This is a genomic window from Archangium violaceum Cb vi76 (genome assembly GCF_000733295.1).
Taxonomy (GTDB): domain Bacteria; phylum Myxococcota; class Myxococcia; order Myxococcales; family Myxococcaceae; genus Archangium; species Archangium violaceum.
The window spans coordinates 1-53,731 of sequence record NZ_JPMI01000076.1; the positions used below are offsets into that span (position 1 = coordinate 1).

Below are 53,731 nucleotides of genomic sequence, written 5' to 3' on the forward strand. Positions count from 1 at the left end.
GNGGTATCTGGCCCCGTGTTTCAACCCGTGTCCCCCCGTGTGGACAGGGGGTTCAACCTGGGATGCGTGGCACCCTCACCCCGTCCCTCTCCCGGAGGGCGAGGGGGGAAATGGCCGTGTTGTCAGCGCGGGCTTTCACGGGCGCTCCTTCACGGACATCCCTGAAGGGGCTTAGTGTGGAGGCGACCCGGCGCGTCCGGGCTCGGAGAGCACCGATGACGAGCAGCAAGAAGCGCGGGGCCCTGGCACGTGTGGCGCGGTGGACGGGACTGCTGGGCGGGGTCGCGCTCGCCGCCATCGCCGTCGACGCGTGGCCCGCGCTGGGGAAGAAGGCCCAGGGCGAGCGGCGCGCGAAGATGGAGCGCTCGGCGCAGTGGCAGGACGGCCACTTCGAGAACCCGCAGCCGCTTTACAACGACTGGTGGGGCTCGATGAAGGCCATGTTCGCCGCGAGCCCGTACGTGGGCCCCTCGGAGCCGCTGCCCACGGTGCCCGGAGATCGCCGCCGCTTCGAGACGCCTCCCGCAACGGGCCTGCGCGTCACGTGGCTCGGCCACTCCTCGGCGCTCATCGAGCTGGATGGCCACCGGATCCTCACCGACCCCGTCTGGAGCGAGCGCGCCTCTCCCTTGAGCTGGGTGGGCCCGAAGCGCTGGTACGAGCCGCCCATCGCGCTCGCGGAGCTGCCGCCCATTGATGCCGTGGTCATCTCCCATGACCACTACGATCACCTCGACTACCCGACCCTGGTGGCGATGAAGGACTGGAACACCACCTTCGTGGTGCCGCTCGGCGTGGGGGCGCACCTGGTGTCGTGGGGCGTGCCCGAGTCGCGCATCGTCGAGCTCGACTGGTGGGAGCGCACGCGGGTGCGCGAGCTGGAGGTGGTGGCCACGCCCGCGCGTCACGCGTCGGGGCGCACGGTGCTCGACAAGGACGCGACGCTGTGGGCGGGCTTCGCGCTGCTGGGCCCGAAGCACCGCGCGTACTACTCGGGTGACACGGGCCTGTTCCCCGCGATGAAGGACATTGGCGCGCGCCTGGGGCCCTTCGACGTGACGATGATCGAAGTGGGCCAGTACCACAGCGCCTGGCCGGACTGGCACATCGGCCCCGAGCAGGCGGTACTCGCGCACCGGATGGTCCAGGGCCGCGTCCTGCTGCCGGTGCACTGGGGCCTCTTCACGCTCGCGCTCCACGGCTGGACCGAGCCCATCGAGCGCGTGCTCACGGCCGCCGCGCAGGCGGGGGACGCCGTCGTGGTCCCCCGGCCCGGCCAGAGTATCGAGCCCGAGGTTCCGCCCACGCGCGAGCGCTGGTGGCCGGAGGTGCCCTGGGAGACGGCGGCGCAGCACCCCATCGTCTCCACCCGGGTGGACTGACGCCCTCGAGGAGGGCCTCAGCTCTCCATGACGGCGCGCCAGGCGTCGCCGTAATCCCCGTCGAGGTGGCTCTGCAGCTCCTCCTCGGTGAGCACGCCGGTCTCGAGGGCCGCGTCGATGGCCGCCTTGGCGCCCTCGTAGTCCATGTCGAGCCCGAAGTGGGCGATGGACTCGACGAAGATGTCCAGGGTGCCCTCCTCCTCCATGCGCTCGATGAACCGGCTGGTGTAGGCGGGGTCGTCCTTGTGGTCCTCGCACAGCCTTGCGTACGTGTTCCAGAGGTCCGAGCTGCCCGCGTTCAGCTCGTAGTCGCGGTCCGCCTGCAGGCGCGACTCCGCCTCCTCCCCGAAGACGTCCGGCGCGTTCTCCGTGGCGTGGGCGTAGGCGCTCGGGAAGTTGCCCTGCACGTAGGCGCGCCAGCCGTCCTCGGTGGACGTCGGGTTCGTGCCATCTCCCTGGAGGAGCGGCTTCACGCCCAGCAGGTCCCACGCGAAGTTGGGGTCGTCCTCGGCCAGCTTGTCGATGAACTCCACCGCGTCCTCGCCCTCCATGCCGCAGGCCTTGGCCGCGTCGATGACCGACCCGCCCAGGCCCGGGGCGTCGAACAACACGGGGTGGTTCTTCGCCAGCTCTTGAATCTGCTCCGGGGTCAGCCCCAGGTCGTCCGCCAGCTGCTGGGGCTGGTTGTCTCCGTGGGCGAGCGTCTTCGCCACGTCCGGGTCCATGCCCATCTCCAGGAGGATGGCCTCGGACTCGTTGTCGAGCCTCTCCTGCTCCTCCTTGCCGACGAGCAGCTCGCCGACGGCGGAGAGCACCAGGCCCACGCCCTCGACGATGTGGCCCACGCCGGGGAGCACGGTGCCCAGGCCCGCGCCCACCACGGCGACCGCGTCACCGAAGGCCCGGATGCCGCCGCCCACGGTCGGGTCATCCACGAAGTCCTTGAAGTGGTCCGCCAGGATGACCGCGTTGGCCACCACGCCGAACGCCGGCGCCAGCCGTCCGAGGAACGCCGCCGCCTTCTCGCCCGTCGCCGCGGCCACCCGGCCGGACTCGCCGAGCGTGCGCATGACGTAGGCCGCCAGCTGCGCGCCGCTCCGGCCCGCGCCGGCCAGGTCCTTGACGACGTCACCCCACTCGCCCCGTTGGGCGTCGGTCACCGCGCTCGCCAGTCCGAAGACGACGCCCGCGCCCGCCAGCGCGCCGCCAATCTTGCTGCTCTCCGCCAGCTGGCGCAGCGGCTCCGGATTGCCCGAGGCGATCGCGTTCTTGATGGTCTCGATGCCCGTCTTGATGGCCGCGCCGCCCTTGCCGAGCGGGACGAGCGGCTCGGTGAGCTCCGTCAGCGCCGCCAGCGCGGCCTGGACATCACCGTCATTCTCGGTGAGCAGCTGGCCGGCCACGGTGGAGATGGCCGTCGGGATGACGTCGTCGTTGATCTTCTCCTCGAGGCCCGCGAAGGCGGTGCCCGCCGGCCCGTTCGGATCCTGCGCCTGGGCGGCCCACTCGAGCGCGCCCTTGGCCTCGGGCGAGCCCGCCAGGTCCGTCGCGGCCTCGACGCACTCCTCGGCGATGTCCGGGTTGCCGCGGGCGGCCTCCATCAGCTTCGGGTCGTTGAGGGCGGTGTTCAGCTCGCGGGCGGCGGCGGCCTCGGCGGCGTACTCCTCGGGGTAGCGCTCGCGGAACTCCGCGACGTACTGCTGCTTCTGCTCCTCGGTGAGGCCCGGGCCGAGCTTGGCCAGCTCCGAGTTGAGCTGCGTGTTGAGCTCCTCGGTTCGAGTCTGGGCCTCGTCGTAGGCCTCCTGGGCGTTCACCAGGTTCTGGTGGGCCTCCTCGGGAGAGCTCGCGGCGCGGGTGGCGTCGGTCGCGGCGGTCTGCTGGGGACCGCCCGCGTCCTGCACGCCGAGCGGCTCGTGGGTGAGTCGGGCGAGGGGGGTGCTCCCGTCCAGCGGGCCGAAGGGCGATGCCTTGGTCTGGGTGTCAGCGGAATAGGTGTCCGCGATGCCCGTGGCCGTGTTGCGAGCGGGGCCGGCGAAGGGCAGCGGCCTGCCGGCGTCGCGAGCGGTGTCATTGGCGTGCTGGATGGCCTTCTGCGCGGCCTTGCCGAGCTCCCGGGCCTGCGTCTCGGCCAGGAGGACCTTCTGCTCCAGCTTCGAGCCCTGGACGTTGTTCTGCCCCGCCGGCTGCTTCGTCTGGGAGAAGGACTGGGCCTGGAGCTCCGAGCGGGCCTGCCGGGCCGCGGCCGCCGCCTCCCGGGCCGCGCGCAGGGCCTCCGCCGCCGCCTGCCGGGCCGCCTCCGCCGCTCGCTGCGCGGCCTGCTGCGCCGCGTCAGTCGTCGACGTGCTCGACGTGGAGGGGGTCTGGGGAGGGCTGCTGGTGGTGCGGATCGTCATGGGGGATCGTGCTCCGGAAGGGCGCGGCGGTGGGGACATTCTCGCCGCTCGGGAATTATCGGACGGACCGGAGGAAGGTTGCTATCCCCCCTGAGTTGCCTGGCGCGAGACCCCGAGGCGACGTGAGCGGGGTTGAACCCGCGTGGAGGGCGCATAGGCTGGCACCCCGTGTCCCCGACCCCTCCGTTGCTGGATGACATGCTCGTGTTCGCCGAGGTGGTGAGCGCGGGAGGCATCACCGCGGCGGCGGCGCGGCTGGGGCTGCGCAAGTCGACGGTGAGCCGCAGACTGGCGGCGCTGGAGGAGCGGCTGGGGACGCGGCTGCTCGAGCGCAACACGCGGCGGTTGCGGCTCACGGAACCCGGGCGCGAGTACCACGCCCACTGCGCGAGGCTCGTCGCGGAGGCGCGGGCGGTGAACCAGGCCGTCAGCGAGTCACGGGGCACGCCCCGGGGCACGCTGCGGGTGGCCACGTTCTCGCTGCTGGGCGAGCTGCTCACCCCGGTGCTCTCCGAGTTCCTCCTGCGCCACCCGCAGGTGCGCGTGCAGTTGTCGCTCGCCCAGGCACACGTGGACCTCATCGCCGAGGAGTACGACCTGGCGTTGCGCACGGGGCCGCTGATGGACTCGTCCATGGTGGCGAAGCAGCTCGGGCACGTGCGCACCGGGTATTACGCGAGCCCGGCCTACCTCGGCCGGCGTGGCACGCCCCAGTCGCCGGAGGCACTCGAGGGCCACGAGTGTGTGCTGATCGCCGAGCCGGGCACGGACGAGGTGTGGTTCTTCACGGGCTCTCGAGGCGCGCACACGGTGCCGGTGAGTGGGCGGTTGCAGGTGCCGAGCGTGCGCGCCGGACATGCGGCGGCGCGAGCGGGACTCGGACTGGTGCGCCTGCCCACGGTGCTCGTCGCGGACGACGTGCGCGCGGGCGTGCTCGTCCCGGTGCTGGAGGCGGTGACGCCGCCGGGCCAGCCCCTCTACGCCGTCTACCCGAGCAGCCGGCAGCTACCGCCCAAGGTGCGCGCCTTCCTGGACATGCTCTCCGAGCGCCGCGCCGCGCTTCCGTGGGAGGCGAGCGCCGCACCACCGAGCGCTTCGAGGTCGGCCTCCCGGGCGCGTTCTTCCTGAACTTGTCCGACAGTTGGACAAGTTGTGGAAGACCGGGCCCGGCGGGGCTCTTCGCGGAACGATCCATTGCGTGGTGGGCTCTCGTCGGCCCGGGCCGTCGCCGTTAAGTCTTTCCGTGAGCGGTGGGGCGAGGGCCATGGAGGCCAGGACGCACCCGCCCCGAGAGGGACACGCCATGACCACGGACATCATCGACCTGAGGGACCCGGACTTCCGCCGCGAGGTGTTGGAGGCGGAGGAGCCGGTGCTGGTGGACTTCACGGCGCAGTGGTGCGGACCGTGCCGCGCCATGAAGCCGGCGCTGGAGTCGCTCGCCTCCGAGTTCAAGGGCCGGGTGAAGGTGGCGCGGATCGACGTGGACGACAACCTGGTGACGGCGCAGGAGTATGGCATCCGCTCGATGCCCACCCTGCTCTTCTTCAAGAAGGGCAGGGTGGTGGGGCAGATCGTCGGCGCGGTGCCGCGGGGGAAGCTGGCGAGCGCGTTCCAACAGGTGCTCTGAGGCGAGGGGAGCGCGCGGCTACGCGTGCAGCCGGCACCAGTGGAGCAGGAGCTCATCGCCCAGCTCGAGTGAGTCGGAGTCCTCCAGTGGCGTCGTCTCGATGTGCGAGGAGCCGCGCCAGGTGCCATTGGTGCTGGCGGTGTCGATGGCCAGCAGGTGCGTGCCCACCTGGACGAGGAGCAGGTGCACGCGGGAGATCTGCCCGAGCTCCGCGAGCAGGATGCCGCAGCGCTCGTAGCGGCCCAGCAGCACGCCCTGCTCCAGACGCTCGAGGGAGACGCGGTGCCGCTCCTTCTTCTTCTCGCTCTCGAGCCGCAGCTCGCCCCAGGCGGCTCCGGGGCTCTCGTGTTCGCCGAGCAGCAGCCGCAGCGGGCCCAGGCGGACGATGTTCGTGTAGTCGCCCCGCTCCTCGGCCAGCTGGCTCCGGATGTGGCGGAGGCGGGGGGCTCCGGGGCTTCGCCGGTCGATGAACTGGCGCGGGGGGAGCGCATGCCAGGCCTGCTCGGCGCGCTCGGGCCAGGGCGGCTCGGAGGGGCCGAGGGTGGGGAGGAAGAGGAGCGCGTACTCGCCCACGGAGGCGTAGAGCAGCCCCTGGGCGCTCACGGCCACGTTGGGTTGACCGTCCTCGGTGAGGAAGGGCTGCTCGGTGTTGAGGTCCCACAGCCGGATGACGGGGGCGGTGCCGGGCTCGTCGGACTGCGCGTGCAACACGAGGTGGCGCAGGGACACGCCGCCGGACGTGAGCCGGAGCCCGCATCCGGTGTGCCGGCCGATGACGAGGGAGTGACCAGACTCGACGATGACGGCCTCGATGACGCGTGCGTGGCCATCCACGGCCACGGCGAGCACCGCCGGACGCCGGGCGATGTAGGCCAGTCCTCTCAGCCGGTCATGAGCGGAGATGAACGCGTCATGCGCATCGAGTGGAGACAGGCGCGGCATCAGCTCGCCGAGCGCGGCGACGCGTGTCCTCTCATTGGTGTCCGGCATTGATGAAGCCCCCCCAGCGGAGGAGGAGTCTACTTGGAGGGGGGAGTCGTCCCGGTGAGACAATGGGCGACTGACGGGAAACGTACGATTCCACTCCTACGGAGCGCTTTTGAGAAGTTGCATATCGCGAGGCCTGGTCCTCGTGGCGGGGCTTACCTCATCCACCTGGGTTCATGGCCTTACGTTGATCGTTGCTTCGCTTGTCTGCGGCGGGTGCGTGAACGCGACTCCGGCTCCGGCCGTGCGTCCAGCCGGGACACCGATGAAGACGAGCTGTCCCGCCTCCATCGAGCTGCCCTCGGTCGAGGAGTGCATCGAGGAGGCGGCGAGGATTGAAGACGAGCTCCTCATGAGCTGCATGATCCGGCAGTGCAGCACCCTGACGGTGACCTGTGGCGAGTGGAGCCGGCAGAAGTGTAGGGAGCAGAGTGCGCGAGTCGGCAATGCCGTGCTTGCGTTCACGTATGTCCCCAGGCCGGGAATGCTCAATCGGTTCTATCCGGTCAAGGAGACCCACTGGTGTGAGGACCCGGCATCGCGGGAGTGCATCACCCAGGTGGTCATCCACGAGCTGGCGCATTCATGTGGCTGGGACCATGGGCAAGGTCACAACGTTCCCGGCAACGACCCCGACAATGAGCCCATTCCCGAATGCGCGTGTGGCGACGAGAAAGGCACGAGGACGTCATGCGAATGAGCCTTCTTGGAATCGGGCTTGCTTCCCTGCTCCTGCTGGGGGCCTGTTCGGGGTTCCCCTTCTTTGGGACGCGAGCCTCTTCCTCGTCGAGCCGGGAAGCCGTCAGCGACGCTGGTACTCAGCTTCCTTCTCGCGTCATCATGGAAGTTCAAGACATCCAATACGATGGGTTCAAGATTTCGGCGCGAATCCTGGTGAGTCCCGAAGGGGGCTCCTTGCGCCTGGACAGACGGCTCATTCCGAGCGTCGATGTGAGCATTGGGCTCTTCGCGGATTGTGAGCGTGGGACTGTGCCGTCCATCCACACGGAGCGCTTCTTCCCTCCCCAGAATCGGGCGGAGAACCTCATGGTCCTCGAGCCTGGCTACTGGTACGGCACCACGGTGCACTTCATGCCATTCGATGACCACTTCACTGGAATCGGGCCGGAGTGCGTCGAGGCCACCCTCCGTCTCCACGCATTCGACGGCGGAGTCGTGGTCCGCGAGCGCATCCGGGCCGTGCGTCCTCCCTCGCCGGACGGGGGCGCGCGCAAGGACGGATGGCCGGAGATCGACTGGGACGCGCTGCTGGATGGTGGCACCCAGGAGGACGGTGGCACCCAGGACACCCCGGACGCGGGCTCCCTGGCAATCCCACCCGGCTCGCGGTAGCGAGCTGCCATGCGGATTCCGGATTTCAAGCTCGAGCGGTACTTCGCGAAGTGGGAGTTCAACGCGTCCTACCTGCTGTGCTCCTCGGACATCGAGGGCTGGCGGATGAGCGAGCTGCTCGCGCTGGCGGACGAGGACGGGCGCGAGCGCTGGGAGCGGTTGTCGCTGGGCTACACCGAGTCCACCGGCCTGCCGGCGCTGCGCGAGGAGCTTGCCCGCCTGTACCCCGGGCTGGAGCCGCGGCACGTGCTGACGTTCGGCGGGGCGCAGGAGGCCATCTTCGTCCTGACGAACGTGCTGCTGGGGCCGGGAGACCACGCGGTGGTGACGTGGCCGGGCTACCAGTCGCTGTACGAGGTGGCGCGAGCCACGGGCGCCGAGGTGTCGTTGCTGCGGCTGCGCGAGGAGGACGGCTGGACGCTGGACCTGGAGGCGCTGAAGCGCGAGCTGCGGCCCCACACGAAGCTGCTGGTGGTCAACTTCCCGCACAACCCGACCGGAGCCCTCCCCGGCGCGGCGGCGTGGAAGGGCCTCTTCGCCCTCGCCGAGGAGCGCGGCATCCACGTGCTGTCGGACGAGGTGTACCGGCTGCTGGAATACGACCCGAAGGACACCCTGCCCGCGGCGGCGGAGCTGTCCGCACGCGGCGTGAGCCTGGGCGTCATGTCCAAGGCCTTCGGGCTGGCGGGGCTGCGCGTGGGCTGGCTGGCGAGCCGGGACACCGCCCTGCTGGAGCGCTGCGCGGCCTACAAGGACTACACCACCCTCTGCAACGCCGCCCCGAGCGAGGTGCTCGCCCTCATCGCGCTCCGGGCGAGGGAGCGCGTGCTGGCCCGGAGCCGCGAGCTCCTCTCGCGCAACCTCGCGGTGCTGGATGACTTCTTCGCCCGGCGCGCGGACACCTTCCGCTGGGTGCGCCCGGCCTCGGGAAGCGTGGCGTTCCCGAAGTTGTTGAAGGACATGCCCGTGGTCGACTTCTGCCAGCGGCTGGTGGAGACCGAGGGCGTGCTGCTTCTACCCGGCGACGTGTACGACTTTCCGGGCAACCACTTCCGGCTCGGCCTGGGCCGGACGAACATGCCCGACGCGCTCGCGCGGCTGGAGCGATTCTGCGACGCGCTGGGGCGCTGAGCACCTCCTCTCCGCGCACTCTGTACGTCGCTCGACAGATGGACGCGGCCTCGTGGTACCTGGAGCCCTGGTGCGCGAAGCCGGGGTCCCGCGTCGGGATGCCCATGGTATGGACGGTAGCTGGCCTGGAAGGAGCAAGGGCGAGATGAGCGAGTCGAACACGGAGCGGCCTCAAGACCGGATTCCCACGGGGGTGCCCGGGCTGGACACCGTCCTGCACGGCGGTCTCCTGCGCCGGGGCGTGTACATGTTCCAGGGCCGCCCGGGCGCGGGGAAGACGATCCTCACCAACCAGATGTGCTTCCACCACGCCGCCCAGGGCGGCCGCGTCCTCTACGCCACGCTGCTGGCGGAGACCCACGAGCGCCTGCTCTTCAACCTCGAGCCGCTCACCTTCTTCGACACCTCCCGCATCCCCGAGCAGATTTCGTACCTGAGCGCCTTCGCCACGCTCGAGGAGGGCGGCCTCAAGGGCCTCATCGAGGTGCTCCGGCGCGAGGCCCGGGCGCGCCAGGCCACCCTGCTCGTGGTGGACGGCCTGGTGACGGTGGAGGAGAGCGCCCAGACGAAGCGGGACTTCAAGAAGTTCATCCACGAGCTTCAAATCCACGCCAACCTCGTTGGCTGCACCATCCTGGTGCTCACCAGCTCCAGCGAGGACTCGGTGGGGCCCGAGCACACCATGGTGGACGGCGTCATCGAGCTGTCGGACAACCGGTGGGGCCGGCGGGCGGAGCGCGAGCTGGAGGTGAAGAAGTTCCGGGGCAGCAGCTACCTGCGCGGCGGCCACGCCTTCCAAATCACCGACGACGGCATCGTCGTGTATCCGCGCATCGAGGCGCTCCTGGAGAACCCCTCTCGCAAGGACCCCTGCAAGGCGAACCGGGTCTCCACGGGCATTGCCCCGCTGAACACGATGCTCCACGGAGGCCTGCCGTGCGCCTCCACCAGCGTCCTCTTCGGCCCCACCGGCGCCGGCAAGACGACGTTCGGGCTGCACTTCCTCGACGAGTGCAGCCAGGAGGAGCCCGGCCTCCTCTTCGGCTTCTACGAGACGCCGCCGCGCCTGCTCCTCAAGGCCCGGGCGTTGGGGCTCGGCCTGGAGAAGAAGCAGAAGCAGGGCCTCTTCGACATGATGTGGCACCCGCCCACCGAGCGCATTCTCGACGCGCTCGGCAACAAGCTCCTCGAGACCGTCCGTGCGCGGGGGGTGAAGCGGCTCTTCGTCGACGGGGTGGATGGCTTCCAGCAGTCGGCGGCCCACCCCGAGCGCATCGGCCACTTCCTCGCCGCGTTGAACAACGAGCTGCGGGTGCTGGGCGTCACCACCCTCTACACCAGCGAGCTGCAGGAGATGTTCAGCCAGCAGGTGGTGCTGCCCATCAGCGGCATCTCCAGCCTCGTGGAGAACATCTTCTTCCTGCGCTTCGTGGAGCTGCACTCGAAGCTGCACCGGATGCTGTCCGTGGTGAAGATGCGCGACAGCGACTACGACTCCTCCCTCCAGGAGTACCGCATCACGCCCCGGGGCATCGAGCTGGCCGACACCTTCCAGGGCGCCCAGTCCGTCCTCTCGGGGGACGCGAAGCCGCTCACCCCGCCCAGACGCAAGAAGGCCCTACGCAAGAAGCGGAGCCGGTAGCCGTGAAGACGCTCCTCGTGGTGGACGATGAGGTCGGCATCACGGAAGCGCTCAACGACTTGTTGAGCGAGGAAGGCTTCCACGTGCTCGTCGCGCCCAACGGCAGGGTGGCCCTGGAGCGCGTGGCGGAGGAACGGCCGGACCTCCTCCTGCTCGACTACATGATGCCGGTGATGGATGGGCGCGAGGTGCTCCTGGCCCTTCAGCGCGACGAGGCGACCCGGGACATTCCCGTGCTCCTGATGAGTGCCGTGCCCCGCTCGAGCCTGCCCCCGGAGTGCAAGCCCACCGCCTTCCTGCGCAAGCCCTTCACCATCGACCGGCTGCTCACGGAAGTGGGCCGGTTGCTCGGGGGCCCGGCGAAGCCCTGAGCTCCCGCGGGGAACACGCGGGAGCTCATTGAGTGATGGACCCGGGAGCGCGGGTCATGGATGCTGGCGAGGCCGTCCCGGGTTGGGAGTAGAGGAGGATGGCACCCACCCGTGAGGGCTTCTTGGAAAACAACCAGCACCGCATCGCGCTGTTCCTCGACTTCGAGAACCTGGTGACGAACACCGGGTTCACCGCCGGCAACTTCGACCTGCAGCCGGCGATGGACCGGCTGCTGGAGCGGGGCAAGGTGGTGTTCCGCCGGGCCTACTGCGACTGGTCACGCTTCAAGGAGGCCAAGGGCAACCTGCACGAGTTCGGCGTCGAGCTCGTCGACGTGCCGCCCTCGACGCGCTCGGGGAAGAACGGGGCGGACATGCGCCTGGTCATCGACGCGCTGGAGCTGTGCTACGCGCGCGAGCACATCGACACGTTCGCCATCGCCTCGGGAGACAGCGACTTCTGCCCGCTGGCGTACAAGCTGCGCGAGAATGGCAAGCAGCTCATCGGGCTCGCGGTGAAGGAGGCGACGAGCCCCCTCTTCGTGAAGGCGTGTGACGAGTTCATCTACCTGCGGCCACGCACGCGCGCGGAGAAGGACAAGGAGAAGCGCGCCCAGGAGCAGGAGGAGGCCGGGAAGGGCCGCGGCGGCAAGCACGGCAAGGGGCACGGGGAGCGGCAGGGGAAGGAGCAGGCGCACGGGCCCAAGGGCAAGGCCGAGGGCTCGAAGGCCGAGGTGCCGGAGAGCGTGGTGGAGGTGGTGCAGCGGCTGCTGGCGAGGACGACGGGGACGCTCAATCCGTCCCTCATCAAGGAGGCGTTGGTGCGCAAGGAGCCGGACTTCGACGAGCGCGACCACGGCTTCTCCTCGTTCACCAAGCTGCTGTCGGCGCTGGAGCACGAGGGGGTGCTCAAGCGGGTGCAGCAGGGCCGGCAGTGGTACGTGGTGGCGCCGGACGCGGCGCCGCTGGAGCCCACGCCGGGCCGGGGCCGGTCCGCGCGTCCGTCCGTGGAGGAGGACGAGGAAGAGGTCTACCCGGATCCGGTGGACGACTTCTGAGTCACGCCTCCAGCACGTCCGAGAGGCTGTTGGCTCGCAGGGCCCGCTCGAACCAGCGGTTGAGCGTGGCCATGCTCCTGCATTTCAGGATGCGTTGGCGGGACTGCTTGTCCACGCGCAGGCCGCGAAGGGTGAGGAGCCGAAGCACCACCTCCGCCAGTTCTTCCCGCCGTCCCTCGGCCCGGAGCCGCTGACCCTCCGTCCACATCAGTTCCTCCACGCGCTGTTCCCGCATCAAGCAAGCTAACACCTGCCGGGTGACTTTTCCAGTCGCCCTCGTCCCGCGTTCCCGAAGGTAGTAAACGACTGCCTCCAGCTCCTGTTCTCCCGCTGGCGAAGCGTGGACTTCCCTGAACAGGTCTACCTGTTGCATCAGGCGCCTGTTCAACTCCCGGGTGCTCGCCAGACGCAGCAACACCAGTGCGAGTCTCACCAGGGGCGGGCAGGCGAGCGTCTTCAATTCCCGCTCGCTCCGGGTCATCAGGTCGTACAGCACGTACTCCAGGCGCAACAGGTGCTTCAGCCACCCCTCCCGTCGTGCCTCCTTCAGGGGAACCTTCAGCAACTCCTCCACGCGCAGCGGTGCCGTCCAGGGCCCTCGAGGCCCGTGGTAGAGCACCACCGGGACGATGAGTGGCGGGGCACTGCCGCGCCGGTGCTGCCGCTCCCACCAATCGAGCAGGCGTGACACGTACTGGCGCATGCGCACCGCCATGCGTCCCTCCACGCGGGATTGGTGCTCGAGGAGGATCAAGGCCCGCCGCGAGCCGCCGCGCAGCCGGACCGAGAAGAGCAGGTCGCTCCGGCTCTCCCGGATGGCGGTGTCCACGATGGTGGGCGACTGACTTCGCAGGGTGGACCAGTCCACCCGGGCGGCGAACCCCGGGGGCAGCAGCGTGTGCAGCAAGGCCGCCGCCCGCTCGGGGTGCTCCAGCACGTAGCGGATGAAGCGGTCGTGAGGTCCGGACATGGCCCACTGCTCGGAGCACGAGCCGGGCCAATGCCGCTGGAGAGGGAATCACGCTCCGGGCACCGTCCACGCGGGTGGAAACCGTCTCCGCGCGAATCGTCCGGACGAGTGCGCGGCTACTTGCCCTTCTTCCCGGTGCGCTTCTTCTCGTGGGCCTCGATGCGGTTCTTGAAGTCGTCCATCAGGTCGTTGGGGATGGGAATCGAGAGGTTGTACTGGGCGATCTTCCAGGTGTCTCCGTCCTTCACGAGCACGCCCGAGCCGCGCGCCGGGCCCATGTTGGGCGTGGAGAGCGCCTCGTCGAACCAGGCCACCGCGCCGTCCTTCGAGAAGCCCACGTGGCGGGACACCGAGGTGAAGCTCCAGGCCTTGCCCTTGGAGAAGTAGGGCTTCGCCCAGGCGCGGAACTCGTCACGCGTCCAGCGCTCGGTGGCGTCCGTGCCGAGGTAGACGGCGTCGGACGTGAAGTGGCCGAAGTAGCGGGCCTCGTCCGCCTGGGCGGCGGCCTTGTGCCAGTCATCGAGCACGGCGTTCACGGCGGCCGTGGGCGTGGCGGGAGTTCCCGTCGCGGGCGTGGCGGTCAGCAGGGCGAGACACAGCAGGGTCAGGGTGGGCATGTCGGGCTCGGAGTTGGACAGCGTGTGGTGTCGCCAGACTTGTCCAACAGTTGGACAAGTTCGTGAACAACGCGCCCGGGAGGCGGACGGCACCCGAGCGCGCGATGGACGCGGAGCGGGGCGGATACACCCACCCCTGAATTCGTTCACTGCTCGAGCGAGCGCGGCAGCGGTGGGGACGCCATGGAGGCCGTGAAGCATTTGCCCTGGTACTCGTAGAGGTCCTCCGGGCATGGGGCCTTCAGCTCGTGCGGCACCCAGCAGGCGCCGATGAGCTCCACCTCGATGCGGGGCTTGCAGGGCGGGCGCCGCTGCCCTTTGTAGGGCTTTTGCGGAAGAGGACGGGCGAGCACGCCCCCATCCTGATCGGTGTTCCAGATGGAACCACTCGTGGGGAACGGCTCGGTGTCCGTCGGTACCTCCTGTGGGATGGACGCGGACGGGGTGCTCGCCCAGGGCTCCGTGCTGACGGGCGGTGGGGACACGGAAGCCAGATGGAGCAGGGCGAAGGCCAGGGCGCCCACCGCGGCGGCTCCCGCGAATGCCAGTCCCCGGCGCCACCCGAGACGAGGCTCCTTGTCCTCGGGGAGGGCCCGGGACATGAGTCCCACTGCGTCGCGCACCTCCTCGAACAGGGACACCAGCGCCTCCGCGGAGTGCCTGTCGGGAGCGGCGGCCCAGCGAGAGTCCTCCACCTCCAGTGCCACGTAGCCCGGTGAGGCCGAGGAGGTGCACCGCACCCGCCAGTCCTTCAGCGGCGCTGTCCCGTGCCCGGTGGAGGGCACGAGCACCAGGGCCTTCGCCCCGCTCGCCTCGTGCGTAGCCCGGTAGAGCCCGCCCAGGCCGTGCGCGTCCTGATCCACCTGCTCGTGGAGCTGGTACGGCCCCATCTGCGCCAGCTCCTCCCCACTCGATTCGGACTTCTTCCCCTCGTCCACGTGTGCTCCTCGCTGGCCTCCGCACCCGCGCGAGGCCCGAGGTCCCTGTCTGCACCGGGCCGGGCCACCGCTCCAGGAGCTACACGGTGGCTCCTGCGAATCCTACTGAGCGGGTGATAGCCCCCGGCATACCTGGAGCGTCTTGCCCTTGGCCTTGTCGGGGAAGGTGTGTGGGTGCGTCCCTTGTCGTCGTGTGCCGGGTGGAGGATCGTGGAGACGCTGTCCAGGAAGGAGACCCTCCATGGCCCCGAATCTTTCGTCTCAGACGGCTGGGCGCGTCGCACCCGTGCCCCAGAAGCAGACCGCCCGGGATGTCATCAACATCGTGGTCATGGTGGGCGGCACCGTGGATCCGATCAACAGCGATCCCAAGGCCCGCTCCGCCAGCTACCGCAACCCCAAGGTTGCTCCGCCGCCGGATCCGAAGGTGAACAACGATTCGGACTGGTATTGGGGGAACAACAAGTTGCTCCGCGAGGAACTGGAGAAACTCCAGAAGAAGTACCGCAACCTGCACCTCTTCGTCGCCCATGGGTGGACCGGCGATAACTCGCCCACCAACCGGCGCATCGCCGGGGCCTACCTCGCGGACCGGTTGTGTGGAGCCAATGGAGAGAAGGCCTACTACCAGGGCTACCTCCACAGCGAGGTGTCCATCCACCTCATCGGCCACTCTCACGGCGGCAACGTCATCAACGAGTTCACCCACCGGGCGGCCACCTCCAAGCAGTGGCCCAAGAAGTGGAAGATCCGCAGCATCACCTATCTGTCCACGCCGTTCTTCAAGCGGCTGCACCCGGTGGACACCGGCGCCTTCCACAAGGACTGCCGCATTCTCAATGTCTACTGCAAGTACGACCTGACCCAGCGTGTCATCGCCGACTTCTCGCTCTTCCCTCTCAATGACGTGCTCAAGCAGGTCCGCGCCTCCGAACTCATGGAGCGCATCGCCGAGGTGAAGTTCGACACGGGGCTCCTCCAGAGCGCCATGCTGTCCGTGGATGTGCAGCTCACCGGGAAGAAGTGGTACGTGCCCGACCCCAAGCTGCTGATGGACGCGGAGGAGGGCAAGAAGCTCTACGACGGGGTGCTCGCCACCTTGAAGCAGATCCACGCCGTGTTCGACAAGGCGCGGGAGATCATCGACAGGTTCAACCAGGGCATCGACTACCCGGTTCCCAAGGAGCTGGACGCGAAGCTGACGAAGCATCGCCAGGTGATGAGCAACACGCTCGCCTCGAAGTTCCGCTTCCGGTTGGACCAGATCGAGCACGGGCTGGACAAGACGGAGAAGGCCTTCCAGGCCCGCCGCAAGAGCGGCAAGTTCCCGCATCAAGGTTTCTTCGAGGACCTGCACGTCACCGCCTTCCTCATGCCGCTGGTCCAGTTCCTCTCGGTGGATCGCTCCAGTCTGAGGGGGCCGCTGTGGGATCTCGTGTATGAGTTGCTCAAGGATCAGATCCACGAGTTCGACAACACGGAGACCACTCCCGCCGCCCAGCTCCGGGGGACGCCGTTCGCGGCTCGCATCGTGGACCTGCCCATCACGGAAAAGGACACGTTCTTCGGCCTGGGCAAGGATGCCGCGTTCAACAAGTTCATCTCGCGGCTGGAGGGCATCGAGGACCGCTTGACGGAGTCCCTCTCGCAACAGGCGGTGATGGATCTGCTCTTCACGCTCATCGCCCAGATGGAGCCGCTGAGGACCGCGGTGTCGAAATGGGCGACCGCGGTGGACTGGTACGAGGGGATGTTGCGCAGCCAGGCCTGGGTGAAGTCGAAGCTGGGAACCCAGACGGATCAGGACAAGCTGGTGCTGCGGTTCGTGCAGATGCTGGAGAGCTATGCGCTCATCTTCAAGGAGCGCGACTGCGGGCAGATGCAGGTGAATGACCCCCGGTTGAAGCAGGAGGAGGGCGAGCCTCTCGTGGGCAGCATTCCCTACTTCGCCATCAAGGCGCACTCCACCAGCCGAAAGGAGTTGTATCCGAAGGTGAAGGCGGCCCTGGAGGGCCAGTTCGATACCTTGCCGCGGGCGGGGCGCTGAGAGGCCGCGTGCCGCTCACCGGGGGCGGGTGGGAATGCACCGCCCCACGGAGCCCTTCGCGCACTTGCTGTAGTCAGTCCAGGTGGCGCCCGACAGCCGCGCCTCCGCGAGGTCCGCCCCTTCCAGGTTGGACAACTCCAGGTTGGCGTCGCGCAGATCGGCGCCTCGGAGGATGGCCCCCTCGAAGTTGCAATTCGCCAGCGTGGCGGCTCGCAGGTTGGCTCCCGAAAGGTCCGCGCGCATGAGAAGCGCGCCTCCGGCGGGGACGTCGTAGAGATACCTCTTCTCGGAGCGGCGGTAGGGCCCGTCCGGCCCGTGCAGGCCGCTCTCCTCCAGGTTGATGCCGCGCAGGTTGGCCCCCTCGAAGTTGGCGGACTCGCGGGTGACGGCGTTGCGCAGATCCACCCCTTCCAGGTTGGCTCCCTGGAACTGTGTGCTCCACAACCGGGTATCGTCGAGCCGAGCCCCTCGCAAGTCCGCTTGCCGCGCATCAGCCCCCTCCAGGCCGGCGGCTGTGAGGTCGGCATTGCGCAGGCGCGCGCGAGCCAGCTTCGCGCCCGACAGCTTCGCCCCCTTGAGGCGAGCGCCCTCGAGGTCCGCTCCCTCCAGCGAGGCGTCCGTGAGATCGCACCCCTCGCACTCGCGCGTTTCCAGCAGGCGCCGGACGGTCTTCTCGCGCTCGCTGAGGCACCCGGAGAGGGTGGGGCCCAGCAGGAGGACGAGCAGGAGGAGCCAGCCGGGGCGCATCGGGTGTCGCATGGCCCCGGAGTCTACCCCGAGGGCTCACTTCTCGCGCAGCAGCAGCAGCCCGCGCGAGGAGTCCACCACGTAGATGTAGCCATCGCCGGGGACGCGGATGCCCATGGCGCCATCGAAGTAGTCCCCCCGGCCCGGGTCGCTCTCGCGCCAGGTGTTGTAGTACGCCACCTGGGTGGGCTGCGTGGGGTTGGAGACGTCCAGCACGCGCACCCCTTCCTGGTACCAGGCGACGTAGAGCTTCCTGCCCACCAGCAGCATGTTGTGGATGGAGATGGGCGCGCGGAGCTGGAACGAGCCAATCTTCACGATGTTCGCCGGGTCCGTGACGTCGAGCACGCGCAGGTGCTCGCCGGGGCCCTCGCCACCCTCGAAGGCGAGGGTGCGGCCGGCGAAGGTGCCCACCGCGTTGTGGTGGCTGTACTGCATGGGGTACGTGAACGTGCCGAGCGTGCGCAGGTCATTCGGGTTGCTCGCGTCCACCACCATGTAGCCGCGGAAGGCGTAGTTGACGTAGAGCTGGTCCCCCACGGCGAACATGTCGTGCGGCTGCCCGGGGTAGGGCGCGTAGCGGTTGAGCGTCACGGGCTCCAGGGGCGTGGTGACATCGAAGAGCAGCACGCCCGAGTTCGACGCGGCGTAGAGCCGGTTGCCCTCGACGAAGACGGTGTGGACGTTGATGGCACTGCTTCCGCCAGGCAGGTTGCGGATGAGCTTCGGGTCCGCCGGGTCGCTGATGTCGAAGAGGAGCACGCCCTTGTTGGCACTGGCCACGTAGAGCGCGTCGCCCTTGGCCCACACTCCGTTCCAGTAGGAGTCGCCCGGTATCTGGACCGTCTTCACCTTCACGGGCGCGGCCTTGTTGCTCACGTCGAAGACGGTGAGGCCGCCGGGCTTCGAGGCCACCATGGTGACGGAGACGACATAGGCGTGGCCCTTGGTGACGTAGATGTCCACCGGGTAGCCGATGTCCACGCGGCTCTCGGAGACGAGCTCCAGGCCCGAGGCCTCGCTCTCCCCGGCGCGCCAGGTCAGCCGGTCGGACTTGACGGTGGACGTGGAGACGCGCTTGCCGTTGCGGCAGAAGGCGTAGCAGCCGGTGAGCTCGGGCGCCTGGGGCGACTCACAGGTGACGAGCGCCGTGCGGCGCGTGCCCCCATCCGCGAGGGAGACGTGGTTCGTGTACAGGCGGACGTTGCCCTCCCGCTCCTCGGTCATGGGCAGGCTGCCGAGAATCGGGGTTCCCCCATCGTTGGGGAGCTTGAACGGTATGGCGTTGATGAAAGGGGGGTCGCCGGCGGCCGGGCCCTCATCGCGGGTGGTCAGCAGGTAATGGCCCTCGGTGCCCGCGTTCACGAGCGAGTCCGTGTCGCACGCCGAGAGGTCGAACGTGCTCAGGTCACAGGCGCCATTGTCGGGAACGAAGGTGCAGGCCGAGAGGCGGCCCGGGCCGCTCCAGTTGCCCGTCTCCTCGAGCGGAACGTAGCTCCCATCCCACTCGTAGGGTGTGGAGGCGTCGGGCTCTCCGGTGGACGCGTCCGGAGGGTCCGTGGGGCCCGAGGGCGGTGGGCAGCCGAGGAAGGTGAGGGCACTGGCGAGCAGGATCATCCGGCGGGGGTGGGTCCAATTCATGGTGCGCGGCTCCGCATCGAGAAGAGACGCGCCATGCTCCCGGGAGGCATTCGCCCTGTGCAAACCCGGGCTTCATCCGGCAAGTGTCAAGCCTCCCCCCTCGTCTTCTGTTGGCTCACTTCTCGCGCAGGATGAGCAGTCCGCGCCAGGTGTCCACCAGGTAGATGAACCCATCACCGGGGATGCGGATGCCAATGGCTCCCCCGAAGTAGACGCCGGGATCCTCATCCAGCTCGCGCCAGGTGTTGTAGTGCGCCACCTGGGTGGGCCGCGTGGGATTGGAGACGTCCAGCACGCGCACCCCTTCCTGGTACCAAGCGACGTAGAGCTTCTTGCCCACCAGCAGCATGTTGTGGATGGAGAGCTCGGGGCGGAGCTGGAACGAGCCGATCTTCACGATGTTCGCGGGGTCGGTGATGTCGAGCACGCGCAGGTGCTCGCCGGGGCCCTCGCCGCCCTCGAAGGCGATGGTGCGGCCGGCGAAGGTGCCCACCGCGTTGTGGTGGCTGTACTGCCCGGGGTACGTGTAGTTGCCGAGCGTGCGCAGGTCATCCGGGTTGCTCGCGTCCACCACCATGTAGCCGCGGAAGCCGTAGTTGACGTAGAGCTGGTCCCTGTCGTGTGGCACCCCAGTTCATCGATGCGTGGCGCGCCTTCATCGACAAGCACCAGGGCGTGCGGACGCAACTGGCCCCGAATGCCCCTCCCCCGGAGGTGGCGCTGGCTCCCCTTTCGCGTGGGGCTCTCTTACCCCCCTCAGGACGACCGCCATCGAGCCGTGCTCGTGTAGTCGCTTGGTTGCGCTCGCTCCGGTTGTGCTCGTCCTGCGGTACCTGCGCAGAGGTAGGGACGGTTTCACCCGCTCCACTTCCGTCCCGCTCGACTCAAGATTTCTTCTCGTCGCCAGGAACTTGGGCAGAAGGTAGCGGGAGCGCATCCTCTGCCAGATCCTTCGTCTGCTCCGTAGGGGTGAGGATCGACAATGCCCCTTCGACGAGGATGCGCACCTGAAGGAAAAGTGCGGGCGGGCAATGGCCGTGGCGTACTCTGAGATGGTCCAGGCGAACGCTGCGCAGTTGAGTCGCGTAGAAGAACGTATCCTTGTCCAAGCCGAGTGCCTTCCCCGCAGCCGACTTGCCCGGCACCTCGATAACAGCGTACTCGGCGCGCTTGGTACCGGTGCCGCACAGGACGATGGCCCGCCCCTGGTCAGAGATGAGGCGGACCACGATGGCTGGGTGCGGCTTACCTCCGATGTCCACCCAAGCAACACCGCGCTCGCGCAATTGAGGCTTAGGAGGAGGCGGGGAATATCGGCTCACCCGATCGCTTCGCAGCTTCGTTGAACCGCACGTATGCTTCCTGCACGGCCTGCGCGCTTTTCAGAAGGCCGCGCAAGTCCAGCCGCTCCTCAGGCGGAAGAATACCTGCAGGAACCTCGGTGCCCGTCAGCGCCGTCATGAAAGCCAGGACACGTCGGCTCTCCCTTGCGAGCAATTCCGCGATAGCAAGCCCCAGCCACCGCTCTGCGGTGCGCTGCTGGAAGCGTAGGGCGCCTACGGCGAGGCTGAGGGGGTTGAGTCGGAGCCCTGCGAGCAGTGCCTCGGCAACGGGAGGGGGAACATCGGGCGCACTGACGAATGCGAGCGGATCATCGCTCACAATGCTGGGCACACTGAATGCCGGCATGGCAGTCGTACCAGCAAACATGCGGCTGATGCACCGGCTGGTTTCGAGTAGATGTCGATGGAGGTGGCGCAAGGAGGGCACTGCGGCAGGCCCGAGCGCTTGGGCAAAGCCCAGGTTGGCCACGTCCTCGTCTGTGATTTCTTCGAGTTCCGCTACGATAGTGGGGAAGTGCTCGACTGAATAGACTGCGAATGCGCCCTGATATGCCGTGTAAAACTGCGGGTCCTCAAGGACCGCGTCGACCCGGGCGACGAGGTCATCCCGGCTATCCGCCTCAAGGATGTAGGTGCCGAAGGTTCCGGTGAGTTCGCGAACGCGCTCAAGCAGCGCACGTTCCTCAGGGGTCAGTCTCTCCCGCGTCAGGAAGGAGAGAACGAACTCCACGAGTTCGAGCAGGCCTCCACCCGAAGGGAAGGGGAAGGTCGAAGGATGGCCCCAGAGATCGACATGGATATTGACAATATACAGCGGACGAGGACAGCAAGCACCTGCGTTATCGTCGAGTGTGTCTACCTGCCCTGGATGCCTACATGCATGGGGGCTTGCCCTCTTGAGAGGGCTGGCCGCAGGAGCCCGTGTTTGTTTGCCAGAGGGCATTAGAGGTCCCCATCTGGAGGTTTCTTGTGGGGCAACGGACGCGTCCTCATCGCAGCTGATGCGGACGTATTTCCCTACGTAAATCGCCTGGGACTCTCGATGCTTCGAAACTCGTCACTTCTAGCTGGTCGAACCACCGCCCGGGCATTCATCAAGGGCCAACAGCAAGGCTGATGGCCGGGTGGCCAAGCTGCAGCCCGGCTTCACCGCGAGGCGTCGGGACGGAAGCGCCGCTCGATGCGCGAGCGCAGCAGCTCGAGGACTTCCTTCTCGGAGGTGCCGGCCTCGGGCGCCAGCTTCAGGGTGATGGCGCCCCGGGTGACGAGCGCCTCGGGCTCGAGCGCCTTGCCGCGCTGCTCGAGCCGCAGGTGCGCGGGCGCCAGCTCCACGCCGTAGGGCTGGAGGTACAGGTCCACGAAGCGCTGGAGGAGCTGGGCGGTGGTGAGGGTGTCGCGCTCCTCGGGGAGGAGCTGGAAGCCGAGGGTGGTGCCTGCGAGCCGCACGCCCTGCTCGACGAGGGTGCCGAGCCGTAGCGCATGGGGCAGCAGCGCTTCCTGGCCCTCGGAGCGGCTGTAGAGCCAGTAGCTCTTCTGAACGTGGGCGCACAGCGGGCACAGCATGCCGTTGAGCTCGTCGAGCCCGCGGGTGCGCAAGAGGTGCTGGAGGAGCACCTCCTCGCCACAGCGCTTGCACTGCTCCTGGGGGCCGAGGACGGCGAGCACGGAGCGGCCGCGCTCGGCCACGTCCTCGCGCTGGAGGGCCAGGGGCACGGCGGCGAGCAGCTCGGCGTCGCGCAGTTGGAGGCCGAAGCGGACCTCCTTCTTCATCACGCGCATGCCGAGCTCCAGGTGGCGCGGCAGCCGCGTGAGGGCCTGGTCGTAGGTGGGCGCCTCGGGCATGTCCAGCTCGCGCAGCAGCTCGTAGCGCTCGGCCCAGGCCTCGGTGGTGTCGAGCCCCGGAGGTGGACGGCCGGCGGCCTCGGCGAAGAAGGCCATGAGGGTGAGGGCCACCTGCCAGGGCTCCTGGGAGACGGCGTCCTCGAGGCGGCGGGCGAGCTCGCGCGCGGCGGGGGTGGCACGCTGGCGCTCGAGGCGGAGCACGCCCTGGCGCACCAGGGGGCTCTCCTGGACGGGATCGAAGGCGCGGAGCTTCCGCCCCTTCACGTTCTCGGCGAGCGTGGACATGCGCTTGTTCCTCAAGGAAGTCAGTGTGCGCGCGGCGCGCTCGAGCTGGCGCATGCGGGCGCGGGCATCCTGGGCGAGCCCTTGCAGCTCCTCGTCCATCTCCGCGCGCGTCTCGGCGAGGTAGTCCCGGCCCTCGGCCTCGCGGCGCCTGGCTTCTTCATGGAGGCGGGCGGTGGCGGTGGAGCGGAGGCTCTCGCGCTGCTGGCGCAGGGAGTGGACGGCGGTGGAGAGGATGCGGATGCGGCGCTCGAGGTGGGCGAGGCGCTCGTCGTCGGTGAGGTGGCCGGGCGCGGTGTCACCGGCGCCCACCTTGGCGGCGATGAGCTCGAGGGTGGTGCGGTCACCGGCCTCGTAGGCCACGTTGACGCGGGCCATGAGGGCGTCGAGCCGCGTGCGCTCCTCGTCCGACTGGGCGAGGTCCGGGTGGAGCAGCCGGGCCAGACGGCGGTGGAGCCGCTTGAGGGCCACGGCCTCGTCCTCGCGCTCGGCCTGGAGCTCCTCCTCGGAGGGGGAGTCGTCCTCGGGGGGCTCCTCGTCGTCGAAGGTGTCCGCGTCCTCCTCGTCGTCGAAGGTGGCGCGCTTCGAGGGCTCCTCGGGGGACTGGCGCGCGGAGGTGCGGGGTGGAGCGGAGCGCTCGGAGGGCCTGCGGGGATCAGCGGAGGGGAGTGCGGGCTGCTCGAGGAGGCGGGTGAGGGCGGAGGCGGCGTCCTGGAGGTTGCGGAGCCGGCGCAGGAGACGCTCGGAGCGGCTGACCTCCTCGAAGGAGGCGGAGAGGGAGTCCTCGTAGGCGCGGGAGAAGCGCTCCAGCTCGAGGGCGAGGGAGTCGAGCTCGGTGTCGAGGGCGTCGATTTCCGCGAGGAGCTCCTGGAGACGGAGCTCTGCGCGGCGCAGGGGCGACTCCTCGGGGGGAGGCGCGACGCGGAGCAGGGCCGACTCGGGAGCGAGCGGTGCTGTCGACGAGGAGGACATGGCGCGGGGGGAACCAGGGTAGCGCGAGGGCGGGGTGATCGCCCGTAAATGTCCCGAGCGCAAGTAGACGCCTGCCCGCCCTGGGGGCGGGCGGCTACAGCTCGGGCCGGAGCGGTCCGAGTCCCATCGGATCCCAGGTGTACTTCTCGGTGGGGATGAGCTTCATGTTCGTGAACTGGTGCCGCTCCACGAAGCGGACGAAGCGCTCGGAGACGATGGGACTGCCGGGCATGCCGCGGGCGAAGAAGACATCTTCTCCGCGCCACTGCTCCAGGGTGAAGCCGTGAATGGCGGGCACGTTGGTCTCCCGGCACCAGTCGCAATCGATGGGCTTGTGGCGCCGGATGCGGCTCCTGGCCTCATCCACCGCCGCGCCGCCGAAGACGGGGACGGTGTGGAAGTAGGGAGGGGGGAGCTTGGACTGGGCGCTGCGCCGCCGGGTGCGCACGCGAACGATTTCCACGGGTTCGAAGTCGCTCAGCCCGGTCAGTCCCTCGGCGCGGAAGGCCTCCACGAAGCGGGCGGAGACAAGGTAGTCGTCGCCACCTGCATCCACGAAGTCTCCAAAACCCTCGCGATAGAGCATCAATGCGCCGCGACGTGGCGGCAACCAGACGCGCATGCCGATGAATGAGCCGCAGAGATGGCACCGCGGGGCTTCGCCGATGGGGCCTCCTGTCCTCTCGAAGTCCGTGTCGTGACTGGAGTCCATGGCCCTGTCGAGGACGAAGAAGCGGGGACGAGCGTCAGAAGCCAAGGGGGAACCTCTTGAGCATGTCGGGGCGGTTGTAGATGGAGCGCAGGTAGGCCTCGAACTCGCTGGCCGTCACGGACCTGTACTGCTTGAGCCATTTGACGACTTCTTTGTCTACCTTCCGGTGCCATTCCTGATAGCCGCAATGTGCCTTCTCGTCCACGGCCCGTGTGACGAAGCGGGGATCCCGTGGCTCGTAGACGCCCATGAGCGTGGGATGCTTATCGAGCTCCTTGAAGATGGGCTTGGAGATGATGTGGTGCAGTTGGCCCGTGCAGGCGGGTGGCTCGGGCGCCTCGGAAGCTGCCTCGGCGGAGGCCCCTGCTTCCTTGGCCACCTGTTCGTCTTCCGCAGCCTTCAACACCCGGAGCGCCTGGGCGATCTCGGCGGCCTTCTGGGTGTCCAGGGCCGCGCAGCCCGTGGGCCTACCCTGCTTGCAATCACAGATGGCGGTGGAGTCGACCGGTAGGCAGGGAAGCTGCGTCGCGACGATCAGCAGAAGGACTGAGAGCATGCACCCGAGGCTAGCAGCCTGCTCTCAGATGGACCCGACTCCATTCAGCCGCGCGGGCGCTGTGCCCCCTTCATCCCCGGCAGCCCGTGGAAGAAGGTGGTGATCAGCGTCGAGGCCAGGTACTCCAGCAACTGCTAATAGACGCCCGCCTGCCCTGGGGGCGGGCGGTCAAAGCTCGGGCCGAGTCGGTCCGAGTCCCATCGGATCCCAGGTGTACTCCTCGGTGGGGATGAGCTTCATGTTCGTGAACTGGTGCCGTTCCACGAAGCGGATGAAGCGCTCGGAGACGATGGGACTGCCGGGCATGCCGCGGGCGAAGAAGACATCTTCTCCACGCCACTGCTCCAGGGTGAAGCCGTGAATGGCGGGAACGTTGGTCTCCCGGCACCAGTCGCAATCGATGGGCTTGTGGCGCCGGATGCGGCTCCTGGCCTCCTCCACCGCTGCGCCGCCGAAGATGGGGACCGTGTGGAAGTAGGGAGGGGGGATCTTGGGGGCGCTGCGCCGCCGGGTGCGCACGCGAACGATTTCCACCGGGTCGAAGTCAGACAGCCCGGTCAGTCCCTCGGTGCGGAAGGACTCCACGAAGCGGGCGGAGAGGAGGTGGCCACTCCCGGGTCCCTTGATGTAGTCCCCGAACGCCGTGCCATACAGCGTCAGCTCGCCGCGCCGTGGTGGCAGCCACGCTCGCATCCCAATGAAGGAGCCGCAGAGATGGCACCGTGGGGCCTCGCCAGCCTCGCCAATGGTCCTTCCACTCCTCTCGAAGTCAGTGTCGTGACTGGAGTCCATGGCGTTCTTGAGCACGAAGAAGCGGGGAGGGGCGTCAGAAGCCAAGGGGGAACCTCTTGAGCATGTCGGGGCGGCTGTAGATGGAGCGCAGGTAGGCCTCGAACTGGCTGGCCGTCACGGACCTGTACTGATCGAGCCATTCGACGACTTCCGCGTCTACCTTCCGGTGCCATTCCTGATAGCCGCAATGCGCCTTCTCGTCCACGGCCCGGGTGACGAAGCGGGGATCCCGGGGCTCGTAGACGCCCATGAGCGTGGGATGGTCATCCAGCGCCTTGAAGATGGGCTTGGAGATGATGTGGTGCAGTTGGCCCGTGCAAGCGGCTGGCTCGGGCGCCTCGGAAGCTGCTTCTGCCGAGGCTCCGGCTGCCTTGGCCGCCTGTTCGTCTTCCGCGACCTTCAGTGCCCGAAGGGCCTGGGCGATCTCGGCGGCCTTCCGGGTGTCCAGGGCCGCGCAGCCCGTGGGCCTGCCCTGCTTGCAATCGCAGATGGCGGTGGAGTCAACCGGCAGGCAGGGTAACTGCGTCGCGACGATCAGCAGAAGAACCGAGAGCATGCGCCCGAGGCTACCAGCACGCTCTCAGTTGGAGCCGGGTCCGCTCAGCCGCTCGGGCGCTGTGCCTCCTTCATCCCCGGCAGTCCGTGGAAGAAGGTGGTGACCAGCGTCGAGGCGAGCACGTCCGCCTCTGTTCCCTGGAACCCCGGGCAGGTGAGCTTCAAGCTCACGATGCCGTGCACGCCCGCCCAGAACACCTCGGCGAGCTGTCGCGTGTCCGCGTCCGCCGCCAGCCGCCCCGCCGCCTTCAACTCCTCGAGCGGCTGCACCAGGAACGCGAAGGCCTTCGCTCCCGCGTCCTCCTTCCCCTCGCCGAACAGCGCCGTGGTGAGCTTCGGATCCTCCATGAAGATGAGCCGGTACGTCTCCGGCTGCTCCAGTCCGAAACGCACGTAGGCCCTCGCCGCCGCCGTCAGCCGCTCCATCGGCTCCTCCACTCGCGCCGCCGGTGCCAGGTACTCCAGCAACTGCTGGAAGCCGCGCACGCTCAGCTCCCGGGCTATCTCGTCCCGGTTCTCGAAGTGCAGGTACAGCGTCGCCGGCGCGTACTCGATGGCCTCGGCCAGCTTGCGCATGGACAGCGCCCCGAAGCCCTCGCGCACCACCATCTCCCGCGCCGCCTTCAATATCCGCTCGCGCAGCTCCGCCCGCTGCCGCTCCTTCCGCTCCGAAATCCCCATACCTCCACTGTAGGACTTGACTCCGTGAACGGCAATCACTACATGAACGGTGTTCAGTGAACGCTGTTCACAAAGTGTCCGGTGTTCCGGGCAAGGGGTAGGACATGAGCAAGCAGGGACAGGTGGCGTTGTTCGGTGCCTCGGGCTCCATCGGGCACAGCGTGGTGCAGGCGCTGCGGGCGCAGGGGCGTGGCTACCGGGTGGTGGGCCGCTCACGTTCGTCCCTGCAGCGGGAGTTCGGCGCGGATCCGCGGGCGGAGCTCGTCACCTGGAATCCGGACGACCCGGCCTCGGTGCGCGAGGCGGCGCGAGGCGTCTCCACGCTCATCTACATGGTGGGCGTGCCCTACACGGACTTCCACCTGCACCCGGTGCTGATGCGCCGTACGCTGGACGCGGCCATCGCCGAGGGCGTGGAGCGCCTGGTGATGATCAGCACGGTGTACCCGTTCGGACGCCCGCGCACCGAGCGCGTGGCGGAGGAGCATCCGCGCGAGCCCCACACCTTCAAGGGGCGGATGCGCAAGGAGCAGGAGGACCTGGTGCTCGAGGCGGGGGCCTCGGGCGCCATCCAGACGACGCTCCTCCGGCTGCCGGACTTCTACGGGCCGGGCGTGGAGCGCAGCTTCCTCTACCGGGCCTTCCGCGCCGCGCTCGACGGGAAGCGGGCGCAGCTCATCGGGCCCATCGACACCCCGCACGAGTTCGTCTTCGTGCCGGACGTGGGGCCGGTGGTGACGGCGCTCATGGACGAGCCTCGTGCCTACGGACGGGCGTGGAACCTCGCGGGGGCGGGCGTCACCTCGCAGCGGGAGCTCGTCGAGCGCATCTACGCCGAGGTGGGCCGCCGTCCGAAGGTGATGGCGCTCCACCGTCCCCTGATGCGCGTGCTGGGCCTGTTCGACCCCATGCTGCGCGAGTTGGTGGAGATGGACTACCTGCACACCACGCCCGTCATCATGGACGACTCGGCGCTGCGCGGGCTCATCGAGGTGCGCAAGACGCCCTACGCCGAGGGCATCCGCCAGACGCTGGAGGCGATGCGGGCGAGCGACGCGGCCTCGCACGTGCGTCCCGCCCTGGCTTCGTGAGGGGCGCCGCGTTTCGAGGTATGCTCGGGGCACCACCGTCCCCCCGGAGGAACGCCATGGCTGGCAGAGACCCCAATCGCCGCATCTACGGTACGCGGCCCCTGAGCCGCGTGGGTGGCGGCCAGGACCGCTTCGACAAGGAGGCGCTGGAGGGCGCTCCGGAGTCTCCCGTCTCCTCCGTGCGCGAGCAGCGTCAGATGAACGCGCCGCTCAACCCCGAGCGCAAGAGCTTCGCCGCGGCCCTCGAGCGGCTCGGCACTCCCGCCAAGAAGAAGTAGCCCGATGCTCGGCCTGCTCCTGCTCGTGCTCGCTGGACGCGCGGGGGCCGAGGCACCTCCGTCCGATTCCCCCCCGCGCGCGCTGGCGTGCCTGGCGAAGTGGTACCCGGTGGAGCCGGTGAAGGTGGACGGCGCGTGGCACGCCCGGCTGGCGGGGACCCCGCACCCGTGGGACGACGGGAAGACGAAGTCCTTCGAGGAGAAGCTCGAGTCCCCGGACCTGGAGGACATGTTCTCCATTCCATACACCCCTGGTCCCATCCAGCCCGTCACGCGAGAGAACGAGGACCCGGGGCGCATCCGCTTCGATGCGCTCTTCCACGCGGCCTACGGCGCCACCCAGGCCCGGGTGGACGTGGTGGACATCGACTTCCTTGGACAGACACTGAAGGTGAACCGCAAGGTGGCCCCGGCCTTCGAGCGTGTGGCGAAGCGGCTCGACGCCGAGGTGAAGAAGGCGCCGTCCCTGCGGCCGTACCTGAAGAACCTGGGCGGCACCTTCGCGTGGAGGAAGATCGCCAACACGCACCGTCAGAGTGCCCACTCGTACGGGGTGTCCATCGACGTGAACGTGAAGCGCTCGCACTACTGGGAGTGGGCGAAGCCGAAGGCGCCGGTGCGCTGGGCCAACCAGATTCCCCAGGCCCTCGTGGACGCCTTCGAGGCCGAGGGCTTCATCTGGGGCGGGCGTTGGTACCATTACGACACGATGCACTTCGAGTACCGGCCGGAGCTGTTGGATCCGTCATGCAGGTGACCAATCCATCGTCCGGCCGTCTGTTTTCGCTCCTTTGAATTCGTTTCTCCGGCTGGTGCTGGCCCGGCCGGAGTCTTATCCACTCGGCATGGCCATCCATGAGACATGGAGGGGAGGGGGTCCGGAGCTCGAGCGTCGCGTCCGGCAGTTGGAGGCGGAGCTCCGGCAGTCCCAGGAGCGGCTCGCGCGCCGGGAGCGGCAGGTGGAGCTGCTGACGCACGCGGCGAGGCACTTCAACTCGGGGCTCGAGGACCTGGACATCATCCGGAAGCTCGTCTGGACGGCCATGGAGCTGGTGGATGCCACCGAGGGCGTCTGGGGCCGGGTGGTGGATGGCCGCATGGTCATCATGGAGTCCCTGTGGCGGGATGGGCGGGACATCGAACCGCGCAACATCTCCTTCGAGCCGGGCGAGGGAGTGCCCGGCCACGTGCTGCTCACCGGCGAGCCCTACATCTCGAACGACGCGGCCCATGATGAGCACGTCCTGCAGTGGCTGCGCGAGCTCCGGGGCTTCCAGAACCTGATCGACCTGCCCCTCTTCGACCGCTCCGGGGTGATGGTGGGGTGCTTCGAGCTGCACGACAAGAAGGGCCTCCAGCCCTTCACCGAGGAGGACCAGCGGCTGCTGGAGTCGCTGCGGTCCCTGGCCGAGGTGGCGTTGGAGAACGCGCGCCTCCACGACAGGGTCCAGGCCGAGCGCCGGAGCCTCGCGGAGAGCGAGAACAAGTTCCGGCGGCTCTTCGAGTCCAACCTGATCGGCATCGTCTTCGGCGACATCCACGGCGGCCTCTACGACGTGAACGAGTACTACGCCCGGTTGCTCGGGGTGAGCCGGGAGGATGTCCTCGCGGGGAAGGTCCGCTGGGATGTCATCACGCCCCCGGAGGAGCTGGAGAAGGACCGGGCCGCGGCGAAGGAGATGCTCGAATCCCCCGAGGGCGTCTGCACTCCCTACGAGAAGCGCTACGTCCTCCCGGATGGCCGCGTCGTGTGGATCCTGCTGGGGTGTGCCTTCATCGACGAGGGCCGCTCCAGGAATGTCGCGTTCGTGCTCGACATCACCCAGGGCAAGGAGTCCGAGGAGCTGTTCGCGAGGTTCCTCAACAGCGAGCAGCTGGCCCGGGAAGACGCGGAGACCACCCTGGCGAAGCTGCGGCTCGAGCGGGAACTGCGCGATCAATTCGTCTCGGCCCTCAGTCATGATCTCCGCACGCCGCTGACGGCGGCGAAGATGAGCGCCCAGCTCATCCCCCGCCAGCCCAACGTGCCCGACAAGGTCTACTCGCTCGCGGCCCGGGTGCGGCAGAACATCGACCGCGCGGACCAGATGATCACCGACCTGCTGGACTCCAACCGCATCCGCGCGGGCCAGGGGCTGCCCATCGAGGTGCGCGCCTGCGAGCTGCGGCAGGTGGTGGCCGACGCGCTGGAGGAGCTCTCCAGCGTCCATGGGGAGCGCTTCCACCTCCGGGGCGAGAAGCGGATGGAGGGCCACTGGGATGCGCGGGCCCTGCGCAGGCTCGTCGAGAACCTCTGTAGCAATGCCATCAAGTACGGCGATGCGACGCGGCAGGTGACCGTGAGCCTGGAGCCGCGCGGCGACGAGGTGGATCTCGCCGTCCACAACTGGGGAAACCCCATCCCTCCCGAGGAGCAGCGGACGCTCTTCCAGTACCTCGCCCGCGCCAGGAGCGCGGAGGCCAGTGGAAAGAAGGGCTGGGGAATCGGGCTGACGCTGGTGAAGGGCGTCGCCGAGGCGCATGGGGGCAGCGTCCGTGTGGAGAGCACCCCGGAGAAGGGGACGACCTTCTTCGTGCGTCTGCCCAGGATGGCGAAGCCTCCCGCGTGAAGCGCCCGGGGAGCCCATTGTTCTCCTGGCGGAACACTGTGTCCGCCTGGCCAGCCTTGGGCCGCCCCCGTGCCGGTGGTTAGAGAAGCACGATGAGTTTTTCCACCGCGCCCCGGCGGCGCGCCCTGTTGCTGTTCGTGCTGGGCACCCTGACGGCCTTCGGTCCGCTGTCCATCGACATGTACCTGCCGAGCCTGCCCACCCTCCAGGCGGAGCTGGGGACGTCCGCCTCCCAGGTCCAGCTCACCCTGGCGGCGTTCATGGCGGGACTGGGCCTGGGCCAGTTCATGTATGGCCCCCTCTCGGACCGGTTCGGCCGCCGGAAGCCGCTGCTCGCGGGCATCGTGCTCTACATCCTCGCGTCCGCCGCCTGTGCCTTCGCGCCGAGCGTCGAGTGGCTCATCGCCCTGCGCTTCCTCCAGGCGGTGGGCGGCGCCGCCGGTGCCGTCATCGCGCGGGCCATCGTGCGAGACCTCTACAGCGGCCGGGAGATCGCCCGCGTGCTCTCCGTGCTCATGCTCATCATGGGCGCGGCCCCCATCCTCGCCCCGCTCCTGGGCGGCCAGGTGCTCAGCGTCGCCGGCTGGCGGGCCATCTTCGGGGTGCTCACGGTGCTCGGCACCCTGGCCCTGGTGCTCGCGCTGGTGGCCATTCCCGGCACCTCGTCTCCATCCCGGCGGCCCGGCGCCAGCAGCTCGCTCGCGGTGAACCTGCGCGTCCTCTTCACGGACCGGCGCTTCCTCACCGCCACGTTCGCCGGTGGCTTCGCGCAGTCCGGCATGTTCGCCTATATCTCCGGCGCGCCCTTCGTGTTCATGGAGGTGCTCCATGTCACGCCGGAGCGCTTCGCCTGGCTCTTCGCCGCGAATGCCCTGGGCTACATCTGCGTGGGCCAGCTCAACCGGCGGCTCCTGGTCCGCCGCTCGCCCGAGCGCATCGCCGTCTCGGCGACGCTCTTCATGGTCCTCATGGGCGCCGTCCTCCTGGTGCTGGCCGTGAGTGGGCTCGGACGCGTCCATACGCTCGCCCCCGCCTTGTTCCTGTTCATCGGCAGCCTCGGCTTCGTGATGCCCAACGCGGCCGCGCTGGCCATGGAGGAGCACGGCGCCCGGGCCGGAGTGGCCTCCGCCGTCCTCGGCTCGTTGCAGTTCGCCGTGTCCGCCGTGGCCTCGGCGGGCGTGGGGCTCCTCAACGACGGGAGCATGCTGCCCATGGCGGTTGTGATGGCCGTGTGCGCGAGCGCCTCCTGCCTGTCGGCCCTGGCCGTGCCCTCGAGGAAGCAGGACGAGGACCAGGAAGCCCCCGCCGCCTCCGCGGCCTGAGGGCACGTCACCCGCCGCGGAACACCTTGCGGAAGTGCTCGGTCATGAAGTCGACGAACACGCGCACCCGCTGGGGCAGGTGCTTGCGCTGCGGGTAGACGAGGGAGATGACGAGCGGCTCGGGTGCATACGTGTCGAGCACCGAGAGCAGCCGGCCCTCCCGCAGCTCCGCGTCCACGAGCGAGCGAGGCAGCCGCGCCAGCCCCAGGCCCTCGAGCGCCGCCTCGCGCAGCACGGCGATGTCATCCACCACGAGCGTGCCCGACACGGGGACGACGGTGGTGTGGCCCTCCAGCCGGAAGTCCCACTTGCTGTCCTTCAGGCGCAGGCAGTTGTGCGAGGCCAGGTCGTGCGGCGTCTGGGGGGGAGCGCGCCGGGCGAAGTAGGAGGGTGCCCCGCAGATGAGCCGCTTCTCCGTGCCGAGCCGGCGCTCGATGAGGGAGCGCTCGTGGGGGCGGGGGAAGAAACGCACCGCGACGTCGACGTTGTCGGTGAGCGGATCCACCCGCCGGTCCGACGCGGACAGCTCCACCTGGACGCGGGGGTAGCGCTCGGCGAACTTCTCCAACAGGGAGGGCAGCGGGTGCAGGGCGAGGCCCACCGGCGCCACGACGCGCACGGTGCCCTCGGGGACGGTGCCCACGTTGCCCAGCAGGTCCGAGGCCTCGTCCGCCACCGAGAGCAGCTGCGCGCAGCGCTCGTAGAGCTGGGCGCCCTCGGGGGTGACGGACAGGCTGCGCGTGGTGCGTTGCAGCAACCTCACCCCGAGCCGGCGCTCGAGCCCGGCCACGCGGGTGCTCACCGCCGACTTGGACAGGCCGAGCCGGGCCGCCGCCCCCGAGAAGGAGTGCGCCTCCACGACGCGGGCGAACACCGTCATGGCCACCAGGTCATCGAGCGAGGCGCCCACGATTGTTCTCCTGCCAGAACAGTGCGTGGGCGCCGTGCCGCCGCTCAGTACCCGTCTGGCTTCTCGCCAGGGTAGGCCGACCAGTAGCTGTCGGGAAGCGGATTGGTCCCCCGGTCACTGCGCACGCCGTCGCCATCCGGAATCTCGCCCACGCCTCCGCAGGCGGCTTCCTCCTCGGCCTCCTGCTCACAGCGCTTGTGGAAGTCGTCGGGGGGCTCGTGCCGGGGTATCTGGTGCGCGCCCTGTTGCTCGCGGGTGGGCTCCCGCTCTTCCTGTTCGTTCCGCACGTCCGTGGGGCGTCCGAACATGTCCTCGGCGGGCTGCGGGGGGGGCCGTCTGTCCTGGTTCGCCATGATGGAATACCTCCGAACCTAAACGGTCATGACGTGCCCGCCCGGCGGCAAGGAAGCGGCCGGGTCAGGCTGGAGGGCGGGCGGGCGGTGCGGCGGTCGTGCCCCCGCCGGCTCTCAGCGAGCCAGGGCGGGGGCGGCGGTTGACTCGGCGGGGGCGGGCTCCGGCTCCGCCACGGGGGCGGCGATGCCCTCGGGGAGGAACTTGAGGAGCACGAGCGCCGGCAGGGCGAGCACCACCGTGAGGCCGAAGAAGCCGGCCCAGCCCATGCCCTCGGCGAGGAAGCCGGAGGTGGCGGTGAGCATGCGGCCACCGAAGTTGGCCAGCGCGGACAGCAGCGCGAACTGGGTGGCGCTGAAGCGCTTGTTGCACAGCGACATGGTGAAGGCGCCGAAGGCCGTGGTGGCCATGCCGCCGCACACGTTGTCCGTGCAGATGGCCACCGCCAGCATGAGGTGGTTCTTGCCGATCAACGCGAGCGCCAGGAAGGTCAGGTTGGTGAGGGCCTGGAGCGCGCCGAAGATGAAGAGGCTGCGCCGCGTGCCCAGCTTCGCGAGCAACGCGCCGCCGAAGAGCGCGCCCACGATGGTGGCCGCCATGCCCACGCCCTTGCTGATGGTGCCGACCTCCAGGTTGGAGAAGCCCAGCTTGAGGAAGAAGGGCGTGGTCATGCCACCGGCCACGGCATCGCCCAGCTTGTAGAGGAGCAGGAAGAGCAGGGCGAGCAGGGCGCCATCGCGGCGGAAGTAGTCGACGAAGGGGACGACGGCGGCCTCGGTGAGGGTGCGCGGCGGGCGCTGTCCCTGGGGCTCGGCGGCGAGCACCGTGGCCACCACGCCCACCAGCATGAACGAGGCCATGATCCAATACGTCTGGGACCAGCCGATGAACTGCGAGAGGCTGAGGGCCAGGGCCCCGGAGGCGATCATCCCGAAGCGGTAGCCCATGACGAAGGTGGCGACGCCGAAGCCGCGCTCGGCCTCGGAGAGGGTGTCGGTGCGCCACGCGTCGGAGACGACGTCCTGGCTGGCGGAGAGGAAGGACACCAGCAGGGCGAGGCTCGCCATGGTGAAGGGCTCGTCCTTGGGATTGACGAAGCCCATGGCGGCGATGGCGCCCATGAGGCCCAGCTGCGTGAGCATCATCCACCCGCGGCGCCGGCCCAGGAAGGGCAGGGCGAAGCGGTCCATCAGCGGCGCCCAGATGAACTTGAAGGTGTAGGGCGAGGAGACGAGGGTGAAGATGCCAATCGTCTTGAGATTGACGCCCTCGTTGGTCATCCACGCGGAGAGGGTGCCACCCACGAGGAGCAGGGGCAGACCGGAGGCGAAGCCGAGCGCCACGAGGAGCCAGGCACGCGGGCTGCGGAGGACCTGGAAGATGGAGGGCTTGGACATGGGCAGGGGCACACAATACCGGTCCCCGAGCGGATTCCATCCTTTGTGTCGGGGCTCCAGCCGGGACAGTGTCCGCCCGGCTGCTGTCCGAGCCCACGGGTGTCATCCGCCGGGCGCTCGGGGCCCTCGCCCGCCCGGCCGCACGGGAGCCGGAGGCTGGAGGGCCCCGCTCATGGCTCGCGTCCGCCTGGGAGGTGGCGTATAGGGGCGCCTCCCTTCCCCAGGAGATACCCCATGAAGCTCTACGAGCACCCCTTCTCCAGTGCCGCTTTCAAGTGCCGCGCCGTCGTCCACGAGCTCGGCCTGCCCGTCACCCTCGTCACCGTGGACCTGATGAAGGGCGAGCACAAGTCGCCCGAGTTCCTCGCGAAGAACCCCAACGGCAAGGTGCCCACGCTCGTCGATGACGACGGCTTCTGTGTCTGGGAGTCCAACGCCATCCTCTGTTACCTGGCCGCGAAGAAGCCCGAGAGCGGGCTGCTGCCCACCGACGCGCGCGGCATGGCCCAGGTGCAGCAGTGGCTCCAGTGGCAGGCCACCACCTTCGCCCCTTCCACCGGAGAGGTGATGAGCGAGACCGTCTACGTGAAGCTCTTCAACCGCGCCAAGGACGAGGCGAAGTACGCCGCCGGCCTGGAGAAGGTCCGCCGCGACCTCGCCCTGCTGGAGAAGACGCTCACGGGCAGGGAGTTCCTCTGCGGCAAGCTGACGCTCGCGGACTTCTCCATCGTGTCCGGCTTGTTCCTGCGGACCCCCATGGGCGTGGACCTCGAGGCCTTCCCGAACGTGAAGGCCTGGGTCAATCGCATGGAGTCCCGCGAGAGCGTCCGCAAGTCCCTGCCCCCCCTGTAGGGCCCTCGTTACCAGCCCCGGCGCGAATCGCGGCGGTCGTCGCGACGGTCCTCGCGGCGCTCCCGGTGGTCCTCGCGCAGCTCCTGCTTCGTCTGCTGCACCTCCTGCCGGGCAATCTGGACGAGCTGCACGATGAGGTTGCGCTGGCGCTGCAGGTCCGAGTAGTTGCGGTTGCCCATCACCCAGTTCAACTCCCGGGCGATCGCCATCCGCGTCTGGAGCGTGGCCGCCTCGACGCGCGCGTCCCTCACGTCGTCCCGGCGGTCGCGCCGGTCATCCGCCCCGCCCCGGCCCCAGTTGCGGTCCCGGCGCACCTCGCGGTTGCTCCGGTGCATCTCGCGCTTGTCCTTCTCCAGCTCCATGCGGCTCTCGGCCAGCTCCTTGCGCAGCAGCTCGCGCAGCCGGCCTTCCACCGCCGTCATCTCGCGCTCGTCCTGCCGCGACCAGGCCTGGTCGAAGCGCGCCAGCACGTTCTCCAGCTCGGCCACGTCACGGCGGTCGTCCCGGAGCTCCCGTTTGTCCGTGCGGACCTCGTGGCGGTTCTGGGCACGTTCGCCCCGGTTGTTGCCCCACTGCTGGGCCTGTGCGCTGCCGGCGAGAAGGAGGGAGGCGAGAAGCGCGGAAGAGATACGGTTCATGGTGTTCATCCTTGGGTTTGTTGGGGTCGTTTTCGTCGACACCGCTTCAGACGGGGGCACGCGGGATTTATTCGAGCCGGATTGCCCTCGGATTCCAGGGACTCCGGGTGGATGTAGGATGAGGCCATGCGTTTCCTGTACGCCGTGATGCTGTTGTTCATCCTCGCCGCGACGGCGCTCGTGCTGGCGTTCGATGGGAAGATCCTCCACGGCATCGCGCGTCAGGGCCTCGCGGCGTTCCATCCGAGCGCTCCCGGCACCATCACGCGCAGTCGGGTGGTGGAACACCGGGACAGCGACGGTTCCACCTACGGCTTCGAGGTGCGCTACGCCTACGAGGCCGGGGGGCGGGCGTACGAGGGCTCCCAGTACCGCTACGGCGCGTGGCGTTCCTCGAACAAGCGCGTGGCGGAGGACCTGGCGCGGCGCTTTCCCGTGGGGGCCATCGTGCCGGTGTTCCACGACCCGGAGTCTCCGGGGGACGCGGTGCTCGTCACTGGCATACAGGGGGTGGATCTCTTCCTGCTGCTGTTCATGAACCCGTTCAACCTGGTGATGCTCGTGGGATTGCGGGGGGTGTTGGGCCTCCTGCTTGGCGGGGATGAGGAGCGGTTGGGGGTGTTCATGCGCGCTGGCCGCGTGCACGTGCGGTTGGAGGGAGTGAGCGCGCTGGCCGTGGGAGTCATGGCCCTGGGTGGTTCATCCTTCCTGTCGATCTTCGTGGTGGGGTTCGTGACGGGGTTCGAGCCGCCGCTGGCCGTCGCGGTGCTCACCTGGGGGGCGGTTCTCACCACGGGCGTGGTCTTCGCGAGGAGGCAACGCGCGAAGCTGGACTCGGGCGACTGCGACCTGATTCTCGATGAGACGAACCGGCGGCTCTCGTTGCCGGTGGGAGCCGGCCGGGAGGCGCGGCTCGACGTGCCGTGGAGCCAGGTGACGTCCGTCGTCCTCGAGGAGCGCACCGAGAAGGACAACGAGGGGGACCTGGTGACGCGCTGGTGCCCCACGCTCGTGCTCGCCGCTCCCCACGGGGGCAAGCGGAACGAGACCCTCGTGGAGTGGAGCGATGAGCACAAGGCCGCGGTCCTGGTGAAGTGGCTGAAGTCGCGGTTGCCTCACGCCCAGGGTGTCGAGAAGGGGCGGTTGTCCGTACCCGGTTGATGGTGCTCGCCTGACTGGGGGCTCCCTCAAGTCCCAGGACTGTCGTGGGGCACGGATGTCCAGAACAGGGACGACGGCCTTTGCTCATCAGGTGCACGGTGGTGGAATGCCGTGTAAGCAGAGAGAGGATGCCCCTGGGCTGCACCCGGAGCATGGAACGAGGGTGACGTATGTATATCCGGAAGATCATGCTGGAGAACATCCGCGGCTTCGGCGAGGGCGAGCGCCGCGTGGAGTTGGACCTGCGGAGACCGGATGGCAGCTACGCGGGGTGGACAGTGGTCGCCGGGCGCAATGGCTCGGGGAAGTCCACTTTGCTCAGGAGCATCGCCATGGCCGCCGCAGGGATGGATGCTCCCCTGATGTTCCAGCAGACTCCATCGAGTTGGATGAGACGGGGTTCCAGGAGTGCTCACGCCGCCGCGACCCTGGTCGTGGATGAGCAGGTGGACTCCTGGGACGCTCAAGAGTTGGGCGCTCCCCAGAAGGAGTTCGTCGCGGAACTCAAACTTCAGAGCAGGGAGTCCTCGATGGGCTCTTCCGTGGTCACGCAGACGACTTGGGACACGAGCAGGAAGACCAGGCCCAAGGACGCATGGGTCTGGCTGATGGGACGAGGCTGGTTCATGGCTGGTTACGGTGCCCACCGGCGACTGACACAACGCCTTGCTACGGCGCAGCAGGTCATCGGCTCACCCAGATTGACACGGATCGCGGGGCTCTTCCGGGGCGAACTCGACCTCGCGGAGAGCGTCGAGTGGCTCCAGGCTCTCCACTACCTGTCTCTCAACGGGAAACCTCAGGCCGGGCAACTGCTCGAGGAGGTCAAGAAGCTGCTCAATGAGGGGCTCCTCCCGGACTCGGTCGAGATTGTGGATGTGAATCCCGACGGGCTCTGGGTGAGGCAGAGGGGCATGGAACTGTCGTTGTGGGAGATGAGTGACGGTTATCGGACCGTGACTGCCCTGGTGACGGATCTGATCCGAGTGCTGTTCGAGGCCTATCCGGATTTCCGGTTGGAGCAGGACCGGGGGCTGTGGAGGGTTCCCTATCCAGGTGTCGTCCTCGTGGATGAGCTCGAGCAGCATCTCCATCCCTCCTGGCAGAAGGAGATCGGTTTCTGGCTCAAGGAGCACTTCCCCCGCATCCAGTTCATCGTCACCACGCATAGCCCGTTCGTCTGTCAGGCTGCGGACCCCAACGGGCTCATTCGCCTCCCAGGGGGAGAGGAGGCAGGTGGTGCCGCCCACGTCTCCGAACAGGTCTACCGCACTGTCGTGAATGGCACCGTGGACGAGGCCGTGCTCACCGAACTGTTCGGGCTGGAGCACGCCTATTCGAAGGAGTCGGAGCGGATCCGCGATCGGGTCGCGCGACTCGAGGCGCGGCTGCTACGAGACAGCCTCAGCCCACGGGAGCGGGAGGAGTTGGATGTCCTTGTGGCAAAGCTCCCGGACACGAACAGCGAGTTCGTGGAGCGGACCCTCCGCAAGTACGAGCATCACGAATGAGGAAGCTGGAGAGAACAGACCTCAGCCTGTACACCCTGGCACTGCTGGCGAAGCGGACGGAGGAAATTGCCGCCGCCGAGGAGCCAGGGGCCGAGGCACGGCGTCTCTGGGAGCGGAAGGACAAAGCCGCCTCCAAGGAGATTCGCGACACGCTCCGTGCCATGGCCTCGGGCCGGGAGCGCTGCATGTATTGCGAGGACAGCGCGGCCAAGGACATCGAGCACTTCTGGCCCAAGGCGCGTTATCCCCTACGCACCTTTGATTGGTTCAACTATCTGCTGGCATGTGGTGACTGTAACAGCAATCACAAGCGGACCCGGTTTCCGCTGGACGAGTCCGGGGCACCTTTGTTGATCGACCCCACCGTGGACGAGCCGACGGAGCACCTCGAATTGTCGCCCGTCACCGGGCGGCTCGCCGAGCTGACCCCCAAAGGGGCCGCGAGCATCGAGGTATTTGGGTTGAACAAGCGCGACTCCCTGGTTCGGGGGCGCCAAGCAGCATGGAGAGCCATCGGGCGGATGCTTCGGGACTACGATGAGTTCTGCACACAAGGTGACTGGAGGGGGGCACGTCAGGTCAAGGATGATGTGTGCCAGACCGGTTTCGCCAGTGTCTTCGTCTGGTTCATCCGGATCGCGACGGGACCCCATGCGGCACTCTACGTCCAGAGCGGATATCTGGACTCCCGGTGTCTGGCCATCTTGGAGAAGTACCCGGATATAAAAGGCTGGCTTTGAATCATGAGGGGGGCGGCAGTCATGGCGGAGTGTCTCCTCAACATCGATCTGGGTGAGCTGCCGGAAGAGGACGAGCGGCTCTACGCATCCGCGCAGGTGGCGAACATCGCCTGCGGCGGGCACGCGGGTGACGAGCGGTCCATGCGCCGGGCCCTGGAGGCCTGTGCCCGCCATGGGACCCGGGCCGGGGCGCACCCGTCCTTCGAGGACCGCGCGAACTTCGGCCGGCAGGAGCTCCAGGTGGCCCCGGAGGAGCTCCGCGCCCAGGTGGCCGCCCAGTGCGCCCGGTTGGTCGCCCTGGCCTCCGAGGTGGGCGTGCCCGTGCGCTATGCCAAACCCCACGGCGCCCTGTACCACGCCGCCAACCGCGACCCCGCGCTCGCCCGCGCCGTCGTGGAGGGCGTCGTCGAGGCGCTCGGCCCCGGCATCACCTTCCTCGGGCCTGGCTCCGGCGCGCTGCGCGAGGCCGCCCGGGCCGCGGGGCTATCCTATGCGCGCGAGGGCTTCGCGGACCGCGGTACCCGGCCCGATGGTTCCCTCATTCCGCGGGGGCAGCCGGGCGCGGTGCTGAGCGACCCCGTGGTGGCCCGGGAGAACGCGCTGCGGTTGGCGCTCGGTGGAACGGTGGACACACTGTGCGTGCACGGGGATTCGCCGGGCGCGGTGGACATGGCCCGCGAGGTGCGCGCGGTGCTGGAGGTGCTGGCCCTGCGCTCCGAGTCCCTCGGCGAGGGCGCGTTGCGGCTCGTCCTGCCCGCGCGGCTGGAGCGGCGCGCGGTGCTGGAGTCCTTGAAGGCCGAGCCCGGGGTGGTGGACGTCGTGGTGGGCGAGGAGCACGCGTGCGTGTACTTCGACCCGGTGGCGCCTCCCGAGGATCCCCGGCGGGTGCTGGGCCGGTTGGCGGTGGCGCCGGCGCTGAAGGAGGAGCCACCGCTCGTCACCGTGCGCGTGCGCTACGACGGGCCGGACCTGGAGGCGGTGGCCGAGCGCGTGGGCCTCTCGGTGGATGACGTGGCGCTGCTGCACGCCTCGCGCGAGTACACGGTGCGCAGCATGGGGTTCCTCCCCGGCTTCGCGTACCTGGGCGAGGTGGATGGGCGCATCGCCGTTCCCCGGCTGGCCACGCCGAGGCCCCGCGTGCCGGCCTTCTCGGTGGGGCTCGCCGGGCGCCGCACGGGCATCTACCCGTTCGCCTCGCCGGGCGGGTGGAACCTGATTGGCACCGCCGTGGACTTCACCGCCTTCCAGCCCGGCTCCGGTGCGCTGCTGCGCCTGGGGGACCGGCTCCTCTTCGAGCGGGTGGACTGAATGGACGCGTGGCTGGAGGTGCTCGGCGCCGGTGGGCTGGTGATGGTGCAGGACGCGGGCCGCATGGGCCTCATGCACCAGGGCGTGCCACCGGGAGGCGCGTTGGTGCCCGAGTGGCTGGCGGCGGCGAACCGCGCGGTGGGCAACGTGTGGAGCGCGGCGGCGCTGGAGTGTTACGGGCGCGTGGAGCTGCGGCTGCACGGGCGCGGCGCGTGGGTATCGGTGGGCGGCCAGGCCTTCCGGGTGGAGGCGGGGGGCCACTTCACCGTGCTGGCGCCCGAGGCGGGCGTGGTGCGTTACGCCGCGGTGGAGGGGGGGCTCGACGTGCCCGAGGTGCTCGGAGGCCGGGGCACGCTGCCGGTGGCCCGGTTGGGAGGACTCGAGGGCCGGGTGTTGAAGGGCGGGGATGTGCTGCCGCTCGGGGCGGGAGGTGGCGCGCGCGAGGCGCCGGGCCCGGAGCTGCCGCTGGAGTCCGAGGTACGTGTGGTGCTCGGGCCGGACCTGGGGCGCTTCGGCGCGGACGCGGTGGAGGTGTTGCTGGAGGGAGACTTCACCGTGTCTCCCACGAGCGACCGCGTGGGCATGCGGCTGCGAGGGCCGGCGCTGCCCCAGGCGGATGAGGGCTCGGGGCTCTCGGGGCCCATGGTGCGCGGTGCGCTCCAGGTGCCCGCCTCGGGCGAAATCATCGTGCTCGGGCCGGACCATCCCACCATGGGGGGCTACCCGGTGCTCGGCGTGGTCATTCGCGCGGACTGGGGCTGTCTGGCCGCTCGCCGGCCGGGCGCGCCCGTGCGGTTCCTCGCCGTGAGCGTGGAGGAGGCGCGTGAACTCTGGCGCCTGCATGCGCCGGTGTATGGTGCCGCGCCGGCTTCGTCCGGGTGAAAAGGGGAGTGAATGAAGCGCGTGTTGAAGCGTGTGGGGCTGGGGTTGGTGGGGCTCGTGGTGGTGTTGACGGTGGTGGGCCTGTTCCTGCCGAGGCAGTGGAAGGTGGAGCGTTCCATCGTCATCAACGCCTCGCCCGAGCACATCCACCCGCTCGTGAATGACCTCAAGGCCTGGCAGTCGTGGGCCGCGTGGACCAAGGACATGGACCCCGAGGTGAAGAACGAGTACGGCGGTCCCGCCTCGGGCGTGGGGGCGTGGTGGGCGTGGCAGGGCCCGAAGATGGGGCTCGGGAAGATGACCATCACGAAGAGCGACGTGGCCTCGGGCGTGTGGGTGGACGAGATGATCGAGACGCGCGAGGAGGTGAACGCGCATGGCTCGCTCACGTGGACGCAGGAGGGTGGGGGGACGAAGGTGACGTGGGTGGACAGCGGCACGCTGCCTCCCGTCATGGGCGGCTACTTCGTCGGGATGATCAACGACATGCTCGGCGGCAACTTCGAGCAGGGCCTGAAGCACCTGAAGACCGAGGCGGAGAAGCGCCGGGCCGTGGAGCAGGAGGCCACGCAGGCCGCGCCCGCGGTGCCGTGAGCGGCTACTCGCGTACGTAGCCGAGGCCGGTGCTGGTGACTTGCTTCGTCGGTGCCTACACTTCTGGTCAGGGCAGACGACCATGACCCGCCTCGACACCGACTTCCAGGATGAGAACGCCGTTCCCTATTTTCTCTGGGACGACCCGATGACCGTGCGCGAGCTGCGTGAGCGGCTGCGCACGGCATCCGAGCCGGAGCGCGTGCGCCTGGTTGGCATCATCCTCCGCGAGGCGCGGGACACGGACGTGTGGGCGTGGGTCTCTCTCGACGAGGTGCTCCGGCTCTGGCCCCAGCTCCAGCGTCACCTTGGCCGCCGGCGCGCCTTCTGGGAGTTCCTCCACTGAGGTCCTGAGCCCCTTCCAGCGGGAGCTGCTCGAAGCCTTCCCCCTGTTGCTTTGAATGAGCCCGAGCTGTCACTGCATGGGGTCGGTGGTGCGCTCGGTGTCGTTCATGTCTTCATTCGGCACGGGCTGATTGGCCGGCGCGCCCGGGCCGAGTGGCTCATCGCTCGTCTCTTCACCGAAGGGCTCGTTCGTGCGGTCCATGGGCTCCGGCTCGAGGCCCGTGCCACCCGTGCCGGGCTGGGCGGGGATGTCATCGTGCACGCCGGGCTCCATCTCGCGCGTGCCCTCCTGCGGAAGCGGATCCACCTCCTCGCGTTCACGGTCCATGGTGTCCGCGCCCGCGCCGCCCGTGCCGGCATCCGTCGACATGCTGGACGTGTCCGTGCCGGTATTCGTGTTGGCGGCGCCCTTGTCCGTCTTGCACCCGGTCCCGAACGCCACCGCACCCGCCACGAGTCCCGCCAGCAGAAGCTTCGTCTTCGTCATGATGTCTTCCCTCCCTTTGGGTGTTTCGTTTGCGGTCGGGAAGCTGAGGCGCGTTTCCGGTTCGTGCAGCGGGCGCTTGCTCGGCAGGCCGCTGGGCTCACGGGTCCCCATGAGAAAAAGAGAAGGCCTTTTCCCAAGGGGTTACGCGCATGGGCCAGGGTGGGGAGCACATGGACCACGGCTTCCTGGAGGGCAGGCGTTACAGTGGCGGGTCATGACGACTCCGGACCTGCGCCTGGTTCCCGCCCTGCCCGAGCACCTGGACTTCTGGATGGCCCTGCGGGACGAGCCCGTGTCACGCAAGCTCGTGCCGATGGAGCCCTCCACGCGCGAATCCCTGCTCGAGCGCATCCAGGAGGCGACCAGTGATTTGTCGGACCCGAAGGCCAAGAGCTTCCGGTGGATGGTGGAGCTCGACGGGCGCCTCGTCGGCACGGTGGCCGCGAAGGACCTGTCTCGATTCCATGGGCGCATCGAGATTGGCTACATGCTCTCCAGCGCGTACCACGGCCGGGGCATTGGCACGCGGGCGGTGGGGATGGTGCTGGAGCGGCTCTTCGAGTGGCCCTTCCTGCACCGGGTGTGGCTCACCACCGCGCCGGACAACCTCGCGTGCCAGGGACTGGCGAGGAAGCTCGGCTTCACGCTGGAGGGCGTGATGCGCGAGCACTTCTTCATCGATGGTCAGCGCAAGGACCAGCAGGTGTGGGGCCTGTTGCGCTCCACGTGGGAGGCGGCCCGCCGCTCCGTGCGACTGAGTCCTTGAGGGCCGGGCCATCCAAGGAAAGTCCGTACAGGGGTCTGTCCTCCGGGCACGGTCTCTCCAAAGTTGTCCAACAGTTGGACAAGTTCGTGATGAGTGTGCCCGGGAGGCCGGCAGAACCCGAGGGCGTGCCGGGCGTGGACGGTGCCATCAGATGTTGCGCAGCAGGCCGTCTCCCTTGCGCTCGGTCAGTGGGGAGCACACTCCAGGACACGGAGACGGGACGTTCAGCGCATCGGCGACGTCGTCGATGAGTGCTCGTGCGAAAGCCGCATGTGCTTCCCGTCGGAGAACCGCCGTCCAGTCGAGAACCTGGAGGGCATCGAGTCCTTCGTGCGTCTCGCGGTAGGCGCGCAGCTGTGTGCCTGTCGGATCGCAGAGGTAGCGGACGTAGTTCTTCGGGTGCCGGTGGCGAGGCTCTGCCTTCCAGGGCGCGGTGGAGGGCGCGGGGGCCAGATAGGCGGTGTCATCCACCTCGAAGTCCTCGAGATCCCGAGCCGTGTCGAAACGGTTGGGTGCGCGGTGGGCCTTGGCCCGCTGGAGCGCGTCGGCCTCTCCGAAGAAATAGGACTCGACCATCGGGGCGAGCAGATGGAACGAGCCGCGCTCGGCCAGCGCCTGGTACACCCGGTCGCGGGTGGTGGCGGTGGGAAACGTGCTGTCGACGTGAGCCCTCACCGCGTGGCGGAAGTACCCCAGGACGTGCCCGGGTTGGTCCGCGTTGACCAGTTCCAGGTCGTCCACCGCGATGACGTGGTCCGCCTGCAGGGTGCCGCCCCGGCCGGGATACACCGCGAGCACCAGCGCGCCCGCGAGCTTGGCGGCGAGGGATTTCGCGGCCAGCTCCGGGGGGAGCAGTGGCCCCACGCGGTTGGACGTGAAGTCCTGGGTTCTCTGTGGCACGAGGAACTCGACATCCGCTCCGGTCGAGGCGAAGAGCTTCCGGAGGGAGAGGTGCAGACCCAGGCGTTCGAGCTCTCCCGTGACGATGAGCTGAACCCGGACCGTCACTTGGGTGGCCGCCTCTGCGCGCCGAAGGTCTGGTCGCTGTAGAGGTCCCCAAGTGAGAAGTGGGCGAGCCACTCCGGATTGCTGTGCTCGCTCAGCGCGAGGGGGAGCACCTCATGGCCGGGCTCCATGATGTAGACGCGCTCCGGCTCGGTGTTGAAGGTGTTGAGCACCACGGGCGAGTGCGTCGCGAGGAGGATGGTCAGGTCCTTCGCCGAGGCACGGGCCCGCGCCAGGTCCAGCAACGTCCGGATGGCGTACGGGTGCAGGCCGTTCTCCGGCTCGTCGATGGCCACGGCGCCTCCATCGGGGGTGGATGCAATGGCACACAGGTGGAGGAGCGTGACGAGCAGGCCATGAGGCGCCGAGTAGGCATCGATGGGCTCTCGTAGCCCCTTGAGGAAGAACCGGACGGTGACGGTCAGGCCGGCCGAGAGGAACTCGATGTCCTCGAAGAGCTCTGGGAAGCACTCCTCCAGGCCATCGCGGACGAAGCCCCAGCGCTCTTCGTGCTCCTTGCGGCCAGCCTTCCAGTTGCGCAGCACCGAGAACGCATTGCGTCCGTCCGGCTGCAGGTGAAGGTCCGTGGTCGCGGGAGATCCCGTCGTACGCAGGCTCCAGACCTGGAGGTTCTGGTACAGCCGGAAGTTCGCCGCGAGCTCGTGGAGTCCTTTGAGTGCTTCCCGCTGCTCCGGAGCGAGCAGGGTCATGGCATGGGAGAAGATGGAGTCTCCCGAGACGGTCAGCTCGCGGTCCTGGACGACCGCCGAGCGTGGGTGGGGATCCTGTCTCGCGACGGCTGCGTTTCCAATCCGCACCCGCTCTCCGACTTCGAACGCGGGAGGCCGCGGCTCGACATGGATCACCCAGGAGTTCAGTCCCTGCTCCAGCATCAACCGGATGCCATCCTGAGGCGACGCAAGCTGGTTCTTGATGCTCGCGGCTCCCCCCGAGAACTCGATGGCGGCCTGGATGCCGCGTTCGAGGAAGTACCGGAGGAACTCGAGGGTGGACAGCAGGGTCGTCTTGCCCGCGCCGTTCGGTCCCGTGATGGCGCAGACTCCCGAGGGACTCCAGCGCACCTTCCGGAGCGCACGGTAGTTGTGGACATCCAACGTGAATCCCATGGCTCTCCTTCTGCTCGGGCCGGGCCCTCCCCGTCCACCTGTGCGCGCGGACCGGGGAAGACCCTCACCCCCACCCTCTCCCAGAGGGAGAGGGGGCGCTACACGGCGATTACTTCTTCGCCTGCTCCATCACCTCGCGGGCCACCTTCACCACGTTCTCCACGGTGAAGCCGAACTTCTGCTGCAGGGCCTTGAGCGGCGCCGACGCACCGAAGCTGCGCATGCCCACCACCGCTCCGCGCAGCCCCACCCACCGCTCCCAGCCGAACGTCGACGCCTTCTCCACCGCCACGCGCGCGTGCACCGACGAGGGCAGCACCTGCTCCCGGTACGCCTCGTCCTGCTGCTCGAACAGCTCCCACGAGGGCATGCTCACCACCCGCGCCTTCACCCCCTGGCCCTCCAGCTGCTCCTGCGCCTGCAGGCACAGCGACACCTCGCTGCCCGTTCCAATCAGGATGACGTCCGGCGTGCCCTTGCTGTCCGACAGCACGTAGGCCCCCTTGGCCACCCCCGAGGCCGGCGCGTACTTCGTCCGGTCCAGCGTGGGCACCGCCTGCCGCGTGAGCACCAGCACCACCGGCTGGTGCCGCAGCGGGGCAATCACCTTCCACGCCTCCGTCACCTCGTTGGCGTCCCCCGGGCGCAGCACGATGAGCCCCGGAATCGACCGCAGGCTCGGCAACTGCTCCACCGGCTGGTGCGTCGGGCCGTCCTCTCCCAGGCCAATCGAGTCATGCGTGAAGATGTGGATGGCCGGCAGCTCCATGATGGCCGACAGGCGGATGGGCGGCCGCTCGTACTCGCTGAAGATGAGGAAGGTGGCGCTGTACGGGCGCACCTTGCTCAGCGCCAGGCCGTTGATGATGGAGCCCATGGCATGCTCGCGCACGCCGAAGTGGATGTTGCGCCCCGACTGGTCCCCCGGCTTCATCGCGCCCGAGAACGACAGGAACGTCTTCGTGGACGGATTCAGGTCCGCCGAGCCGCCCACCAGCCACGGGTAGTTCTTCGCCAGCGCGTTGAGCACCTTGCCGCTCGACTCGCGCGTGGCCACGCCCTTGGCGTCCGCCGGGAACACCGGCAGCTCCTTGTCCCAGCCCTCGGGCAGCTCCCGCTTCTGCATCCGCGTGAGGTGCTCCGCCAGCTCCGGGTGCTTCTTCTGGTACTCGGCGAACCTCGCCTCCCACTCCGTGCGCAGCTCGCGGCCCCGCTTGCCCAGGCGCTCGGCGAAGCGCTCCCGCACGCCCTCGGGCACCAGGAACTGCGCGTCCTCGGGCCACCCGTACTTGCGCTTGGCGCCCTTGATTTCCTCCGCGCCCAGCGGCTCGCCGTGGGCCGAGGCACTGCCCTGCTTCTTGGGCGCGCCGTAGCCGATCTGCGTGGTGACGATGATGAGGGTGGGCAGGCCGCGGTCCTGCTTGAAGGTGCGGAAGGCCTGCGAGAGCGCGTCCAGGTCGTTGGCGTCGGCCACGTGGAGCACGCGCCAGCCATAGGCCTCGAAGCGCTTGCCCACGTCCTCGGTGAAGGCCAGGTCCGTGCTGCCGTCGATGCTGATGCGGTTGCTGTCGTACACCCAGCACAGGTTGGGCAGCTTCAGGTGTCCGGCGAGCGACGCGGCCTCGCTGGCCACGCCCTCCATCAGATCTCCATCACCGCAGATGGCCCACACGTCGTAGTCGAACAGCTCGAAGCCGGGGCGGTTGAAGTAGCCCGCGAGCCAGCGGCCGGCGATGGCCATGCCCACGGTGTTGGCCACGCCCTGGCCCAGCGGGCCGGTGGTGGTCTCCACGCCGCTCGTCCAGCGGTACTCGGGGTGGCCGGGGGTGGAGCTGTCCAGCTGGCGGAACTTCTGGATGTCCTCCAGGGCGATGGCCACCTGGTCCTCGACGGTGTACTCCGAGGTGACGCGGCGCGAGCCGGCCAGGTGGAGCAGCGCGTAGAGGAGCATGGAGGCGTGCCCGTTGGAGAGCACGAACCGGTCCCGGTTGGGCCAGATGGGCTGGGTGGGATCGTAGCGCAGCTCCTGTTGCCACAGCTGGTAGGCCACGGGGGCCAGCGCCATGGGCGCGCCCGGGTGGCCCGAGTGGGCCTGTTCCACCGCGTCCATGGCGAGGGTGCGGATGGTGTTGATGCAAAGCCAATCGGTCGGATCGTGGGTCATGTCTTGGGAGTCCTCGTGCCCTCGGACGGTGCACCATGCCCCAAGCGGGGCGGGAGTGCCGCAGCATTCGGCAGGGGATGCGCGGAGGTGGACGGGGAGGGGGTGGGACGTGGCCGGGTCGACAGTGAAGGGGTCCGAGGGACTGGCGGTAGGGGCTACTGAGTGGCATATGGTGCGCGCATGTCGATCGAAAAACCGTTGCGGGAGATGGTCCAGGCGGAATTGAGGGGGCGGCTGGCTCCCATGCACAAGGCCATCACGCGAATGGATGAGCGGCTGGCGGTGGTCGAGGACCTGGTGGGCATCCTCAAGCGCCTGGCACCGCTGACGAAGCGGATGCAGTCGCTGCAACTGGCGTTGCCGGGACTCTCGGCGCCGGGTGGGCCCAGGCCCCGGAGCGCGGTGGTGCCGGCGGCGCGGGGCGCTCAGGCGGCCGCGGTGGCGCCGGTGCGCCGGGGCCGTCCCCCGGCGGCGGAGGGGAAGCGGTGCGCGGTCATCGGGTGCAAGAGGCCGTCGCGCTCGAAGGGGTACTGCTCGGCGCACTACCAGAAGCTGCGTCTGCTGGTGAAGTCGAACCGGCGGCCGGACAAGTGGGTGGACGACGCGTCGCCGCAGTCGGTGCCGGACGTGGTGTTGCCGAGGGGCCGCGCGGCGTCGAAGGCGCTGGCGGAGGCGGCGCCGCAGAGGCCGGAGCCGACGGCCCCGCCGAAGCCGAAGGCCTGGGTGCGCAAGAAGGGCGGCAAGGAGCGCGTCGAGCTGCGCTGAGGGAAGGGGTAGGCCTCCTTCCGTCCCAGGAATTGAAGGGCCTCTCCGAGAGAGAAAAGGCCCTCGGAGAGAAGGAGGACCCAGGTTGCGCGGCGGCCGGTGAGGACGTGCTCCGCACGGGTGCGCCCGCACGGTAGGTGCTGGCCGCGCCGGGTGGGACATCCGCCAGGGTGAACCGGAGAGGTCACCCGCCCTGACACTACTGCCGCGCCAGCGCCCCTCCCTACATGAAGATCCCCGGGGCCGTCTCCAACGCCGCGCGCAGTTCCTCGACTGTCGTGTCCATCCCCTCGACGACGGTGGGTGCGTGCCACGTCGACGCGACTGAGCCCTCGGGCGACTCACATGCCACCTTGACGGTGACCCTCCCGAAGCGACCCGGCCAAGAATGCTGCTGCAGCTCAACCGCGTGCCTGACTGGGTCCACGAAGGTGAAGCACGGCCACCGTGGCAGGCGGATGGTGCTCATGTCACAGCCGTTGAACCCCACCCCATGGAGCTCGGCCTCGGAGAAGTCGCAGTCCTCGATCCCTCCCGGCTTGAACCGCGACGTGTCAACAAGGGCCTCGCGGAACCCGAACTCGTTGCCCCTGAAGCGGCCCTTGAATCGACACCCCTTGAACATCATCTGCGCCCACACCACGCCCTTCAACTGGCCCTTCGCCTGGATGGTGCAGTTGATGAACTGCCCCGCCATAGGCACCAGCGAGCGCCCAGCCGCACTGATGACGACAGTGGAGTCGCGCACCGTGAGGTCAGGGCCGAGCCAGTAGATCGGGCCCTTTTTCAGCTCCAGCCGCTCGCCGACGATCTCTCGCTTCTCGTAGTGGATGTTGGGAGTCACGCGGGCCTCAGAAGAAGATCATGCGGAAGAAGGTGCTCGCCATCCGCCGCCCGTGCAGCGCGAAGTTCGAGTCGGTGCCGGACAGGATTTCGTAATGGTAACTCTGTCCGCCCGGGCCCGTGATGTCGACACCGCGACTGTTCCACGACAGGCCCGGGAACCGCAGCCTCATCTGCGCCTCGACCCACCGCCCACGAGCCTGTCGCTCCAGGAGGTCCGCGCGATGCTGCAAGCCGCGCTCGAGCATCGACTCGATGGCTTTTCGCTCCTCGGTACTCAGCCTCGCCGGCGACCACCGCGCCGCAAACTCCTTCACGGCAGCTTGCAGCTCGTCGCCGAGACGGTCCGTGGTGGCCTCGTGCGCCGCGTGCGCCATGCTGGCCCACCCGTCCATGAGGCCCCACAGGGCATCCACGCCCAGCCAGGCGAGCAGCATGACGGACAGCCCGGCGGCCAGCAGCTTCGTCGTCGGCTCGGGTAGCAGCCAGAGCGCCAGGTACAGGCCCGCGGCCCACACCAGGGAAGAGAGCAGCGCCTGCGGGCTGAGCTCGCGCCCGAGTGCGGCTCGCGTCTCGTCGAGCACTCCTCCACCATGGCGCTGGCCTTTCCCCAGGAGAAACAGCCTTGCTTGAAGGATAGGAGGCGGATCAGACAACCCTGGGGGGAGTGCACCACGCAGGCCTGGAGTCCCAGCCGCACCTGCTGGTTGACCCTGGACGCGCAGCGCGCCTTGCTCCCGCTCAACCCGGGCACGCTGGCCAGCTTCGCCCCGGGGCAACTTCCACTGGAAGCGGCCCAGCATCTGGAGTTGCCCATGCCAGAGGGTACTGTCCCTGGAGACGCCCGGCTGCTGGGCAAATGGGTTGGCCGGAGCCTCCCTGCCCCGCGGAGTCGTTGACACGGTGGGGCGGGAGTGATTTCCGGCGGGGATGAGCGATCAGGGTTATCCGGTGACGGTGGCAGTGAGGCGCCCGGACGGGCGCGTGGAGCAGGTGCGGGTGGGGACGGCGTTCCGCAATGGGGACGGTTTCTCGCTGAAGCTGGGGGAGTTGAGCATTGGCGCGACGCCGGACGCGGCGGCGGCGCCGAGGCGCGCGTCCTCCTCGGGAGGCGGTGGTGGAGGCGGTGGCGGTGGCGGCGGCGAGGTGTTCCCCAACTACGGCCGCAGCAAGGGCGCGCCCATCCGGGGCGCGAGCATGGGGGACCTCGAGTTCTACGCGAATGGCGCGAGGCGCTCGCTGAACGATCCGAGCAAGTCCCGGTGGCATGACCGGGAGCGCCAGTTGCTGGCGGCCATCGAGGCGGAGATCGCCCGGCAGCGGGGCGGCGACGACGGCGGTGGGGGTGACGAGCCGCCTCCGCACGGCGATGACGACTACAGCGGCGGCGGGGACGACGAGGGCAACATCCCGTTCTGACGCGCGGGCTCAGGCGGCGGAGCGGGCGGCCTCGGCCAGGGGCAGGAGGACGATGAAGGTCGTCCCCTGGCCCGGGGTGGAGTGCACCTCCACGGAGCCGTGGTGGGCCTCGACGATGCGCCGCACGATGGCGAGCCCCAGGCCGGTGCCCGAGGCCTTGGTGGTGTAGAAGGGCTCGAAGAGACGGGCCATGACCTCGGGAGGGATGCCCGGGCCCGAGTCGGTGATGGAGACGTGGGCCCGGGGCACGCCGCCGCGAGCCGGCACCTGTCCGAGCCCGATGTGCAGGGTGCCGCCCTGGGGCATGGCCTGCAGGGCGTTGGTGAAGAGGTTGCTGAGCGCCAGGTGGAGCAGTTGCGCGTCCAGCGGGGCGTCGGGCAGGGCCGGCTCCATGTCGCGCGTCACCCGCACGCGCGGGGCCTGGGGCTGGGTGCGCGAGGCGGCCTCGAGGGCGCCGTCCACCACGGGGCCGAGCGGCTGCGGTAGCAGGCGGGGCACCTGGGGGCGGGCGAAGTCCAGCAGCCCGTTGATGAGGTGATCCAACCGGGCGACCTCCTCGCCCATGACGCCGAGCAACTCCCAGGAGGTGCCGTGCGTGGGCTCCACCAGGCGGGAGAGGGCGGCCACGGAGTTGGCGATGACGCCCAGGGGGTTGCGCACCTCGTGGGCGACGCTGGCGGACAGCTCGCCGAGGGCGGCCATGCGCTCGCGGCTCACCAGCTCCTGCTGGGCGGTGGCGAGCGCGTGCAGGGACAGGCGCAGCTCGCGGTTGAGGAGGGTGGCCCTGTCCTGGGCGCGGCGGCGCTCGTCGAGGGCGGCGGCCAGCAGCAGCCCGGTGACGCCCACGGCGGCCAGGAAGGACTGGAGGAAGACGAGGCGCTCGGTGCTGGAGCCGCCCGGGGGCCCGACGGCGAAGGGGCCATGGCCCGCGAGGGTGTGCTGGAGCGTCACGGCGGTGAGGGCCACCAGGGCCGCCGAGGTGCCGCGGACCTCGAAGCGCAGGGCGGCCCAGAGGATGAAGGGGAAGGCGAGGTAGCTGACGGGGTGGTAGGCGTTGGCGGCGTCGGGGCCCACGTGGAAGACGAGGTCCACGGCGAGGACGAGCGCCCCCAGCAGCACGGCGAGCTCCACCTGGCGGGCGCGGCTCCAGCCCTCGAGGCCGCGGGTGGACCAGGAGAGCAGCGCGGGCGTCACGAGCAGCACGCCCATGGCATCGCCCACCCAGTAGACGCGCCACTCGCCGCCCCAGCGCTCCCAGGGGATTTCGCCCTGGAGGGCCATGAGGGTGACGCCGGGGGGGGCGCCGAGCAGGGTGCTCGCCAGGGCGCCGAGCCCCACCAGCAGGAGCACGTCGCGCACGCGCTCCAGGGAGGGGCGGAAGCCGGCGTGGCGGCGCAGGAGCCAGGCGCCGGCGAGGGCCTCCAGGGCACTGCCCGCGGACAGGAGGAAGCCCGCCGGGTCCGGCATGCGCCCCGGGACGGAGACGAAGGGTTTGAGGACGACGGCGGCGAGCAGGAGGGCGGGCCAGTCGCGGAAGCGGGAGAGCAGCAGCGCGGCGAGCAGCACCCCACTGGGAGGCCACAGGGTGGAGAAGTGCTCGTCCGGAGGGTTGAGCCGCATGCCCAGGGCGGTGCTGGCGCAATACACGAACGAGAACAGCCCCAGCCGTCCGAGCGGATGCCAGCGTTGGAGGATGTGTTTGGAGTCGGGCACCAGTGCTCGCCGGGGAGTCCACGGTGGCACGAAGCGGCGGGTGGCGGAAAGCCCCCCGGGTGGTGGGGGCGGGAGGCGCGTGTCGATGATATGACATGCGGCCATGTTTCCCTTGCGAGCGGATGCGCGGTGGGCCCGGAGGGGCGTGAGCCCGGCGGTGGCGCTGGCCCTGGTGCTGTGGATGGTGCCGATGACGTCGCGGGCGGCGCCGGAGTCGGCGCGGTTGTTGCCGGCGGGGATGATGACGGAGCAGCCGCTGAAGTGGATGGCGCTGGAGCTGGGCACGGGGGCGGGGGCGGCGGTGGTGGCGGTGCCGGCGACGCTGGCGCTGAGCGCGTGGGTGGGCTCGTTGTCATCGGACCTGGTGCTGGCGGCGGCTCCGGCGATGGTGCTGCTGTTGGCGGTGCCGCCGCTGGCGGTGACGGGGGTGCAGTGGCTGGTGGGCAATGCGTTGCAACCGGGCAGCGTGCGCTTTCAACCGGCGGTCTGGGTGGCGCTCGGGGTGCACGTACTGGCGGTGACGGGGGCGGTGCTGCTCGGGGCGACGGTGGATGACCTGGGGGACGCGGCGTTGTTCACGTTGGTGGAGGCGCTGGTGTTGCCCACGGCGGTGACGCTGACGATGCGCGCGACGGCGCCGGTGCCGCCGCCCACGTTGTCGCGAGTCCCCGAGCGTCCGCGCTCCGTGGTGGAGGCGACCGCCTCGCGGTCCCTGGTGGTTCCCCTGTTGCGTTACACCTTCTGATGTCCCCTCGTGATGTCCCCTCTCCCTCTGGGAGAGGGCCACGGGTGAGGGTCCGTCACCCTGGCG

General features: G+C 69.0%; 52 protein-coding genes and 2 pseudogenes. 27 read left to right on the forward strand and 27 right to left on the reverse strand.

Annotation, left to right across the window (positions count from 1 at the left end; all coding sequences use genetic code 11):
* Positions 1–215 precede the first annotated feature (215 nt).
* A complete protein-coding gene (locus Q664_RS12005; RefSeq protein ID WP_084609776.1) occupies positions 216–1,382 on the forward strand; it encodes an MBL fold metallo-hydrolase in 1,167 nt (388 codons plus the stop codon).
* A 17-nt stretch (positions 1,383–1,399) separates the two neighbouring features.
* Here the strand turns inward: Q664_RS12005 and Q664_RS12010 are convergent, their stop codons facing one another.
* A complete protein-coding gene (locus Q664_RS12010; protein WP_235216667.1) occupies positions 1,400–3,775 on the reverse strand; it encodes a hypothetical protein in 2,376 nt (791 codons plus the stop codon).
* A 168-nt stretch (positions 3,776–3,943) separates the two neighbouring features.
* On the opposite strand from Q664_RS12010, the gene Q664_RS12015 reads away from it, so the two are divergent.
* The gene (locus tag Q664_RS12015) at positions 3,944–4,903 is read left to right on the forward strand and encodes a LysR family transcriptional regulator (protein WP_152622051.1); all 960 of its coding nucleotides are present in this window, start codon (positions 3,944–3,946) and stop codon (positions 4,901–4,903) included.
* 175 nt (positions 4,904–5,078) lie between these two features.
* Positions 5,079–5,405: a thioredoxin gene (gene trxA, locus Q664_RS12020; RefSeq protein WP_043393823.1), complete on the forward strand. Its 327-nt coding sequence runs from the start codon at positions 5,079–5,081 to the stop codon at positions 5,403–5,405.
* Between the two features lie 18 nt (positions 5,406–5,423).
* On the opposite strand, the gene Q664_RS12025 is transcribed toward trxA, so the two are convergent.
* Complete coding sequence (locus tag Q664_RS12025; protein ID WP_043393825.1) at positions 5,424–6,395, reverse strand: FHA domain-containing protein; 972 nt, start codon at positions 6,393–6,395, stop codon at positions 5,424–5,426.
* 262 nt (positions 6,396–6,657) lie between these two features.
* Here Q664_RS12025 and Q664_RS12030 point away from each other — a divergent pair, with 262 nt between their 5' ends.
* The 6 genes from Q664_RS12030 to Q664_RS12055 all read left to right on the forward strand — a co-directional run bounded on the left by Q664_RS12030 (position 6,658) and on the right by Q664_RS12055 (position 11,947).
* Positions 6,658–7,092, forward strand: coding sequence for a hypothetical protein (locus Q664_RS12030; protein WP_043393828.1), 435 nt, complete (start codon positions 6,658–6,660; stop codon positions 7,090–7,092).
* Between the two features lie 347 nt (positions 7,093–7,439).
* Entirely contained in the window at positions 7,440–7,745 is a 306-nt protein-coding gene (locus Q664_RS57635; RefSeq protein ID WP_152622052.1) for a hypothetical protein, read from the forward strand.
* Between the two features lie 9 nt (positions 7,746–7,754).
* Complete coding sequence (locus tag Q664_RS12040; RefSeq protein WP_043393835.1) at positions 7,755–8,876, forward strand: aminotransferase class I/II-fold pyridoxal phosphate-dependent enzyme; 1,122 nt, start codon at positions 7,755–7,757, stop codon at positions 8,874–8,876.
* Between the two features lie 145 nt (positions 8,877–9,021).
* Entirely contained in the window at positions 9,022–10,518 is a 1,497-nt protein-coding gene (locus Q664_RS12045; RefSeq protein ID WP_043393837.1) for a DUF7125 family protein, read from the forward strand.
* A 2-nt stretch (positions 10,519–10,520) separates the two neighbouring features.
* Complete coding sequence (locus Q664_RS12050; protein ID WP_043393839.1) at positions 10,521–10,889, forward strand: response regulator; 369 nt, start codon at positions 10,521–10,523, stop codon at positions 10,887–10,889.
* 98 nt (positions 10,890–10,987) lie between these two features.
* Positions 10,988–11,947: an NYN domain-containing protein gene (locus tag Q664_RS12055; protein ID WP_043393841.1), complete on the forward strand. Its 960-nt coding sequence runs from the start codon at positions 10,988–10,990 to the stop codon at positions 11,945–11,947.
* Position 11,948: 1 nt separating this feature from the next.
* Here the strand turns inward: Q664_RS12055 and Q664_RS12060 are convergent, their stop codons facing one another.
* The 3 genes from Q664_RS12060 to Q664_RS12070 all read right to left on the reverse strand — a co-directional run bounded on the left by Q664_RS12060 (position 11,949) and on the right by Q664_RS12070 (position 14,472).
* Positions 11,949–12,917, reverse strand: coding sequence for an Rpn family recombination-promoting nuclease/putative transposase (locus Q664_RS12060; RefSeq protein ID WP_043393843.1), 969 nt, complete (start codon positions 12,915–12,917; stop codon positions 11,949–11,951).
* Between the two features lie 116 nt (positions 12,918–13,033).
* Complete coding sequence (locus tag Q664_RS12065; protein WP_043393844.1) at positions 13,034–13,534, reverse strand: nuclear transport factor 2 family protein; 501 nt, start codon at positions 13,532–13,534, stop codon at positions 13,034–13,036.
* A 146-nt stretch (positions 13,535–13,680) separates the two neighbouring features.
* Positions 13,681–14,472, reverse strand: coding sequence for a hypothetical protein (locus Q664_RS12070; RefSeq protein WP_043393847.1), 792 nt, complete (start codon positions 14,470–14,472; stop codon positions 13,681–13,683).
* 241 nt (positions 14,473–14,713) lie between these two features.
* Between Q664_RS12070 and Q664_RS12075 the strand changes: the two genes are divergently transcribed.
* The gene (locus Q664_RS12075; RefSeq protein ID WP_152622053.1) at positions 14,714–16,519 is read left to right on the forward strand and encodes a hypothetical protein; all 1,806 of its coding nucleotides are present in this window, start codon (positions 14,714–14,716) and stop codon (positions 16,517–16,519) included.
* 15 nt (positions 16,520–16,534) lie between these two features.
* On the opposite strand, the gene Q664_RS12080 is transcribed toward Q664_RS12075, so the two are convergent.
* The 11 genes and pseudogenes from Q664_RS12080 to Q664_RS12130 all read right to left on the reverse strand — a co-directional run bounded on the left by Q664_RS12080 (position 16,535) and on the right by Q664_RS12130 (position 26,642).
* The gene (locus Q664_RS12080) at positions 16,535–17,278 is read right to left on the reverse strand and encodes a pentapeptide repeat-containing protein (RefSeq protein ID WP_084609778.1); all 744 of its coding nucleotides are present in this window, start codon (positions 17,276–17,278) and stop codon (positions 16,535–16,537) included.
* A gap of 24 nt (positions 17,279–17,302) precedes the next feature.
* Positions 17,303–18,907: an LVIVD repeat-containing protein gene (locus Q664_RS12085; RefSeq protein WP_043393850.1), complete on the reverse strand. Its 1,605-nt coding sequence runs from the start codon at positions 18,905–18,907 to the stop codon at positions 17,303–17,305.
* A 115-nt stretch (positions 18,908–19,022) separates the two neighbouring features.
* Positions 19,023–19,538: pseudogene (locus tag Q664_RS12090) on the reverse strand (LVIVD repeat-containing protein); the annotation flags it as partial.
* Between the two features lie 253 nt (positions 19,539–19,791).
* Positions 19,792–20,136, reverse strand: coding sequence for a hypothetical protein (locus Q664_RS12095; protein ID WP_043393851.1), 345 nt, complete (start codon positions 20,134–20,136; stop codon positions 19,792–19,794).
* Positions 20,137–20,200: 64 nt separating this feature from the next.
* Positions 20,201–20,980 (reverse strand): hypothetical protein, encoded by a 780-nt coding sequence (locus Q664_RS12100; RefSeq protein ID WP_043393853.1) that lies wholly within the window; start codon positions 20,978–20,980, stop codon positions 20,201–20,203.
* 416 nt (positions 20,981–21,396) lie between these two features.
* Positions 21,397–23,346, reverse strand: a complete 1,950-nt coding sequence (locus tag Q664_RS12105; RefSeq protein WP_052517989.1) for a coiled-coil domain-containing 22 family protein — start codon at positions 23,344–23,346, stop codon at positions 21,397–21,399.
* A gap of 94 nt (positions 23,347–23,440) precedes the next feature.
* Entirely contained in the window at positions 23,441–24,103 is a 663-nt protein-coding gene (locus Q664_RS60800) for an imm11 family protein (RefSeq protein WP_043393854.1), read from the reverse strand.
* A complete protein-coding gene (locus tag Q664_RS12115) occupies positions 24,093–24,614 on the reverse strand; it encodes a hypothetical protein (protein ID WP_043393856.1) in 522 nt (173 codons plus the stop codon). Before Q664_RS12115 ends, Q664_RS60800 begins: the two co-directional genes overlap by 11 nt.
* 168 nt (positions 24,615–24,782) lie before the next feature.
* A complete protein-coding gene (locus tag Q664_RS60805) occupies positions 24,783–25,451 on the reverse strand; it encodes a hypothetical protein (protein ID WP_043393863.1) in 669 nt (222 codons plus the stop codon).
* Positions 25,441–25,962 carry a hypothetical protein gene (locus Q664_RS12125; protein WP_043393865.1) on the reverse strand — a complete coding sequence of 174 codons (522 nt, stop codon included), beginning with the start codon at positions 25,960–25,962 and terminating at the stop codon, positions 25,441–25,443. Before Q664_RS12125 ends, Q664_RS60805 begins: the two co-directional genes overlap by 11 nt.
* A gap of 44 nt (positions 25,963–26,006) precedes the next feature.
* Positions 26,007–26,642 carry a TetR/AcrR family transcriptional regulator gene (locus tag Q664_RS12130; protein WP_043393867.1) on the reverse strand — a complete coding sequence of 212 codons (636 nt, stop codon included), beginning with the start codon at positions 26,640–26,642 and terminating at the stop codon, positions 26,007–26,009.
* A gap of 104 nt (positions 26,643–26,746) precedes the next feature.
* Here Q664_RS12130 and Q664_RS12135 point away from each other — a divergent pair, with 104 nt between their 5' ends.
* The 5 genes from Q664_RS12135 (at position 26,747) to Q664_RS12155 (ending at position 31,942) form a co-directional block, all read left to right on the forward strand.
* A complete protein-coding gene (locus Q664_RS12135) occupies positions 26,747–27,733 on the forward strand; it encodes an NAD-dependent epimerase/dehydratase family protein (protein ID WP_043393869.1) in 987 nt (328 codons plus the stop codon).
* A gap of 56 nt (positions 27,734–27,789) precedes the next feature.
* The gene (locus tag Q664_RS12140; protein ID WP_043393870.1) at positions 27,790–28,011 is read left to right on the forward strand and encodes a hypothetical protein; all 222 of its coding nucleotides are present in this window, start codon (positions 27,790–27,792) and stop codon (positions 28,009–28,011) included.
* A 4-nt stretch (positions 28,012–28,015) separates the two neighbouring features.
* A complete protein-coding gene (locus Q664_RS12145) occupies positions 28,016–28,768 on the forward strand; it encodes a M15 family metallopeptidase (protein WP_043393872.1) in 753 nt (250 codons plus the stop codon).
* A 34-nt stretch (positions 28,769–28,802) separates the two neighbouring features.
* Positions 28,803–30,620: a sensor histidine kinase gene (locus Q664_RS51970; RefSeq protein WP_160174392.1), complete on the forward strand. Its 1,818-nt coding sequence runs from the start codon at positions 28,803–28,805 to the stop codon at positions 30,618–30,620.
* Between the two features lie 92 nt (positions 30,621–30,712).
* Positions 30,713–31,942: a Bcr/CflA family multidrug efflux MFS transporter gene (locus Q664_RS12155; protein WP_043393874.1), complete on the forward strand. Its 1,230-nt coding sequence runs from the start codon at positions 30,713–30,715 to the stop codon at positions 31,940–31,942.
* Positions 31,943–31,949: 7 nt separating this feature from the next.
* On the opposite strand, the gene Q664_RS12160 is transcribed toward Q664_RS12155, so the two are convergent.
* The 3 genes from Q664_RS12160 to Q664_RS12170 form a co-directional block, all read right to left on the reverse strand.
* Complete coding sequence (locus tag Q664_RS12160) at positions 31,950–32,852, reverse strand: LysR family transcriptional regulator (RefSeq protein ID WP_084609780.1); 903 nt, start codon at positions 32,850–32,852, stop codon at positions 31,950–31,952.
* A 44-nt stretch (positions 32,853–32,896) separates the two neighbouring features.
* Positions 32,897–33,205: a hypothetical protein gene (locus Q664_RS12165; protein WP_043393876.1), complete on the reverse strand. Its 309-nt coding sequence runs from the start codon at positions 33,203–33,205 to the stop codon at positions 32,897–32,899.
* A 114-nt stretch (positions 33,206–33,319) separates the two neighbouring features.
* Entirely contained in the window at positions 33,320–34,600 is a 1,281-nt protein-coding gene (locus tag Q664_RS12170; protein WP_043393878.1) for an AmpG family muropeptide MFS transporter, read from the reverse strand.
* A 234-nt stretch (positions 34,601–34,834) separates the two neighbouring features.
* On the opposite strand from Q664_RS12170, the gene Q664_RS12175 reads away from it, so the two are divergent.
* Positions 34,835–35,452: a glutathione S-transferase family protein gene (locus Q664_RS12175; RefSeq protein ID WP_052517991.1), complete on the forward strand. Its 618-nt coding sequence runs from the start codon at positions 34,835–34,837 to the stop codon at positions 35,450–35,452.
* Between the two features lie 8 nt (positions 35,453–35,460).
* Here Q664_RS12175 and Q664_RS12180 read toward each other — a convergent pair whose 3' ends face one another.
* Entirely contained in the window at positions 35,461–36,090 is a 630-nt protein-coding gene (locus Q664_RS12180; protein ID WP_063934684.1) for a hypothetical protein, read from the reverse strand.
* A gap of 126 nt (positions 36,091–36,216) precedes the next feature.
* Here Q664_RS12180 and Q664_RS12185 point away from each other — a divergent pair, with 126 nt between their 5' ends.
* From Q664_RS12185 to Q664_RS12215, 7 genes are all read left to right on the forward strand, one after another.
* Positions 36,217–37,251 carry a DUF3592 domain-containing protein gene (locus Q664_RS12185; protein ID WP_043393879.1) on the forward strand — a complete coding sequence of 345 codons (1,035 nt, stop codon included), beginning with the start codon at positions 36,217–36,219 and terminating at the stop codon, positions 37,249–37,251.
* Positions 37,252–37,421: 170 nt separating this feature from the next.
* Positions 37,422–38,762: an AAA family ATPase gene (locus Q664_RS58985; protein WP_043393880.1), complete on the forward strand. Its 1,341-nt coding sequence runs from the start codon at positions 37,422–37,424 to the stop codon at positions 38,760–38,762.
* Positions 38,759–39,502 carry an HNH endonuclease family protein gene (locus Q664_RS12195; RefSeq protein WP_052517993.1) on the forward strand — a complete coding sequence of 248 codons (744 nt, stop codon included), beginning with the start codon at positions 38,759–38,761 and terminating at the stop codon, positions 39,500–39,502. Before Q664_RS58985 ends, Q664_RS12195 begins: the two co-directional genes overlap by 4 nt.
* 21 nt (positions 39,503–39,523) lie before the next feature.
* Entirely contained in the window at positions 39,524–40,810 is a 1,287-nt protein-coding gene (locus Q664_RS12200) for a LamB/YcsF family protein (protein WP_043393881.1), read from the forward strand.
* Positions 40,811–41,692 carry a 5-oxoprolinase subunit C family protein gene (locus tag Q664_RS12205; RefSeq protein ID WP_043393882.1) on the forward strand — a complete coding sequence of 294 codons (882 nt, stop codon included), beginning with the start codon at positions 40,811–40,813 and terminating at the stop codon, positions 41,690–41,692. It begins immediately after the preceding gene.
* Between the two features lie 12 nt (positions 41,693–41,704).
* Positions 41,705–42,286, forward strand: a complete 582-nt coding sequence (locus tag Q664_RS12210; protein WP_052517994.1) for an SRPBCC family protein — start codon at positions 41,705–41,707, stop codon at positions 42,284–42,286.
* 82 nt (positions 42,287–42,368) lie between these two features.
* Complete coding sequence (locus tag Q664_RS12215; RefSeq protein WP_043393884.1) at positions 42,369–42,632, forward strand: hypothetical protein; 264 nt, start codon at positions 42,369–42,371, stop codon at positions 42,630–42,632.
* A gap of 69 nt (positions 42,633–42,701) precedes the next feature.
* Here the strand turns inward: Q664_RS12215 and Q664_RS12220 are convergent, their stop codons facing one another.
* Positions 42,702–43,118 carry a hypothetical protein gene (locus Q664_RS12220; protein WP_052517995.1) on the reverse strand — a complete coding sequence of 139 codons (417 nt, stop codon included), beginning with the start codon at positions 43,116–43,118 and terminating at the stop codon, positions 42,702–42,704.
* 214 nt (positions 43,119–43,332) lie between these two features.
* Here Q664_RS12220 and Q664_RS12225 point away from each other — a divergent pair, with 214 nt between their 5' ends.
* Positions 43,333–43,884 carry a GNAT family N-acetyltransferase gene (locus Q664_RS12225; RefSeq protein WP_043393886.1) on the forward strand — a complete coding sequence of 184 codons (552 nt, stop codon included), beginning with the start codon at positions 43,333–43,335 and terminating at the stop codon, positions 43,882–43,884.
* A gap of 147 nt (positions 43,885–44,031) precedes the next feature.
* Here Q664_RS12225 and Q664_RS12230 read toward each other — a convergent pair whose 3' ends face one another.
* The 3 genes from Q664_RS12230 to tkt all read right to left on the reverse strand — a co-directional run bounded on the left by Q664_RS12230 (position 44,032) and on the right by tkt (position 48,180).
* A complete protein-coding gene (locus Q664_RS12230; protein ID WP_043393888.1) occupies positions 44,032–44,892 on the reverse strand; it encodes a hypothetical protein in 861 nt (286 codons plus the stop codon).
* A complete protein-coding gene (locus Q664_RS12235; protein ID WP_043393890.1) occupies positions 44,889–46,016 on the reverse strand; it encodes an AAA family ATPase in 1,128 nt (375 codons plus the stop codon). The genes Q664_RS12230 and Q664_RS12235 overlap by 4 nt, the downstream gene beginning before the upstream one ends.
* 109 nt (positions 46,017–46,125) lie before the next feature.
* A complete protein-coding gene (gene tkt / locus Q664_RS12240; RefSeq protein WP_043393892.1) occupies positions 46,126–48,180 on the reverse strand; it encodes a transketolase in 2,055 nt (684 codons plus the stop codon).
* 180 nt (positions 48,181–48,360) lie between these two features.
* Here tkt and Q664_RS12245 point away from each other — a divergent pair, with 180 nt between their 5' ends.
* Entirely contained in the window at positions 48,361–48,945 is a 585-nt protein-coding gene (locus Q664_RS12245) for a hypothetical protein (protein ID WP_043393894.1), read from the forward strand.
* Between the two features lie 223 nt (positions 48,946–49,168).
* Here Q664_RS12245 and Q664_RS12250 read toward each other — a convergent pair whose 3' ends face one another.
* Together Q664_RS12250 and Q664_RS60810 are read right to left on the reverse strand one after the other, a co-directional pair.
* Positions 49,169–49,789 carry a hypothetical protein gene (locus Q664_RS12250; protein WP_043393897.1) on the reverse strand — a complete coding sequence of 207 codons (621 nt, stop codon included), beginning with the start codon at positions 49,787–49,789 and terminating at the stop codon, positions 49,169–49,171.
* Positions 49,790–49,796: 7 nt separating this feature from the next.
* A pseudogene (locus Q664_RS60810) lies at positions 49,797–50,378 on the reverse strand (hypothetical protein); the annotation flags it as partial.
* Between the two features lie 340 nt (positions 50,379–50,718).
* On the opposite strand from Q664_RS60810, the gene Q664_RS12260 reads away from it, so the two are divergent.
* Positions 50,719–51,207, forward strand: coding sequence for a hypothetical protein (locus tag Q664_RS12260; RefSeq protein ID WP_043393900.1), 489 nt, complete (start codon positions 50,719–50,721; stop codon positions 51,205–51,207).
* Between the two features lie 9 nt (positions 51,208–51,216).
* On the opposite strand, the gene Q664_RS12265 is transcribed toward Q664_RS12260, so the two are convergent.
* Positions 51,217–53,025, reverse strand: a complete 1,809-nt coding sequence (locus Q664_RS12265) for an MASE1 domain-containing protein (protein WP_084609782.1) — start codon at positions 53,023–53,025, stop codon at positions 51,217–51,219.
* Here Q664_RS12265 and Q664_RS12270 point away from each other — a divergent pair.
* Positions 53,024–53,665, forward strand: a complete 642-nt coding sequence (locus Q664_RS12270; protein ID WP_043393903.1) for a hypothetical protein — start codon at positions 53,024–53,026, stop codon at positions 53,663–53,665. The two genes, Q664_RS12265 and Q664_RS12270, sit on opposite strands and share 2 nt — an antisense overlap.
* The last annotated feature ends 66 nt before the right edge of the window (positions 53,666–53,731 follow it).

Bases quoted from the DNA above. Each gene is read 5' to 3' on its own strand.
- Q664_RS12005 (WP_084609776.1), top strand. From the start codon at position 216: ATGACGAGCAGCAAGAAGCGCGGGGCCCTGGCACGTGTGGCGCGGTGG.
- Q664_RS12270 (WP_043393903.1), top strand. From the start codon at position 53,024: ATGTTTCCCTTGCGAGCGGATGCGCGGTGGGCCCGGAGGGGCGTGAGC.
- Q664_RS12165 (WP_043393876.1), bottom strand. From the start codon at position 33,205: ATGGCGAACCAGGACAGACGGCCCCCCCCGCAGCCCGCCGAGGACATG.
- Q664_RS12065 (WP_043393844.1), bottom strand. From the start codon at position 13,534: ATGCCCACCCTGACCCTGCTGTGTCTCGCCCTGCTGACCGCCACGCCC.
- Q664_RS12205 (WP_043393882.1), top strand. From the start codon at position 40,811: ATGGACGCGTGGCTGGAGGTGCTCGGCGCCGGTGGGCTGGTGATGGTG.
- Q664_RS12010 (WP_235216667.1), bottom strand. From the start codon at position 3,775: ATGACGATCCGCACCACCAGCAGCCCTCCCCAGACCCCCTCCACGTCG.
- Q664_RS12185 (WP_043393879.1), top strand. From the start codon at position 36,217: ATGCGTTTCCTGTACGCCGTGATGCTGTTGTTCATCCTCGCCGCGACG.
- Q664_RS12265 (WP_084609782.1), bottom strand. From the start codon at position 53,025: ATGGCCGCATGTCATATCATCGACACGCGCCTCCCGCCCCCACCACCC.
- Q664_RS12145 (WP_043393872.1), top strand. From the start codon at position 28,016: ATGCTCGGCCTGCTCCTGCTCGTGCTCGCTGGACGCGCGGGGGCCGAG.
- Q664_RS12025 (WP_043393825.1), bottom strand. From the start codon at position 6,395: ATGCCGGACACCAATGAGAGGACACGCGTCGCCGCGCTCGGCGAGCTG.
- Q664_RS12180 (WP_063934684.1), bottom strand. From the start codon at position 36,090: ATGAACCGTATCTCTTCCGCGCTTCTCGCCTCCCTCCTTCTCGCCGGC.
- Q664_RS12220 (WP_052517995.1), bottom strand. From the start codon at position 43,118: ATGACGAAGACGAAGCTTCTGCTGGCGGGACTCGTGGCGGGTGCGGTG.
- Q664_RS12170 (WP_043393878.1), bottom strand. From the start codon at position 34,600: ATGTCCAAGCCCTCCATCTTCCAGGTCCTCCGCAGCCCGCGTGCCTGG.
- Q664_RS12060 (WP_043393843.1), bottom strand. From the start codon at position 12,917: ATGTCCGGACCTCACGACCGCTTCATCCGCTACGTGCTGGAGCACCCC.
- Q664_RS12195 (WP_052517993.1), top strand. From the start codon at position 38,759: ATGAGGAAGCTGGAGAGAACAGACCTCAGCCTGTACACCCTGGCACTG.
- Q664_RS12040 (WP_043393835.1), top strand. From the start codon at position 7,755: ATGCGGATTCCGGATTTCAAGCTCGAGCGGTACTTCGCGAAGTGGGAG.
- Q664_RS12075 (WP_152622053.1), top strand. From the start codon at position 14,714: ATGGCCCCGAATCTTTCGTCTCAGACGGCTGGGCGCGTCGCACCCGTG.
- Q664_RS12200 (WP_043393881.1), top strand. From the start codon at position 39,524: ATGGCGGAGTGTCTCCTCAACATCGATCTGGGTGAGCTGCCGGAAGAG.
- Q664_RS12105 (WP_052517989.1), bottom strand. From the start codon at position 23,346: ATGTCCTCCTCGTCGACAGCACCGCTCGCTCCCGAGTCGGCCCTGCTC.
- Q664_RS12135 (WP_043393869.1), top strand. From the start codon at position 26,747: ATGAGCAAGCAGGGACAGGTGGCGTTGTTCGGTGCCTCGGGCTCCATC.
- Q664_RS12175 (WP_052517991.1), top strand. From the start codon at position 34,835: ATGAAGCTCTACGAGCACCCCTTCTCCAGTGCCGCTTTCAAGTGCCGC.
- Q664_RS12235 (WP_043393890.1), bottom strand. From the start codon at position 46,016: ATGGGATTCACGTTGGATGTCCACAACTACCGTGCGCTCCGGAAGGTG.
- Q664_RS12085 (WP_043393850.1), bottom strand. From the start codon at position 18,907: ATGAATTGGACCCACCCCCGCCGGATGATCCTGCTCGCCAGTGCCCTC.
- Q664_RS12215 (WP_043393884.1), top strand. From the start codon at position 42,369: ATGACCCGCCTCGACACCGACTTCCAGGATGAGAACGCCGTTCCCTAT.
- Q664_RS12055 (WP_043393841.1), top strand. From the start codon at position 10,988: ATGGCACCCACCCGTGAGGGCTTCTTGGAAAACAACCAGCACCGCATC.
- Q664_RS12155 (WP_043393874.1), top strand. From the start codon at position 30,713: ATGAGTTTTTCCACCGCGCCCCGGCGGCGCGCCCTGTTGCTGTTCGTG.
- tkt (WP_043393892.1), bottom strand. From the start codon at position 48,180: ATGACCCACGATCCGACCGATTGGCTTTGCATCAACACCATCCGCACC.
- Q664_RS12125 (WP_043393865.1), bottom strand. From the start codon at position 25,962: ATGCTCTCGGTTCTTCTGCTGATCGTCGCGACGCAGTTACCCTGCCTG.
- Q664_RS12115 (WP_043393856.1), bottom strand. From the start codon at position 24,614: ATGCTCTCAGTCCTTCTGCTGATCGTCGCGACGCAGCTTCCCTGCCTA.
- Q664_RS58985 (WP_043393880.1), top strand. From the start codon at position 37,422: ATGTATATCCGGAAGATCATGCTGGAGAACATCCGCGGCTTCGGCGAG.
- Q664_RS12140 (WP_043393870.1), top strand. From the start codon at position 27,790: ATGGCTGGCAGAGACCCCAATCGCCGCATCTACGGTACGCGGCCCCTG.
- Q664_RS12080 (WP_084609778.1), bottom strand. From the start codon at position 17,278: ATGCGACACCCGATGCGCCCCGGCTGGCTCCTCCTGCTCGTCCTCCTG.
- Q664_RS12245 (WP_043393894.1), top strand. From the start codon at position 48,361: ATGTCGATCGAAAAACCGTTGCGGGAGATGGTCCAGGCGGAATTGAGG.
- Q664_RS12260 (WP_043393900.1), top strand. From the start codon at position 50,719: ATGAGCGATCAGGGTTATCCGGTGACGGTGGCAGTGAGGCGCCCGGAC.
- trxA (WP_043393823.1), top strand. From the start codon at position 5,079: ATGACCACGGACATCATCGACCTGAGGGACCCGGACTTCCGCCGCGAG.
- Q664_RS57635 (WP_152622052.1), top strand. From the start codon at position 7,440: ATGGTCCTCGAGCCTGGCTACTGGTACGGCACCACGGTGCACTTCATG.
- Q664_RS12210 (WP_052517994.1), top strand. From the start codon at position 41,705: ATGAAGCGCGTGTTGAAGCGTGTGGGGCTGGGGTTGGTGGGGCTCGTG.
- Q664_RS12225 (WP_043393886.1), top strand. From the start codon at position 43,333: ATGACGACTCCGGACCTGCGCCTGGTTCCCGCCCTGCCCGAGCACCTG.
- Q664_RS12045 (WP_043393837.1), top strand. From the start codon at position 9,022: ATGAGCGAGTCGAACACGGAGCGGCCTCAAGACCGGATTCCCACGGGG.
- Q664_RS12130 (WP_043393867.1), bottom strand. From the start codon at position 26,642: ATGGGGATTTCGGAGCGGAAGGAGCGGCAGCGGGCGGAGCTGCGCGAG.
- Q664_RS12030 (WP_043393828.1), top strand. From the start codon at position 6,658: ATGAAGACGAGCTGTCCCGCCTCCATCGAGCTGCCCTCGGTCGAGGAG.